Here is a 56,763-nt window from a genome sequence, read left to right as displayed (position 1 = left end):
GCCCGGCGACCGGGCCGGCCGACGGGGTCCACGGCGTCAACGGGAACCAGGGGCAGGCCGGCCCGGTGCCGCCGTCGTACGGCTACACGGGCCCGCCGAACGGCCAGGCCGGACCCCCCGGGTCGCCCGCGCGGCCCGGGCCCTACTCCGGCCAGCCGTTCCCGCCGCCGGGACCGCCGGCTCCTTCCTGGGGGGCCGCGCCGCCGGGCGCCCCGCGTCCCGACGGTCGCCCGTCCGGACCCGCCGGGGCGCCCTCGCCCGCGAACGGAGCGCCCGTCGCCGGCCAGCCGCCGCGCCCCGTCTCCCCGCCGGTCCCGTCGCCCGCCGCGCCGCCGTCCCCGCCCCACGGAGCCCCGGCCGGGGCCCCCGCTGCAGGGTCCGAGCCGGCCCGGGAGGCCGCGCCGGAGGAGCACACCGGGCTCGCCGGCGCCGACGGGTTCGCCTCGCGGGCCCCGCGCACACCGTCGTCGTCCACCACTTCGTCGTCCACCACCGCCACCACCACGGCGATGACCGGTGGCGCCGGGGTCGCGCCGGGTCGTCACCGCCGGTCCGGCACCGGTCCGGGACGCGACGAGGACGCCCCCGAGGACGGCAGCGACGACGGCCGGGACGCCGCCGGGCGCGCCGGGCGGCACGGCGGCGACAAGGGCAAGGCGGGGAAGGGCAAGAAGAAGAAGGGCTCGTTCTGGCGCGAGCTGCCGCTGCTCATCGTGGTGGCGGTCGTGCTGACGTTCGTCATCCAGACCTTCCTCGCGCGCATCTACGTCATCCCGTCGGCCTCGATGGAGCAGACGCTCCACGGCTGCAACGGCTGCGCCAACGACCGCGTCGCCGTCGACAAGCTGACCTACCGGTTCTCCGACCCGGCGCCCGGCGACGTCGTCGTCTTCCGCGGCCCGCCGACGTGGGGCGACAACGGCGAGGTCGCCGGTGAGCAGCCGTCGGGCAACGTGCTGGTCCGCGGTCTGCAGAGCGGGCTGTCGCTCATCGGGCTCGCCCCGCCCGACGAGAAGGACTTCGTCAAGCGGGTCATCGCGACCGGCGGCCAGACCGTCGCGTGCTGCGACCCGCAGAACCGCGTCACCGTCGACGGGCAGCCGCTCACCGAGCCCTACATCTACTACCAGCCCAACCTGGGCCGCACCCAGGCCGACTTCGCGCCCGTGCGCGTGCCCGACGGCCAGCTCTGGGTCATGGGCGACAACCGCAACAACTCCGCGGACGCCCGCGTGCACGGCCCGATCGGCGTCACCGACGTCATCGGCAAGGCGCGCGTCATCGTGCTGCCGGTCGGACGCTGGGGCGGCGTGCCCGACACCGACCCGCAGGCCCAGCCGTCCGCTCTTGGAGCCCCCGGGTGGACCTCGGGGGCGCCGCTCGCCGCCGGGGTCCTGGGTGCGGTGCCGCTCGTCGTCGTCACCCGCCGGCTGCGCGCGCGGTGGACGGCGCGGGACGGCTGGTCGTCCGGGTCACCTCCGTCCCCCGACCCCGGCCGGTGACGGCGGGCGACGCAGCGGAGCGGGGCCAGGGCCCCGGCTCCGGCCAGACTTCCGGACCCGGGTCCGGGTCGGGTGCGCCCCGGCGGCGTCCCGGCGGTCGGCCACCCGGGTGGCGTCCGGCGCGCCGTCGCAAGCCGCTCCCGCCGCGCACGGGCGTCCAGCCCCCGCGCGCGATCGTGCGGCGCAGCACCGAGAGCTGGGCGCTGCAGTCGGCGCTGGAGCGCCACGGTCTCGGCCCGGTCGTCGGCGTCGACGAGGCCGGACGCGGCGCCTGCGCGGGCCCGTTGGCGGTCGCGGCGTGCATCCTGCGGCCCGGGGACGCCCGCCGGTTCGAGGGGCTGACCGACTCGAAGCTCCTCACCGCCGAGGAGCGCGAACGGTTCGCCCACGTCATCAAGCGGCGCGCGCTGGACTGGCGCGTCGTGCTCGTCGACCCGCCCGAGGTCGACCGACGCGGCGTGCACATCGCCAACATCGACGGCATGCGCCGGGCGGTCGCCCGCCTCGACGTACGTCCGGGCTACGTGCTCACCGACGGCTTCCCGGTGACGGGCTTCGGCGTGCCGGCGCTCGCCGTGCCCAAGGGCGACCTGGCGGCGGCGTGCGTCGCCGCGGCGTCGGTGCTCGCCAAGGTGACCAGGGACCACCTGATGGCCGAGCTGCACGAGAAGCATCCGGAGTACCGGTTCGACCTGCACAAGGGCTACTGCACGCCCACGCACGGCGCACTGCTGGCCGAGCACGGACCCTGCCCGGAGCACCGGTACAGCTTCGTCAACGTCGCCGCCGCGGCGCGGGGGCGGAGCCCGGAGGGCCTCGCGGCCGGCGTGCGCCACAATGGTGCCGTGAGCGGTGCTGTGACCGGTGCGGTGACCGTCGACGACGCGTCCGCCGAGAGCGGGGAGGCCGACGAGCTGGCGGCGCTCGACGACGCGCTGCCGGACGGCGCCGACGACATCGAGGACGTCGTCGGCGAGCTGCCCGCGGGCGCGTGGGACGCCGCGGCGGAGGGGGGAGAAGCGCGATGAGCGCGGAGGATCTCGAGAAGTACGAGACCGACATGGAGCTCTCGCTCTACCGCGAGTACCGCGACATCGTCTCGCAGTTCTCCTACGTGGTGGAGACCGAACGCCGGTTCTACCTGGCCAACTCCGTCGACGTCGGCGTCCGCAACGCCGACGGCGAGGTGTACTTCGAGGTCACCATGTCCGACGCCTGGGTGTGGGACATGTACCGGCCGGCCCGGTTCGTCAAGAACGTGCGCGTCGTGACGTTCAAGGACGTCAACGTCGAGGAGCTGGAGAAGCCCGACCTCCGCCTCGACGAGGGCCCGTTCAGCGGCTGACGCTGCGCCGCGCGGCCTGATCGCAGCGCCACCACGGCCCCGGGCCGTCCCCACCCCACCCGGTTGTCCCCAGGCGTCGAGCCGACGCTCACGTCCACGGGCCCGCGCCGGCCACGCTCGATCCCGCCGCCGGAACGTCCGGCGGGGACGAGGGGGCCGGGATGGTCGGGATGGGCGAGGTCGCCACACCGTCGGAGCGAGCGGGCGACGCGGGCCGGCGGTCGCTCGGTCAGCGCGGCGAGGACGTGGCCGCGGCCCACCTCGCGGCCCGCGGGCTCACGGTGCTCGACCGCAACTGGCGCTGTCGGGAGGGCGAGCTCGACCTCGTCGCCGACGACGGCGGGCGCCTGGTCGTCGTCGAGGTCAAGACGCGGTCGGGCACCGGGTTCGGGTTCCCGGCCGAGGCGGTGACGGCGATCAAGGCGGCCCGCATCCGGCGGCTGGCCCAGCGCTGGCTCGCCGAGCGGCACGCCGCCGGCGGGGCGGGCTTCGCCGAGGTCCGGTTCGACGTGCTGGCCGTGCTCGTCGCGCCGGGCACCGCCCCGCAGGTGGAGCACTACGAGGGGGCGTTCTGACGTGGCCCTCGCGTGCGCGTGGTCGATCGGGCTGCGCGGGGTCGACGGCGAGGTCGTCGAGATCGAGGCCGACATCGGGCAGGGCCTGCCCGGCGTCTCGCTGGTGGGGCTGCCGGACGCGGCGCTCGCGGAGTCGCGCGACCGGGTGCGGGCGGCCGTGGCCAACTCGGGTGAGACCTGGCCCGCCCGCCGCATCACGCTCGCCCTGTCCCCGGCGACGCTGCCCAAGCAGGGCAGCGGGTACGACCTGGCGCTGGCGTGCTCCGTGCTCGCGGCCGCCCGCTCGGTGCCGGCCGCGGCCCTGCGCGGCGTGGTGCTGCTCGGCGAGCTCGCCCTCGACGGCCGGGTGCGGGAGGTGCGGGGTGTCCTGCCGGCGCTGCTCGCGGCGCGGCGCCTCGGCGTGGAGCAGGCCGTCGTGCCCGCGGCCGCCGCCACCGAGGCCGGCCTGGTGGACGGCGTCGAGGTCCTCGGTGCCGAGCACCTCTCCGACGTCCTCGCGTGGTTGCGGGGTGATCGCGGGCGGCTGCTCGCGGTGCGGCCCGGGACACGGCGGCGGGGCAGCGGGCCGCGGGAGGACCTCGCCGACGTGGTGGGCCAGCTCGCGGCCCGTCGCGCCGTGGAGGTCGCCGCCGCCGGCGGTCACCACCTGCTGATGGTCGGGCCGCCCGGCTCGGGCAAGACGATGCTCGCCCGCCGGATGACCGGCCTGCTGCCCGACCTCGACGCCGACGCGGCCCTGCAGGTGGCCGCGGTCCGCTCGCTCGCGGGGGCGTTCGACCCCCAGGAGGCGCTCCCGGCCACGCCGCCGTTCGTCGCGCCGCACCACTCGGTGTCCGCGGCGGCGCTCGTCGGCGGCGGCAGTGGCCTGGCCCGGCCGGGCGCGGCGTCGCTCGCCCACCGGGGGGTCCTCTTCCTCGACGAGATCTACGAGTTCGGGCCGCACGTGCTGGAGATGCTGCGCACGCCGCTCGAGGAGGGCGAGGTCCGGTTGGCCCGCACCGACGGGGTGGCGCGCTACCCGGCGCGCTTCCAGCTGGTCATGGCCGCGAACCCCTGCCCGTGCGCCCCGCCCAAGCCCACCGACTGCACGTGCTCGGGCCTCGCGAAGCGCCGCTACACCCAGCGGCTGTCCGGGCCGATGCTCGACCGCGTCGACCTGCAGGTGACGCTGCAGGCCGTGGAGGCGCTGTCCTGGGACGGCGCGTCGACGCTCGAGGAGGTCCCCGAGGACACCGCGGCCGTCCGGGCACGCGTCCTCGCGGCGCGGGCCGCCTCCCGTGAGCGCTGGCGCGACGCGGGGTGGCGCACCAACGCCGAGGTCCCCGGTCCCGAGCTGCGACGCCGGGGCCGGCTCCCCCGCGCGGCTGCGGCGATCCTCGAACGCCAGCTCCGCACCGGTGCGATGACCGCCCGCGGCGTCGACCGCGCGCTGCGCGTGGCGTGGACCGTGGCCGACCTGCGGGGCGCGCCGGGCCCGGAGCTGCCCGACGTCACCGAGGCGGTCGGGTTCAAGGGGTTCGTCGGGGAGCACGGGAACGACGGCGAGGACGCCGCATGAGCAGCTCCCCGGCCCCGGTGCCCGTCGACGGGCAGGTCGACCGCGCGGTCCTGCTCGCCCGCGCCTACCTCTCGCGGGTGGCCGAGCCGCCCGCCGTGGCCCTCGCCGCCTTCGTGGACGAGGTCGGCCCGGTCGCCGCCGCCCACCAGGTCCGTGAGGGGACCACCGAGGGGCCGGGCGCGCTGCCGCCCGGTGTCGCCCGCGAGACCTCCGCGCGCCGGGGCACCGACCGCGCCGAGGCCGATCTCGCGCTGATCGCCGCCCGTGGTGGCCGGTTGATCGTCCCGGAGGACCCGGAGTGGCCGGCGCTCGCGCTGATGGGTCTCGGACACGTCGCCGGGGCGGACGGGGCACCGGGGCTCGAGGGGCCCGCGACCCACGACGGCCCCGCGGCCCCGATCGCCCTGTGGGCCCGCGGACCGCTGCGCCTCGACGGCGTCCCGACCGGCTGGGCGGCCATGGTCGGCGCGCGTGCCGCCACCGAGTACGGCCTGTGGGTGGCACGCGACTGGTCGGCGGAGCTCGCCGACCGCGGCTGCACCGTGGTCTCGGGCGCCGCGCTGGGCATCGACGGGGCGGCGCACCGGGGGGCGCTCGCCGTCGGCGGCGACACGGTCGCGGTGCTCGCCTGCGGGATCGACCGGGCGTACCCGCCGAAGCACGCCGCCCTGCTCGAGCACGTGGGTCACCGCGGTCTGGTGCTCACCGAGTACCCGCCCGGCGCCACCCCGGCGCGACACCGCTTCCTCGTCCGCAACCGGCTGATCGCGGCGCTCGCCGCGGGCACCGTGGTGGTCGAGGCCGCGGCACGGTCGGGGGCGATGCGCACGGCGCTGGTCGCCGGGGCGCTCGGCCGCGCGGTGATGGTGGTGCCGGGCCCGGTCACGTCGGTGCAGTCGCTCGGGTGTCACGAGCTCGCGCGCCGACCGGAGGTGTCCGTCGTCGGGCGGGTCGCGCACGTCGTGGAGGAGGTGAGTCGAGTGGGGGACGGGTGGGCCCCTCCACCGGGGACCCCCACGCGTCGGACGGACGGTCTTGACCCAGGGGCACTGCGTATGCACGAAGCGCTACCTCTCCGCGCGGCGCGCACAGCCGCACGCCTGGCCCACGACGCCGGGGTCGACTTCGCGGAGGCGGACACCCACCTGAGGGATCTCGAGACCCGCGGGCTCGTGTCGGAGGACGACGGGCGGTGGCGTCGCCGACCCGGGTGAACAGGCACAGCGCGACGAACGGTTGCAGAGCGCGACGAGTGGGACCGCTCCCCGACAGTGGCCGACGGTCACCGAACGCGGTGCGGCGGTGCTTGACCATGAGCCTCCGTGTCGGAAGTCTTCACGTCGATGACCGGCACGTTCTTTCCCGACGACGCAGCCGGACGGCTGCGCGGGCCGTCGCGGTCACCCGGTCGAGGGGCCTCTCGTGAGTTCCCCTTCGACCCGGTCACCTCGTCACGCTCCGCGTTCACCGAAGCCGACGTTGCGGGGGCCTCGGAGCCCGCGACCACGGCGGACCCGGCCCGGCCGGATGCCGCACGTCACGTTGCGGACGACCGATCCGCCGCGGTGCCCGAGCCCCGCCGGGAGGGCACGGGACAGGCGGCACCGGGCAACGCCGCGGAGAGCGTCGATGGGCACCTCGCGGCGTTCGCCGCGCACCTGCGCTACGAGCGGGCGCTCTCGCCCCACACCGTCCGGGCCTACCTCGGCGACGTGACGTCGCTGCTCGGTCACGTCCGGGACCGCGGGGGCGCGCAGGACGGCGGGCTCGACCTCGACGATCTCGACCTGGCCGGTCTGCGGGCGTGGCTGGCGGCCGAGCGGGCGCGGGGCGCGAGCCGCACCACGCTGGCGCGCCGGGCCGCCGCCGCGCGCACGTTCACCGCCTGGGTGGTCCGCACCGGACGCGCCGCCACGGACGCCGGGGCGCGCCTGGCGTCGCCGCGGGCCCACCGGCGTCTTCCCGAGGTCCTGCGCGCCGACCAGGCCGCCGAGGCGCTGCGGGCGGCGGCGTCCGGTGCCGCGGAGGGCGATCCCGTCGCGCTGCGCGACCACCTGGTGCTCGAGCTGCTGTACGCCACCGGCGTGCGGGTCTCCGAGCTCTGCGGACTGGACGTCGACGACGTCGACGACGGCCGCCGCACGCTGCGGGTCCTCGGCAAGGGCGGCAAGGAGCGCACCGTCGTCTACGGTGCGCCGGCCGCCGCCGCGCTCGAGGACTGGCGGCGGGACGGGCGCCCGGCGCTCGCCGTCCCGACGTCACCGCCTGCGCTCCTGCTCGGCGCCCGTGGCGGCCGGCTCGACCCGCGCATCGCGCGCACGGTCGTGCACGACGCCGCGGGGGCCGTCCCGGGAGCACCTGACATCGCGCCGCACGGGCTCCGGCACTCGGCGGCCACGCACCTGCTCGAGGGGGGAGCGGACTTGAGGAGCGTCCAGGAGTTGTTGGGTCACGCGTCACCGGCGACGACCCAGCTGTACACGCACGTGTCCGCCGAGCGGCTGCGCGCCGTTCACGACACCGCCCACCCCCGTGCCTGAGGCCTGGGGCGCCGCGGCCGCCACGATGTCCGCCGACGCACCGCAGCAGGGTCACCAGCACGGTCACCAGCACGGGGACCAGGACGGACCCGCGACCGGTCCGCAGACCGGCCCGCTGCCCGCCCTGCCCGGCTCCGACTCGGACGCCGCCGTGCGTGCCGCGGGGGTCGCGGCCCGGACGCCGCGTCGGCGGGCGCCCGCGCGGCACGAGCCCCCGGGACCCGCCACCGACGGCGCGACGGCCCTCGCGCCGGTGCCGGCACCCTCCGACGGGTCGCGTGACCGGCGTCCCGCCGAGCGTCCGGAGCACCTGCTCCCCGCCACCCTCGGGCGTGCCTCGCCGGGCGGGGCCGACGAGGAGGCGATGGTCGAGGCCGGCATCGCCGACCTGTGGGCCGCGTACGCCGACGATCCGCGCAAGTCGACGAAGGACCGGTTGGTGCTGCACTACGCGCCGCTGGTCAAGTACGTCGCCGGCCGCGTCGGCACCGGTCTGCCCGCGCACGTCGACGTCGCCGACCTCATCCAGTGCGGGATCTTCGGCCTGGTCGACGCCATCGAGCGCTTCGAGCCCGACCGGGGCCGGAAGTTCGAGGTCTACGCGATGCAGCGCATCCGCGGCGCGATCCTCGACGAGCTGCGTTCCCAGGACTGGGTGCCGCGCTCGGTGCGCTCCCGGGCCCGAGAGATCGAGCGGGCGATCGAGCGTCTGGAGGGCCGCGAGCAGCGCTCGTGCAGCGACTCCGAGCTCGCCGCCGAGCTCGAGACGTCGACCGACGACCTGCGCTCGACCTTCGGGCAGATCGCGATGACCAGCGTCGCCGCGCTCGACGAGCTCGTGTCCGCCGGACGTGGCGGCGGCTCGGTGGACGGGGCGACGGCGCCCTCGCTCGCCGACTCGCTGCCCGACACCGGCGCCGAGGACCCGCTGTCCGCGATGGAGGACCGCGAGACCCGCAGGCTCCTGGCCGAGGCGGTGGGGCAGCTCGCGGAGCGGGACCGCACGGTGGTCGGTCTCTACTACTTCGAGAACCTGACCCTCGCGGAGATCGGGCGGGTCCTCGGGGTCACCGAGTCGCGGGTCTGTCAGCTGCACACCCGCGCGGTGATGCGGCTGCGGGCCCGGCTGGCGGAGCTCCAGCACGCCTGAGGGTCACGGGTCGGTCGGGAGCAGACGCACCCGGCCGAGCCCGAGCAGCAGGAGCGGGTCGAGGTACTCGAACGCTCCCGCTGCGCCGTCGGGCGACGGCCGGCGCAGGCCCCAGTGCAGGCAGGCGGCCACCGGGCACCCGCGGTGCCCGGGTTCGAGGACGCCGAGGGCGTCGCCACGGCGGACCCGCGCGCCCGGGGCGACGGTGACCGCGACCGGCTCGTAGGTGGTGCGCAGGCCGTCGGCGTGCTCGACGGAGACGACGCCGTGTCCCGCGACCCGGCCGGCGAAGACCACGACCCCGTCGCCCGCCGCGACCACCGGCGTCCCGGGACGCCCCGCGAGGTCCGCGCCACGGTGACCCCGGCCGTAGTAGTGCGGCGGCGGGTCGAACAGCCGCGTCACCGCACCCGGCGCACCGGACGTCGCCGGCGCGCCACCGCCGGCCGTCCAGGGCACCGGCCAGCCGAAGGCACCGACGGGCACGACGGGCGGGGGAGCGGGCGCGGCGCGCGCCGGGGCGGTGAGCACCAGAGCGAGGGCGAGGGCGGCGAGGAGGCAACGCTTCACACGGACTTGGACGCAGCCGGGGCGCCCGCGGCTCCCTCGGACCTCGCGACCGAGATCACGAGCGCGTCACGCACCTCCGGAGGCCGATCCGCGTGTGTCAATACCCGGAACATGCCTGACAGGGCGTGCCGGGGAGATGCCTGACAGGTGGGTCATCGGCGGGGGTGGGGGTGGGTGGCGCCGATGGAGAAGGTCTCGATGCGGCTGGAGCCGTAGTAGATGTGCAGGCGGCCCTTGTCGCGCAGCAGCCCGACGGTCAGGCCGGCGAATCGGGCGTCGAGGTAGAGCTTGCGTCCGGCGTAGCCGATCCGCCCGCCGCGGTTGACCTCGCGCAGCAGCGCGCCGGCGGGCAGGTGGGCGTCGGCGGGTTCGACCTCGAGCACGGGCAGCACGGTGGGCGCGCCGGGCCGGTATCGCTGGGCGGGGAGGGCGCCGTCGAGGCTCTGGTGGGGCCGGTAGGTGTTGTAGTGCTCGGTGAACTCGGCGAACAGTGCGCGGGCCTGGGCCATCGTCGCTGGGGCCGGGCGGCGGGCCAGCCAGCCCCGCGCGGTCTGGTGCAGTCGTTCGATCTTGCCGCAGCAGCGGGGGTTGTAGGGCCTGGAGTGGGTCAGGCGGACCCCCGCGGCGGTGACCTGGCGTTCGAAGCTGACCGTGACCGCGCGCAGCCGCCCGGTGAAGCACAGCCCGTTGTCCGAGAGCAGCCCGGCGGGCAGCCCGTGCCCGGCGACCGCGGTGCGCATCGCGGTCCAGGCCAGGCTGGAGGTCAGCGCCTGGCCGAGCTCGATCCCCACACAGAACCGGGAGTGGTCATCGATGATGTCGACCGCCCAGTACCCGTGCCCGTCGGCGAGGTGGTGCATCGCCCCGTCGATCTGCCAGAGCTCGTTGCCGTGCGCGTAGGTGAACCGCTGCCCCTCATCACGCCCACCGGGCCCGGCGCCGCGGCGCCGCCGCAGCGCCCCGTCGCCGTGGCGGGCCAGCACCTGCTGCACCGTCGATGTCGCCGGCACCGGATCGACCCCCTCGAGGACCAACCGATCCCGGATCTTGCGCGGGCCCCAACCCTGCTCCTTGCGCAGCTCCAGGATCCGGTCGGTGAGCACCTCGCCGACCAGACCCGGCGAGCGATGCGGGCGACGAGACCTCGGTGCCAGACCCTCGAGGCCCTCAGCGTCGTGGCGACGCTTCCAGTCGTAGAACGTCTCGCGGCTGATCCCGTGGCGGCGACACACCTCACTGACCGACCGGCCCGACCAGCCCGGCTCCATCAACACGGCCAGACGCTGCTCCACGACATCCATCACCCTCAGCGGCATCCACCAGCGCACCAGAAGTACCGGGCTGTCAGGCATCTCCCCGGCACGGCGTGTCAAGGATGTCGCCGGTCACGACACACCTCCGGAGGCCGATCCGCGTGCACAGCGCACTCCTGATCTCCACGACGTCTCCACGACATCGCCACGACGTCGGCAGGAACGCCCGCCCCGGCGTGTCGCGCGAGCGAGCGTGTGGCGATCCTGTCGTTGAGCGTCAGCGTGGCCGCCACGCTGGCACACCCCGTGTGCGCAGGCGAGCGGGGGTGGCGACGCCCGCGGGGAGGCGGGCAGGGGTGCGCGGGTACACTCGTGACCAGCGGTCCGTCGTCTCCTGCTCCGTCCGGAGTCGCACGGGCCGACTTCGCGTGTCCTCTCAAGCGCCCGCACGTCGAGCGCTGCCAGAGCCGCATCCGGGCGGTCCCGCCGAGCGGGTTCCGGATCGGCCACGAGGGCACCAGGGCGGCGGCCCGGCCGGGACCGTCGCGACAACCGCCAGGCCTGGTCAGCGCACCGGGCCGCCGAGAGAGGTAGTTCCACCGCATGGCCGTCGTCACGATGCGCCAGCTGCTGGACTCGGGTGTCCACTTCGGACACCAGACCCGCCGCTGGAACCCCAAGATGCGCCGCTTCATCTTCACCGAGCGCAACGGCATCTACATCATCGACCTGCAGCAGACGCTGTCCTACGTCGATCGCGCCTACGAGTTCGTCAAGCAGACCGTCGCCCACGGCGGCACGGTGCTCTTCGTCGGCACGAAGAAGCAGGCCCAGGAGGCCATCGACGAGCAGGCGCGTCGCGTCGGCATGCCGTTCGTGAACCAGCGCTGGCTGGGCGGCATGCTCACCAACTTCACCACCGTGCACAAGCGCCTCCAGCGCCTCAAGGAGCTGGAGGCCATGGAGCAGAGCGGGGGCTTCGAGGGTCGCACCAAGAAGGAGATCCTCATGCTCACCCGCGAGCACGACAAGCTCGAGAAGACGCTCGGCGGTATCCGCGACATGGGCCGCGTGCCCAGCGCGGTGTGGGTGGTCGACACCAAGAAGGAGCACATCGCGGTCGGCGAGGCCCGGAAGCTCAACATCCCGGTCGTCGCCATCCTCGACACCAACTGCGACCCGGACGAGGTCGACTACCCGATCCCGGGCAACGACGACGCCATCCGCTCGGCGGCGCTGCTGACCCGCGTGGTCGCCCAGGCGTGCGCCGACGGCCTGCAGGCCCGCGGCCAGCGCGACGGCGGCGAGCGCGGGGCCGACGAGCCGCTCGCCGAGTGGGAGCAGGAGCTCATGGGGCAGGGCTCGACCGTCCAGGGCGGCGACGGCGCCAGCGCGCCGACCGGCCTGGAGCAGGGCAGCACCAGCTCCGCCGTCGACGCCCCCGGCGACTCGCCGGCCGCCTCGCCGGCCGCCGAGGAGACGACCAACGCGATCGGCGACGACACCACCCCGGTGAGCCGTCCCGAGCGCACCGGCGGCACCGTCGACGCGAACTCCGAGGGCGACGACAACGCGATCGCCGCCGCGCCCGAGGCCGGCCAGCAGAACGGTGCCCCGACCCCGCAGGGCGGGGCCGGCTGACGGTCGGCGGACGCCGCACCGCGAGCCCCGCACGACACGACCCACACACCAACAGGGACGGACGAGAGCCGCACCATGGCGAACTACACCGCTGCGGACGTGAAGAAGCTCCGGGACCTCACCGGGTCCGGGATGATGGACTGCAAGAAGGCCCTCGAGCAGAACGAGGGCGACCTGGACAAGGCCGTCGAGGCCCTGCGCATCAAGGGTGCGAAGGACGTCGGGAAGCGGGCCGGCCGCACCACGGCGAACGGCATCGTGGCCGCCCGTGACGGGGCGATGATCGAGCTCAACTCCGAGACCGACTTCGTCGCCAAGAACGCCGACTTCGTCCAGCTCGCCGAGGACATCCTCGGCGTCGCGCTCGCGAGCGGCACCAAGGACCTCGAGTCGCTCAAGGCCGCCTCCCTCGGCGAGGGCACGGTCGACGACAAGGTCCAGGAGCTCTCGGCGCGCATCGGCGAGAAGCTCGAGCTGCGCCGCGTCGCGCTGCTCGACGGGCCGACCGCGACCTACCTCCACCGCCGGTCCTCGGACCTCCCGCCGGCCATCGGCGTCGTCGTCGGTTACACCGGCGACGGCGACGACGCGGCCGACGCGGCCCGCGGCGCGGCCATGCAGGTCGCGGCGGCGCGCCCCCTCTACACCACCCGCGACGAGGTCCCCTCGGACGTGGTGGAGAACGAGAAGCGCATCGCCGAGGCCACCGCCCGCGAGGAGGGCAAGCCCGAGAAGATCCTCGAGAAGATCGTCGAGGGTCGCCTCAACGGCTACTACAAGGACACCGTGCTCCTCGAGCAGGACTCGGTGTCGGTGGACAAGAAGACGGTCGCCAAGGTGCTGGAGGAGGCGGGCGTCTCGGTCCGCACCTTCGCGCGCTTCGAGGTCGGCCAGCCCTGAGTCGTGCGGGGGCGGGGCGCGGGCACACGCCCGGCCCCGCCCCCGACGCACTCGCAGAGCACGTCCCCGTCGGTGGGAGGAGAGCGCGTGGCCAGTCCCCAGACCGTGTCGGACGCGGGCCCCGATGCCCGTTCCGGACATCGCCGGGTCCTGCTCAAGCTCGGCGGCGAGATGTTCGGCGGCGGCGGGGTCGGGGTCGACCCGGTGGTCGTCCAGACCGTCGCCCGCCAGATCGCCGACGTCGTGCGCTCCGGCATCCAGATCGCCGTCGTCATCGGCGGCGGCAACTTCTTCCGCGGCGAGGAGCTGCACCGCTACGGCATGCAGCGCCAGCGCGCCGACTACATGGGCATGCTCGGCACGGTCATGAACTGTCTGGCCCTGCAGGACTTCCTCGAGCGCGAGCACCACATCGACACCCGCGTGCAGACCGCCATCACCATGGGCCAGGTCGCCGAGTCGTACATCCCGCGCCGCGCGATGCGCCACCTCGAGAAGGGCCGCGTCGTCATCTTCGGCGCGGGCGTCGGCATGCCCTACTTCTCCACCGACACCACGGCCGCCCAGCGCGCGCTGGAGATCGAGTGCGAGATCGTCCTCATGGCCAAGGGCGTCGACGGCGTCTACACGGCCGACCCCAAGCTCGACCCCACGGCGACGATGTTCCACGAGATCTCCCACCGCGAGGTGCTGGAGAAGGGCCTCAAGGTCGCCGACGCCACCGCGTTCAGCCTGTGCATGGACAACAACATGCCGATCATGGTGTTCAACCTGCTGGTGGACGGGAACATCGCCCGTGCGGTGCGGGGTGAGAGGATCGGCACGCTGGTCCAGACCCCCTCCGGGCCCTGAGGAGAGGCGACACATGATCGACGAGACGCTCCTCGACGCCGAGGAGAAGATGGAGAAGGCGGTCAGCGTCGCCAAGGAGGACCTCGGCGGTGTGCGCACCGGCCGGGCCAGCCCCGCGATGTTCAACCGCATCAGCGTCGAGTACTACGGCGCCTGGACGCCGCTGAACCAGCTAGCGTCGGTGCAGGTGCCCGAGGCCCGCATGGCCGTCATCAAGCCCTACGACGCGAGCCAGCTGGGCAGCATGGAGCGCGCGATCCGCGACTCCGACCTCGGCGTCAACCCCAGCAACGACGGCCAGATCATCCGCGTGGTGTTCCCGCAGCTCTCCGAGGAGCGCCGCAAGGACATGGTCAAGGTCGCGCGCAGCAAGGGCGAGGACGCCAAGGTGTCCATCCGCAGCGTGCGGCGAGGCGCCATGACCGAGCTCCAGCGCATCGTCAAGGACGGCGAGGCCGGCGAGGACGAGGAACAGCGCGCCGAGAAGGAGCTCGAGACCGTCACGGCGCGGTACGTCGCCCAGGTCGACGACCTCGTCAAGAACAAGGAAGCCGAGCTCCTCGAGGTCTGAGGTCACCATGCCCTCCTCCGCATCGCGGCCCCGGCGGCCGGCCGCCGGGACGTCTGCCGGGACATCCGCCGACACGTCCTCCACGGACGCCGTCGCCGGTGGCCCGGTGACCCCCGCGGAGGAGAGGCCGGCGGAGAAGAAGCCCTCCCGCGCCGGGCGCAACCTGCCCGTCGCCATCGGCGTCGGCCTCGCGATGGGCGCGGTCATCCTGGTCGCCCTGCTCACCGTGCGGCAGGCGTGGATCGGGATCGTCGCGATCTCCGCGGTGATCGGCACCTGGGAGCTCTTCGGCGCCCTGCACCGCGGCGCCAGCATCCGCCTCTCGCGCGTCCCGGTGCTGGTCGGCGGGCAGGCGATGATCTGGCTGGCCTGGCCGTTCGGCACCGAGGGCATCCTCGGCGCCCTGCTCGTCACGGTGCTCGGCTGCTTCCTGTGGCGCATGCGGCTCGGCGCGGCCGGGTTCGTGCGCGACGTGGGCGCCTCGATGCTCGTGCTCTGCTGGGTGCCGCTGTGCATGGCGTTCGCGACGATGCTCGTCGTCCCCGCCGACGGCACGGCGCGCGTCCTGACGTTCCTCATCGTCGTCATCTGCTCCGACACCGGCGGCTACGCCCTGGGCGCGCTGTTCGGCAGGCACCCGATGGCGCCGAAGGTCAGCCCCAAGAAGTCGTGGGAGGGCCTCGCCGGGTCGATCGTCGCCGGGTCGACGGGCGCGTGCCTGTCGATCGCGTTCCTGCTCGACGACCACTGGTGGTTCGGCCTGATCGTCGGGCCGCTGCTGGTGGGGACGGCCGTCACGGGCGACCTCGTCGAGTCCCTCATCAAGCGCGACCTCGGCATCAAGGACATGGGCAGCACCATCCCCGGTCACGGCGGGCTGATGGAGCGCCTCGACTCGCTGGTCACCTCGGCGCCGATGGCCTGGCTGCTGCTCCTGGTGCTGGTCCCCGTCCACACGTGACGCGCCACCGCGAGAGGGACGTCGTCGAGTCCCCCAACATCTGGCGCTGGCCCGAGGTCTACGAGCGCGAGAACGAGGCCCAGGACGCCACGGGCGCGCTGTGGGACACGGTCGCCGAGCTCGCCCCCCACGACGGCGCGGACGTCGTCGACGTCGGGTGCGGCGACGGGTACCACCTGCCGCGGTTCGCGCAGCGGGCGCGCAGGGTGGTCGGGGTCGAGCCTCACGCTCCGCTCGTCGCCCGGGCCCGCGAACGCGTCGCCGGCCTCCCGGGCGTCCGCGTCGCGCCGGGGAGTGCGGCCGCCCTGCCGCTGCCCGACGACTCGGCCGACGTCGTGCACGCCCGGACGGCCTACTTCTTCGGGCCCGGCTGCGAGCCCGGCCTCGCGGAGGCGTCCCGCGTGCTGCGCCCCGGTGGGGTGCTCGTGGTCGTCGACCTGGACGCCACCCGCCACTCCTACGGCTCCTGGATGCGCGCCTCCGCCCCGCGCTACGACCCCGGGGCCGCCGAGCGCTTCTTCGCCGGCCAGGGCTTCGCGGCGCGTCGCGTCGACACCCTCTGGCGCTTCACCGACCGCACGACCCTCGCCGACGTGATGCGGATCGAGTTCACTCCCGCCGTCGCGCAGAAGGCGATCGACGGCACCCCGGGCCTCACCCTCTCGGTGGGCTACCGCGTGCACACGCGCCGCGAGCCGGCCGGTCTCCTGCGCCCCTGAGTTACCCAACGGATATATCAGTCCGTCGCCCGGGATCTCTTGACGTGATCTCGGTCACGGTCGCACTCTGGTTGCGCCAAGCGAAACCTGGTTGCACTCCTCGCAACCACCGTCCGAAGACCGGCTCGGGGGCCGCCGGACGCGCGACGAAGTGAGGTGCTGATGACGGACGTCCTGCCCACCCGGTCGACGGTGGAGCTCGTGCCGGAGCCGTCGTCCACGGTGGTGACGAACCCCGGGATCCTGCTCTACCCGCGGCTGCGCAAGTCGCCGTACTTCTGGAAGTCGCGGGCGCACGGCGTGGCGATGTACAGCGTCTACAACCACACGTACCACCCGCGTCACTACGGCGACCCGATCGCCGAGTACTGGGCGCTGCTCGAGGACGTGACCCTCTGGGACGTCGGCGTCGAGCGCCAGATCGAGATCTCCGGGCCGGACGCCTTCGCGTTCACCAACATGCTCGTGCCACGCGACCTCACCAAGTGCGCGGTCGGCCAGTGCAAGTACGTCTTCCTCACCGCACCCGACGGCGGGATCGTCAACGACCCGGTGCTGCTGCGCGTCGAGGACGACCGCTTCTGGCTCTCGCTCGCCGACTCCGACGTCGGGCTGTGGGCGAGCGGCCTGGCGCACGCCGGGGGCTGGGACGTGACGGTCCGCGAGATCGACGTCGCCCCGGTGCAGGTCCAGGGTCCGAAGGCCAAGGCCGTCGTCACCGACCTGTTCGGTGCCGACGTCGCCGAGATGCCGTACTACCACCTGCGGCACGCGGTGATCGACGGCATGGAGGTGGTCGTCAGCCGCACCGGCTACAGCGCGGAGATCGGCTACGAGATCTACCTGCGCGACGCCGTCCGCAACGCGGGCCGGCTCTGGGACCGGGTGTGGGAGGCGGGGCGCCCGCACGGGATGCGCCCGATCGGTCCGTGCCACATCCGGCGCATCGAGGGCGGCATGCTCGCCTACGGCTGCGACATCACGCTCGACACCAACCCGCTCGAGGTCGGCTACGACTACACGTGGATGGTCGACCTCGGCCAGGAGGCCGACTTCGTCGGCAAGGACGCGCTGATCCGGGCCAAGGCGCGCGGGCTCACGCGGTCGATGGTCGGCGTCGAGATCGGCGGCGCGCGCCTCGGCACGTTCAACGACGGGTCGATGATCGAGCCGTTCACGGTCCGCAACGAGGCGGGGGAGTTCGTCGGCACCGTGACCAGCGCCTGCTGGTCGCCGCGGCTCGAGCGCAACATCGGCCTCGCGATGGTCGCCACGCCGTCGACGCCGATCGGGACGACGCTGCAGGTCGTCACGGACGACGACGTGCGCGACGGCGTGGTGGTCGAGAAGCCGTTCGTCGACCCGCGCAAGCAGACCCCCAAGGGCTGAGCGGGCCGGTCATGGACCACGTCACCACCCTGGGGACCCTCCTCGCCCACCCGCGCTTCGAGGTGGCGCCGACGGCGGACGTGCTGGAGGTCGCCGCCGACCTCCCGGCGGGCGCGACGGTGACCGTCACCGCCACGCCGAGCCGGGGGGTGGCGGCCACGGTGGACGTGGCCGTCGCGCTCGCCGCGCGCGGGTTCGCGACGGTGCCCCACCTCGCGGCGCGCAGCGTGCGCGACCGCGGCGAGCTGGCCGGGCACCTCGACCGGCTCGCCGCGGCCGGGGTCCGCGAGGTCTTCGTCGTCGGCGGCGACGCGCGCGAGCCCGCCGGGGACCTGCCCGACGGGCTCGCGCTGCTGCGGGCCATGGAGGACCTCGGCCGGCGCCCGCCGCGGGTGGGCGTCCCGTCCTACCCCGACGGCCACCACCGGTTCGCCGACGACGTGCTGTGGGCCGACCTGCGGGTCAAGCAGTTCCACGCCGACTACACGGTGACGCAGCTGTGCTTCGACGCCGACCTCGTCGCCCGGTTCGCCGGGGCGGCGCGGGACCGGGGGATCGACCTGCCGGTGATCGCCGGTGTCCCGGGCGTCGTCGACGCCGCACGCCTGCTGCGGCTGTCGGTGCGGATCGGGGTCGCCGACGCGGTGCGGTTCGCCCGCTCCCACCGCAGCACCGCCGGCGCGCTCCTGCGGGGTGGGCGCCACACCCCCGACGAGCTCGTCGCGGGCCTCGCGGCGACCCAGGTGACCGGCGCTGGCGACCTCGCGGGGCTGCACCTCTTCACGTTCAACCAGATCGAGCCGACCGTGCGGTGGCTGTCGCAGGCCCGCCGCACGGCCGCGTGAGTACCCCCGAGGAGGGGCCGTGACACCGTTCCCGGACCGGGCCCAGGTCGTCGTCGTCGGCGCCGGTATCGTCGGCAACGCCGTCGTGCACCACCTCGCGCGGCTGGGGTGGCGCGACATCCTGCTCGTCGACAAGGGGCCGCTGCCCGATCCGGGCGGGTCGACCGGCCACGCGTCGAACTTCGTCTTCCCGGTCGACCACTCCCGCGAGATCACGCTGCTCACCGGCGACTCGGTGCGCCAGTACACCGAGCTGGGGACGCTGACGACCTGCGGCGGCATCGAGGTGGCGCGTACTCCCGAGCGGGTCCAGGAGCTCGACCGGCGGATGTCGTCGGCGCGGGCGTGGGGGATCGACGCGGAGCTGATCAGCCCCGCCGAGGTCGCGGAGAAGGTGCCGTTCCTCGATCCCGCGCCGGTCCTGCGGGGGTTCTGGACCCCCTCGGTGGCCGTGGTCGACCCGCTGCGCGCGGGCGAGCTGATGCGCGAGCGGGCCGTCGCCGCGGGCGCGCTCACCGTCTCCGCGCTCACCGAGGTGCTCGCCATCGACACGGAGGACGGCCGGGTGCGCCGCGTGCGCACCGACCGCGGGGACGTCGACACCGAGTACGTCGTGGTCGCGTGCGGCGTGTGGAGCCCGCGCATCGCCGCGCTCGCCGGCGCGACGATCCCGCTGACGCCCGCCGTGCACCAGATGATCGACGTGGGCCCGATCGCCGAGCTCGCGGCGACCGGCCGGGAGATCGCGTTCCCGATCATCCGCGACATGGACCCGTTCATGTACGAGCGGCAGAGCGGCGCCGACCTCGAGATCGGCTCCTACGCCCACCGGCCGATCCTCTGCGACCCCGACGAGATCCCCTCGATCGCGGCCGCGGCGCTCTCGCCGACCCAGCTGCCGTTCACCGCGGACGACTTCGACCCGCAGATGGAGGCGGCCCTCGAGCTGTTCGCCGGCATCCTCGACCGGCCCGACGCCGGCATCCGGCACGCCATCAACGGCCTGCTCTCGCTGACCCCGGACGGGCACCCGCTGCTGGGCGAGACCCCGGAGGTGGCGGGGCTGTGGTCGGCGGCCGCCGTGTGGATCAAGGAGGGCCCGGGGGTCGGGCGGCTGATCGCCGAGTGGATGACCGCGGGCGTGCCCGAGATCGACCCGCACGCCGCCGACGTCGCCCGCTTCGCCCCGCACGAGCGCACCCGCACCCACGTGCGCGCCCGCGCCGCCGAGGGCTACAACAAGACCTACGGGATCCTCCACCCGCGCGAGCAGTGGGGCTCCGACCGCGGCGCCCGACGCTCGCCCTTCTTCCCGCGCGAGGAGGCCCTCGGCGCCGAGTTCTTCGAGGTCGCGGGCTGGGAGCGCCCCCAGTGGTACCGCGCCAACGAGCCCCTGGTCGCCGAGCTCGGCGTCGAGGGCCGCCCCCACGAGTGGGATGCGCGCTGGTGGTCGCCGATCATCAACGCCGAGCACCTGGCGTTGCGCCGTGGCGTCGCGATGATCGACCTGAGCGCCTTCGCCCAGTTCGACGTGTCCGGTCCCGGGGCGCTCGCGTACCTGCAGCACCTCACCGTCGCGCAGATGGACCGGCCGGTCGGGCGCGTGATCTACACGCCCGTGCTCGGGCCCGACGGCGGCTTCCGCAGCGACCTGACCGTCGTGCGCCTCGGCGACGAGCACTTCCGGGTGGTCACCGGAGGCTCGGACGGTGCGCGCGACCGGCACTGGTTCCGGCGTCACCTGCCCCGCGACGGCTCGGTCGCCCTCGCCGACCTCACCTCCGCGGTGTGCACCCTCGGGCTCTGGGGTCCGCGGGCGCGCGACGTGCTGGCGGCGGTCACCGACGACGACGTCAGTGACGCCGCCTTCCCGTTCGGGACCGCCCGCACGGTGCTGATCGGCTCGATCCCGGCCCTCGCGCTGCGCCTGTCCTACGTCGGCGAGCTCGGGTGGGAGCTGCACGCGCCCACCGAGTGCGGCCTGCGCCTGTGGGACACGATCGCGGAGGCCGGGGCGCCGCACGGCATCGTCCCCGCCGGGATCGGCGTCTACGGCACCACGGGCCGCCTCGAGAAGGGCTACCGGCTCATGGGCCACGAGCTCGACGGCGAGCACGGGCCCGTCGAGGCGGGGCTCGCGCTGCCCGGGCTCAAGGCGGCCGACTTCGTCGGCAAGGCCGCGTACACCAAGGCCCGCGAGGGCGAGCCGGAGGCGACGCTGTGCACGCTGCGGCTCGACGGCGCGTACCGCTTCCCGCAGGGCGGCGAGCCCGTGCTGACGAGCGACGGCGCGCGGATCACCGACCGGCGCGGCCGCCCCTCGTACGTCACCAGCGCGGGTGCGGCGCCGTCGCTCGGGACCTACCTGCTCATGGCGTACCTGCCGCCGTGGCACGCGGTCGAGGGCACCGGGCTGCTCGTCGAGTACCTGGGGGAGCGGTACCCGGTGACGGTCGCGCGCGCCGGCCGGACGCCGCTGTTCGACCCCGACGACAGCCGGATGCGGTGACCGGCCCGATGGACGTCCTGGTCTGCATCAAGCGGGTCCCCGCGGTGGGCGCGGAGATCGCGCTGACGCCCGACGCCACGGCGGTCGACACCCGCCACCTCGGCTTCACCCTCGGCCCGCACGAGGAGTGCGCGGTCGAGGAGGCCGTGCGGATCGCCGGGCACACCGGCGGGTCGGCCGGCGTGCTCACGGTCGGGCCGCCCGAGGCCGACGAGCAGCTGCGCTACGCGATGTCGATGGGCGCCGACCACGCCGTGCGCGTCGAGGCGCCCGTCAGCGACCCCGACCCGGAGGTGACGACGGCGGCCGTGGTCGGCGCGCTGCCCGACCTGCGGCCCTACGATCTCGTGCTGTTCGGCGAGGCGTCGGCCGACGCGGGGCACGCGCAGGTGGGCTTCCGCGTCGCCGCGCTGCTGGGGCGCCCCGTGGTGGGCGGGGTGAAGGGGGTCGAGGTCGGCGACGGACGGGTGCGCCTGGAGCGGCACGTCCCCGACGGCGTCGAGGTGCACGAGGCGCCCCTGCCCGCGGTGGTCGCCGTGCTGGAGGGCCTCAACCTGCCGCGCTACCCGACGATCAAGGGCCGGCTGCGGGCGAGGAAGGCGCCGATCCGGGTGCTCCCGGGACCGGCCGTCGCCGGAGGTCTGCGGACGCTGCGGCTGCGCCACCGGCCCGAGGCGCGCGCGGAGACCGTCGTCCTGGGGCACGGCGCTCCGGCGGCCGGCGCCGTCGTCGACGTGCTGGCCGACCTGGGGATGGTGCGCTGATGGTCCTCGCGGTGATCGAACGCGACGGCGACGGCCTGACCGCCGCCTCCGCGGAGGTCCTGGCCACGGCACGAGACCTGGCGGACGGGCTGGGGGCGACCGTGGGGGCCGTCGCTGTCGGGGACGCGGGCGACCTGCCCGACGACCTCGTCAAGCGCGGTGTCTCGACGCTCCATCTCCTGCGCCACGAGCTGCTGGCCGACGGCGAGCCGGCGACCGTCGGCGAGGCGCTCGCGCAGCTCGTGACGGCCGAGCGACCCGTCGCCGTGCTCGCGGCGGCCACCGACGCGGCCACCGAGGCGATGGCCGGGGCGGCGGCACGGGCCGGGGTGCCGCTGGCGACGGCGTGTGTGGAGATCCGACCGGGCGCCCCGTGGGAGGTCACCCGCGAGCGGGCCGGCGGCATCCTGCTCGAGGACGCCGCGCTGGACGCGCCGATCCACTTCTGCACGCTCGGCACCGGCACCCGCACACCCACCGAGACGGCCCCGTCGGTGGAGGTCGCCGAGGTGACCGTGCGCACGTTCGTCCCGCAGCTCGACGCCGCGGTGCCGCGCGCCCGGCTCGTCGAGCGTCGCGCGCGGGCGGCCGGGATGACCCTCGCGACCGCGCCCGTGGTGGTGTCCGGCGGGCGGGGCGTCGGCAGCGCCGAGGGCTACGCGGTGCTCGAGGAGCTCGCAGGCCTCGTCGGCGGGGCCGTCGGGTGCTCGCGGGTCGCCACGAACAACGGGTGGCGCCCGCACGCCGACCAGGTCGGGCTCACGGGCACCCGGGTCAGCCCGGATCTCTACGTCGCGTGCGGGATCAGCGGTGCGACCCAGCACTGGGTGGGATGCATGAACGCCCGCGCGATCCTCGCCGTGAACACCGATCCCGAGGCGCCGATGGTGGCGCGGGCGACGTGGGCGGTGATCGGCGACGTGCACGAGGTGCTGCCCGCGATCGTGGAGGAGATCCGGCGGCGCTCCGAGGCCTGACGGAGAGCCCCGACGGAACGGTGCCGACGGTCGGGGCTGGCGTCCGGACCAGGCGTGCGGTCGCGTTACCGTGGATGTCGTGTCCTACCCCCCTCCCCGCCCGCCGTCGGGGTATCCCGGTCCCGGCGGGTACGGCGGTCCCGGCGGTCAGCGCGGCCGAGGTGCCCCGCCGCCCCGGCGCGGCCGCGCCGTGCGCATCGACCCCGTGCTCGTCGAGCTCGGGGCCGGGCTGGTGTGGCTCGCGGTGGGCACGCTCGGTCTCGCCGCCGACGGCGCGGGCACGCTCGTGCTCGCGGTCGGCATCGCGATCGCCATCGGCATCGGGGTGGAGAACCGCCGCCGCGGGCCGCGCCCGTTCGACACCTCGCGGTCCACGGAGCTCCTGCGCCTCGGCGGCGGGGTCGTCGTGGCGGTGATCATCGCCTCGATCCTGCTCGGCCTCCTGTCCGCCTCGGCGTTCCTGCCGGGGCTGGCGCTGGTGCTCACCGGCGGCGCGTTCGTGCTGCTCAGCCGCGCCACCGGGCAGCGCCCCACGCGCTGGCTCGGCATCGCGCTCGTCGTCGCGGGCCTGCTGTCGGTGCTGATCAGCACGGGCACCGCGGGCGGGTTCGTCTCGCAGGGGCTGCTCGGGGTGCTCGCGGGCGTGCTCCTGCTCGTGTCCGCCGCCGACCGCGTCGGCCTCGTCGAGATGCTGCGGGACCGCGCGCGATGACCGAGCCCACCCTCGAATCCGCCGGCGACGCCGCGGGGCCGGTGCTCTCGCTGTCCCCGCGCGGCACCCGTCGCTCCCGCCCGGCGCGCCACCTGGCCGACCTCGACCCGGCGGGCCGCCGTGAGGCCGTCACCGAGCTGGGCCTGCCCGCCTTCCGCGCCGACCAGCTCTCGCGGCACTACTTCACGCGCCTCGAGGCCGACCCGGACGCGATGACCGACCTGCCGGCCGCGGCCCGCGAGACGCTCGCGCCGGCGCTGCTGCCGGAGCTGCTCACGCCGACCTCGGTGGTCGACTGCGATGGCGGCGCCACCCGCAAGACGCTGTGGCGGGCGAACGACGGCGCGCTGGTCGAGAGCGTCCTCATGGGCTACCCGGACCGCGCCACCGTCTGCATCTCCAGCCAGGCCGGGTGCGGCATGGCGTGCCCGTTCTGCGCGACCGGCCAGAACGGGCTCGAGCGCAACCTGTCGACCGCCGAGATCGTCGAGCAGGTGCGCACGGCGGCCGCCGCCGTCAAGGCCGGCGAGCTGGGCGGCGAGCTGCGCCGCCTGTCCAACGTCGTGTTCATGGGCATGGGCGAGCCGCTGGCCAACTACCGCCGCGTCGTCGACGCCGTGCATCGGCTCTGCGACGCGCCGCCGGCCGGCATCGGGCTCTCGCAGCGTTCGGTGACGGTGTCGACGGTCGGGCTCGTCCCGGCGATCCACCGGCTGGCCGACGAGGGCCTGCAGGTCACGCTGGCGGTGTCGCTGCACACCCCCGACGACGAGCTGCGCGACACCCTCGTGCCCGTCAACACCCGCTGGCCGGTCGCCGAGGTGTTCGCCGCGGCGCGGCACTACGCCGAGGTCACCGGGCGCCGCATCTCGATCGAGTACGCGCTGATCCGCGACGTCAACGACCAGCCGTGGCGCGCCGACCTGCTGGCCAAGCTGGCGTCGAAGCACCTCGGGCGCCTGGTGCACGTCAACCTCATCCCGCTCAACCCGACGCCGGGCAGCAAGTGGGACGCGAGCCCCGCCCCGGTGCAGGCGGAGTTCGTCCGCCGCGTGCGCGACGGCGGCGTGGCGTGCACCGTCCGCGACACCCGCGGTCGCGAGATCGCCGCCGCCTGCGGGCAGCTGGCCGCCACCGCCCAGCAGTGATCGGGACGTGAGCACCCCGGCGGGCCGCTGGCAGGTCCACCGTCTCGTCCCCTCCGGCACCGAGGGCGCGCCGGACGCGGACACCGCCACCTGGATCCGCGCCATGAGCGCAGCGTTCCTGGGCGGGCGGCCCACGCCCGAGACGATCGCCGCGCAGGCGTCGATGATGGCCGGCCACCGCCTGCGCGGGGTCTACGAGCCCGGCGACACCGCACCGGTGGCGACCCTGCGCTCGTGGGACGCGCGGATGAGCGTGCCGGGCGGCGAGGTCGCGGCCGACGCCGTCACCTCGATCGGCGTGCGCTCCACCCACCGCCGCCGCGGCCTGCTGCGCGCGGTGCTGGTCGACGACCTCGCGGAGGCGTCGCGCGCCGGCACCCCCGTCGCCGCCCTGACCTCCACCCAGGGCTCGCTCTACGAGCGCTTCGGCTTCGGCCTGGCGACGTGGACGCGGACGGTGCGCGTCGACACGCACGCGGCGACGTTCCGCGACCCCGGACCCACCGGGCGGCTGCGCACCCTCGACCCGGCCGGCTTCGCCGCCGCCTCCGCACCGGTCCAGGACCGCGCGCGGCGCCGGCACCCCGGCTCGATGGACCGCTCGGCCGCGTCGTGGCACGCGCTGATCACCGGCGGCGTGTACGACGACTCGCCGCGCTACGCGATCGGCTGGTCCGACGCCACCGGGCGCCCGGCCGGCTACGTCGTCTACGGCGTCGCCGAGGGGTGGTGGAGCACCGGGTCGGCGCGGATCGCGGTCCACGACCTGCAGGCCACGACGCCCGAGTCGTACCGCGAGCTGTGGCGGCACGTCTGCTCGCTCGACCTCGTGGGCACGGTGAGCTGGTCGGACGCGTCGGTCGACGAGCCGCTGCCCTGGCTGCTCGCCGACCCGCGGGCCGTCGAGTCGGGCCCCGTCCGCGAGATGCTGTGGCTGCGGATCCTCGACGTGCCCGCCGCGCTCGGGGCGCGCCGCTACCCCGTCACCGAGCAGATCGTGCTCGCCGTGGACGACCCCGCCGGCTACGCCGCCGGGACCTGGCTCCTGGACGCTGGCGACCCCGTGGCGCCGCGCGTCGTTACCACCACCGCCGAGCCCGACGTCGCCCTGGACGCGGCGACGCTCGGCTCGCTCTACCTCGGCGGCGTCGACCCGCGCGTGCTCGCGCGGGCCGGGCGCCTCGAGGAGCGCACGCCGGGCGCGGCCGGCCGGCTCGCCCGGTTGCTCGCCGCGCCGAGCGCCCCGTGGAACGGCACCCGGTTCTGACCGCTCACACCTCGGGCGGCTCGTCGGGTACATCGTCGGGAACGCCGTCGTCGCGGTCGGCCCAGTCGAGCAGGGCGCGCAGGTCGAACACCTCGTCGTCGATCCGCGCGTGCAGGTCGCCCAGCTCCGCGTAGCGCGCGGGCATCGTCGCGATCGTGAAGTCGCCGGGCTCGGCGTCGTCGATCTCGTCCCAGCGCAGGGGCGCCGACACCCGCCCCTCGGGCGTGCCGCGCACCGAGTAGGCCGACGCGATCGTGTGGTCGCGGGTGTTCTGGTTCCAGTCGAGGAAGACCGTGCCGGGCTCGCGGTCCTTGCGCCACCAGGCCGTGGAGACGAGGCCACCGGCGCGCCGCTCGACCTCGCGGGCGAACGCGAGCGCGGCCCGCCGCACCTCGGTGAAGGAGTGCTCGGGGCGGATGCGGACGTAGACGTGCAGGCCCTTGCCGCCCGAGGTCTTGGGGAAGCCGACGGCGCCGAGCTCGTCGAGGACCTCGTGGGCCACCGCGGCCACGCGCCGGATCGTGCCGAACTCGACGCCCGGCATCGGGTCGAAGTCGATGCGCCACTCGTCGGGCGTCTCGACGTCGGCGGCGCGGGTGTTCCAGGGGTGGAACTCGACGGTCGACATCTGGACCGCCCACACGACGTCGGCCGGGCTCGTCACACAGAGCTCGTCGGCGGTGCGGTTGTAGCGCGGGAAGTGCACGCGGACCGTGCGCACCCAGTCCGGTGCGCCCTTGGGCAGCCGCTTCTGGTGGACCTTGTCGCCGTCGACGCCGGTGGGGAAGCGGTGCATCATGCAGGGCCGCTCGTAGAGGGCGCGGACGATGCCGTCGGCCACCGAGAGGTAGTACTGGGCGAGGTCGAGCTTGGTTTCTCCCCGCGCCGAGAAGTACACCCTGCCCGGGTTGGTCAGCCGCACGGTCCGGCCGTCGACCTCGATCTCCGCGGCCTCGGTCACGGCGGCACGATACCGGCAACACCCACGACACCGACGGAGATTCATGAGCAAGCGCATCGTCGTCATCGGCGGCGACGCCACCGGCATGTCGGCCGCGTCGACCGCCCTGCGCCACGCCGGGGACGGCGAGCTCGAGGTGATCGTCCTCGAGCGAGGTCACTACACGTCCTACTCCGCGTGCGGCATCCCGTACTGGATCTCCGGGCACGTCGGCGACCGCGACGAGCTGATCGCCCGCTCGCCCGAGGAGCACCGCGAGGCCGGCATCGACGTCCGGATGCGGACCGAGGCCACGGCGATCGACCTGGAGAAGCGGTCGGTGAGCGTGCGCGGCATCGACGACGGCGATGCCTACGAGCTGGGATTCGACGAGCTCGTCATCGCCACCGGCGCGGTGCCGACCGTGCCGCCGCTGGAGGGCTCCGACGCGCAGGGCATCTTCGGGGTGCAGTCGCTGGAGCAGGGCGAGGAGATCGTCAAGGACCTCGCCGACGGCGACCGCCGCCGGGCCGTCGTCGTGGGGGCCGGCTACATCGGCGTCGAGATGGCCGAGGCGATGGTCGTACGCGGCATCGAGACGACGATCGTCGACCAGGCGCCGGAGCCGTTCACGCAGGTCGACCCGGACATGGGCGCGCTCATCCGCGAGGCCATGGAGGGCATGGGGATCACCGTGCTCACCGGCGCCGGGGTCGACGGGTTCGACGTCGGCGAGGACGGGCGGGTCCGTGCCGTCCGGGCGGGCGACACGGTGCTCCCGGCCGACATCGTGATCATCGGGCTCGGGGTGAAGCCGAACGTCGCGCTCGCCGAGGACGCCGGGCTGACGATCGGCGCCTCGGGCGGGATCGTCACCGACGTGCGCATGCAGGCCGCGCCCGGCGTCTGGGCCGGCGGCGACTGCGTCGAGGTGCACCACCGCCTGTCGGGCAAGGGCGTGCACATCGCGCTCGGGACGCACGCGAACAAGCACGGCCGGATCATCGGCACCAACATCGCCGGCGGGTACGGCGCCTTCCCGGGCGTCATCGGCACCGCGATCAGCAAGGTCTGCGACCTCGAGATCGGGCGTACGGGGCTCACCGAGTCGGAGGCACAGGCGGCGGGGTTCGGCTACGTCAGCACGTCGGTCGAGTCGACCACCACGGCGGGCTACTGGCCGGGGGCGGAGACGATGACGGTGAAGGTGCTCGCCGAGCAGCGCACCGGGCGCCTGCTCGGCGCCCAGATCGTCGGGCGGCCGGGCTCGGGCAAGCGCATCGACGTCTTCGCCACGGCGATCTGGAACGCCATGACCGTGGAGGAGATGACGTTCATGGACCTCTCCTACGCCCCGCCGTTCTCGCCGGTGTGGGACGCGGTCCTCGTCGCCGCCCGCAAGGCCGCCAAGGAGGTCCAGGGCGAGATCCCGGCCTCCCCGGTCTGACGCCCATGTGAGCGAACTTCGGTGCGATAGCACCGAAGTTCGCTCACATACGCCGATCAGCCCACGTGGACGGCGGGGCGGCGGGTGCGGTCGGGCTCGGCCTCGCGGAGCACCTCGCGGGTGACCGGCGCGACCTCGCCGACGCCGAAGAGCAGGTAGCGCGCGAGGTTGGTGGCCGGGCTGCCCTCGTCCCACTCGAAGTAGACGTGCGGCACGGTGCCGGTGACGTCGCGCAGGTGCAGCAGCAGCGCGGCGATCGCGTTCGGCACCGTCGAGCTGCGGGCGCGCAGGACCCGGTAGCCGTGGCGCTCCTCGCCGAGCACGTGCAGCTCGGACTCGAAGTTCGAGGGGTCGTCGACGGTGATCTCGACGAACACCACCACGTCGCCGGACGGGATGTGGTGGTCGTAGCGCTCCTCGAGGTCCTTCTCCTCGTACTCGCGCTTGTCGCGGCGGTCCGGCTCGTTGGCCACCAGGCGGATCGTCGCGTGCGGATCGGACTCGGTGGCCTCACGGACGATCCGGCGCGCGGTCTTGTCGAGGTGCACCCCGGTGATCCGCAGCTCGGTGCTGCGCAGCGCCCGCGACGCGAACGACACCACGAAGATCGCGGCCACGAACATCAGGCCGATCCGCAGGCCCTCGGGCCGCTCGATCATGTTGGCCACCGTCGTGTAGACGAAGACGACGGCGATGATCCCGAAGCCGATCGTGGCGCGCCGTTGCCCCTTGGCCCGGGCCGAGAGGGTCACCGAGATCGACGCCGACGTGATGAGCACGAGCACGCCGGTGGCGTAGGCGCCGCTCTGGGCGTCGACGCTCGCGTCGAAGACGATCGTGATGAGGATCCCGAGCGCGGTGAACACCAGCACCATCGGCCGCACGGCGCGCGCCCAGTTCGGCGCCATGCCGTAGCGGGGCAGGTAGCGCGGCACGAGGTTGAGCAGCCCGGCCATCGCCGACGCGCCCGCGAACCACAGGATCGTGATCGTCGAGAGGTCGTAGACCGTGCCGAGCACGGCGCCGAACTGCTCGTGCGCGAGGTAGGCCAGCGCGCGCCCGTTGGCCTGCCCGTCGGGTCCGAACTGGTCGAGCGGGATGAGCAGAGTCGTCACGAAGCTCGAGGTGACGAGGAAGCCGCTCATGATCAGCGCAGCGGTGGTGAGGAGCTTGCGCGCCCCGGCGATGCGCCCGTCCGGATGCTTCTCGGTGTCGCCAGGGGCGCCGCGGACCAGCGGCATCACCGCGACGCCGGTCTCGAAGCCCGAGAGGCCGAGCGCCAGCTTGGGGAACACGACGAGGGCGATCGCCACCACGATCAGCGGGTTGCCGTGCTGGGTCAGCAGCGCGTCGCCCCAGTCGGTGATGCGCACCGGCTCGGTGAGCACCCGGTACAGGGCGCCCGCGACCACTACCAGGTTGAGCAGCAGGAACGTCGCGACCACGACCACGGCGATGCCGATCGCCTCGGCGAAGCCCAGCAGGAACACGACGCCGAGCAGGATCACCAGCGCGCACGTCAGCGGCACCTCCCACCCGTGCAGCGCGCCCCCGACCAGCGGGTTCTCGACGATGTGCGCGGTCGCGTCGGCGGTGGAGAGGGTGATCGTGATGAGGAAGTCGGTGACCGCGAAGCCGAGCAGCACGAGCACCAGCAGCTTCGACCACCAGTACGACAGCAGCTTCTCGAGCATCGCCACGGAGCCCTCGCCGTGGGGGCTCTCGCGGGCCACGCGGCGGTAGATGGGCAGCGCGCCGGCGAGTGTCAGCACGACGAGGACGAGCGTGGCGATCGGCGAGATCAGCCCGGCGGCCACGACGGCGACCGCGGGCTGGTAGCCCAGCGTCGAGAAGTAGTCGACACCGGTGAGGCACATGACGCGCCACCACGGCTTGCCCTCGTGCTCGGGCTTCGGGCGGGCGTGCGGGCCGGAGTACTGCGAGCCCCGGTCGGTGAGTCCGTCGAGGAGCCAGCGCCGCAGGGCCGAGGACCGTCCCCGCCGCTCGGTCGACGCCTCGGGCGGGGCCGGCGGAGCGCTCACCGCCGCCAGGACGTCCGTGAACGGATGACGGCGCCGAGCGAGAGGGCGAAGAAGCCGACGGCCAGGGCCACCAGCCAGACGTCCTCCTGGCGGCCCTCGTGGTTGCCCCAGGTGAGGATCAGCAGCACGGCGGCGACCAGGAAGCCGGACAACCGGGCGACCTTCGGGTAGTGGCCGTGCCAGCCCCACTCGACCGAGGGCTCGTCGTCGGAGGAGACGCCGTTGACGACCACGCCGGCGGGGTCGCGGTGGGCGACGCCGCCGCCACCGTGCTCCTGGCGGGCGGGGCTGTTCGTGGCCACGGAGGTCTCCTGGGATCGCGCTGGGGCCGGGGGCGCGCTCAACCTACCGCGCGCCCATCTGTCGCGCGTGCCGCGCGCCCGTGATGATGAGCCGCGATGAGCACACCGCGCCGGATCGTCCTGCTGGGCTCCACCGGGTCGATCGGCACCCAGGCCCTCGACATCGTCCGGGCCCACCCCGACCGCTTCGTCGTCACCGGCCTCGCCGCCGGCGGGGGGCGCCCCGACCTGCTGGCTGCGCAGGCCGCCGAGTTCGGGGTCCCGACGCTCGCGGTCGCCGACCCCGCCGCCGCGCCCGACCTGCGCGAGCGCACCCCGACGGGCACCCGGGTCCTCGCCGGCCCGCAGGCCGCCGCCGAGCTGGCGTCCGCCGGGGCCGACATGGTCCTCAACGCCATGGACGGCTCGCGTGGCCTCGCGCCGACGCTGGCGGCGCTCGCGGCGGGTTCGACGCTCGCGCTGGCCAACAAGGAGTCGCTGGTCGCGGGCGGCCCGCTGGTGACCCGCGCGGCCGAGCCCGGACAGATCGTGCCGGTCGACTCGGAGCACTCCGCCCTGGCCCAGAGCCTGCGCGGCGGGCGGCCCGAGGAGGTCGCCCGCCTCGTGCTCACGGCCTCGGGCGGCCCGTTCCGCGGGCGCCCCCGCGACGAGCTCGCCGGCGTCACCGTCGAGCAGGCCCTGGCCCACCCCACGTGGGCGATGGGGCCGGTCGTGACGCTGAACTCCTCGACGCTGGTGAACAAGGGCCTGGAGCTCATCGAGGCCCACCTGCTCTTCGGCGTGCCCTACGAGCGCATCGACGTCGTCGTGCACCCCCAGTCGATGATCCACTCGATGGTGACGTTCGTCGACGGCGCCACGATCGCGCAGGTCAGCCCGCCGGACATGCACATGCCGATCGCGCTGGCCCTGGCCTGGCCGGACCGCCTGCCCGGGGCGAGCCGCCCCGAGACGTTCGCCGACCCCACGAGCTGGACCTTCGAGCCCGTCGACACCGAGGCGTTCCCCGCGCTCGAGCTCGCCCGCGCGGCGGGCACGGCCGGGGGCTGCCTGCCGGCCGTCTACAACGCCGCCAACGAGGAGGCGGTCGCGGCGTTCCTCGCCGGACGCTGCGCGTGGACCGGGATCGACGGGACGCTCGCCGCGGTGCTCGACGACGCGGGGGAGTGGGCGCGCGACCCGCGCGACGTCGACGACGTGCACGCCGCGGAGGCCTGGGCGCGCCGGCGGGCGGGGGAGCGGCTCGGCGCCCCGGTCTGACGCCGGGGACCCCGGGACCGGCCCCCACACCGGGCACACCGCCCCCGCGGCTACCGTGTCCTGCCGTGATGCTCGTCCTCGGGATCGTGCTCTTCGCGCTGGGGCTCCTGCTCTCCATCGCCTGGCACGAGCTCGGCCACTACACCGCCGCGCGGCGCTTCGGCATCCGCGTCCCCGAATTCATGGTCGGCTTCGGGCCGACGGTGCTCTCGGTCAAGCGCGGCGAGACGCGCTTCGGGCTCAAGGCGGTCCCGCTCGGCGGCTACATCCGCATGATCGGGATGGTGCCCCCGGCGCCGGGCGAGCGCATCGGGCGCAGCCGGCGCTCCGGCCCGTTCCAGGGGATGGTCGACGACGTCCGCGCCGACTCGGTCCGCGACTTCGAGCCCGGCGACGAGGACCGCCAGTTCTGGACCCGCAAGCCGTGGCAGCGGATCATCGTCATGCTCGCGGGCCCGTTCATGAACCTGGTCCTCGCGGTGGTGCTGTTCGCGATCGTGCTGATGGGCTTCGGGGCGCCCACCGCCCAGCCGGTGGTGCGTGCGGTGAGCGAGTGCGTCGTCCCGTCGTCGCAGACCACGCCCGGCTGCCCGCCCGGGGCGCCGCCCACGCCGGCGGCGCAGGCCGGCTTCCAGGCCGGCGACCGGATCGTGAGCTTCGGCGGGCGGGAGTACCCGGAGTGGCGCGACCTGCAGGTCGCGATCCGCGACGCCCGCGGCACCGTGCCCGTCGTCGTGGAGCGGACCACCCCGACCGGGACCCAGCAGCTCACCCTCTACCCGACGCTCATCGAGAACCAGGTCGCCGACCTCGACACCCCGCTGGGTGAGGAGCCCCGCTACGTCACCGCGTCGTTCCTCGGTCTCACCCCGATCGAGCCGGTGATCCCCCAGACGGTCGGGCAGGTGGCCGACCGGATGGGGAACATGCTCGAGGGCACGGTGTACGCGATCGCGCGCCTGCCCGAGAAGGTGCCGGCGCTGTTCGGGGCGGTGTTCCTCGGCGAGGAGCGCGAGGCCAACGGCCCTGTCAGCCTCGTCGGGGTGTCGGTGATGGGCGGGCAGGTGCTCGAGCAGGAGCGCCCGGTGGCCGAGGAGGTCTCGCTCTTCCTGAGCCTGCTCGCCGCGGTGAACCTCTCGTTGTGCCTGCTCAACCTGCTGCCGCTGCTCCCGCTCGACGGCGGGCACGTGCTGCCGGCGCTGTGGGAGGCGGTGAAGAAGCGCATCGCGCGCCTGCGGGGGCGCCCCGACCCCGGACCGGTGGACCTCGCCCGTCTCCTGCCGATCGGTGTCGGCTTCGCAGCGGTGATCATGGCGTACGGGGCGCTGGTGATCGTGGCGGACATCGTCAACCCGATCGACTTCGGCCTGTAGGTCCCGGTCGGCCGCTGTAAGCCTCGCCACCGGCGGGGTCGGTGGTTCTGGGGGAGACTGGACGGTGACTGGTCCACTTCGTCGAGGAGAGAGATGACCGTCGACCTCGGCCTGCCCGAAGCCCTGCCCGTGCTCGCCCCGCGCCGCCAGACCCGCCAGCTGGACGTCGGCGGGGTCGGTGTCGGCAGCGACCACCGGGTGTCGGTGCAGTCGATGACCACCACCCTGACCGCCGACGTCAACGCCACCCTGCAGCAGATCGCCGAGCTCACCGCGGCGGGCTGCGACATCGTGCGCGTGGCGTGCCCGTCCGCCGACGACGCCGAGGCGCTGCCGGCGATCGCGAAGAAGTCGGGGATCCCGGTGATCGCCGACATCCACTTCCAGCCGAAGTACGTGTTCGCCGCGATCGACGCCGGGTGCGCCGCGGTGCGCGTCAACCCCGGCAACATCAAGAAGTTCGACGACAAGGTCGGCGAGATCGCGAAGGCCGCCAAGGACGCCGGCACCCCGATCCGCATCGGGGTCAACGCCGGCTCGCTCGAGCCCGGCATCTTCGCCAAGTACGGCAAGGCCACGCCCGAGGCGCTGGTCGAGTCGGCGCTGTGGGAGGCCTCGCTCTTCGCCGAGCACGACTTCCACGACATCAAGATCTCGGTGAAGCACCACGACCCGGTGACGATGGTGCGCGCCTACGAGCTGCTCGCCGAGCGGTGCGACTACCCGCTGCACCTCGGCGTCACCGAGGCCGGCCCGACGTTCCAGGGCACGATCAAGAGCGCGACGGCGTTCGGCGCGCTGCTCGCGAAGGGCATCGGCGACACCATCCGCGTCTCGCTCTCGGCGCCGCCGATCGAGGAGGTCCGCGTCGGGCTCTCGATCCTGGAGTCGATGAACCTCCGTCCCCGCAAGCTCGAGATCGTCTCCTGCCCGTCCTGCGGGCGCGCGCAGGTCGACGTCTACAAGCTCGCCGACGAGGTCACCGCGGGGCTCGAGGGCATGGAGGTGCCGCTGCGGGTGGCCGTCATGGGCTGTGTCGTCAACGGGCCCGGCGAGGCCCGCGACGCCGACCTGGGCGTGGCGTCCGGCAACGGCAAGGGCCAGATCTTCGTCAAGGGCGAGGTCATCAAGACGGTGCCCGAGGCCCAGATCGTCGAGACCCTCATCGAGGAGGCCATGCGCCTGGCCGACGAGGCCGGCGAGGGCGAGCTCTCGGGCGGCCAGGCCGGCGGCGCCCCCACCGTCACCGTCGGCTAGGTGTCAGCGGAGTGGCGCCGCAGACGATGAGTGTCCGTGGCTCCACTCCGTCGGCGCTCGCCGAGCGCTCGTGATCGGATGGGAACGTGAGCACGTTCGACGATCTCGACGCCTTCGCCGCCACCCGCCGCTGCGCGGGTCTCGCCCTCTCGCCGGACGGGTCGCGGCTCGTCACGACGGTGTCCGAGCTCTCGGCGGACGGGAAGAAGTACGGCACGTCGCTGTGGGAGCTCGACCCGGCCGGTGATCGCGCGCCGCGGCGCCTCACGCGGTCGTCGACGGGCGAGTCGTCGGCGGCGTTCACCCCCGACGGCGACCTGCTGTTCACCTCGCGCCGCGCCGACCCCGCCGCCGAGAAGCCGAGCGAGGAGCGCGCCGGGCTGTGGTTGCTGCCCGCGGCCGGCGGCGAGGCCCGCCCCGTGGTCGAGCGCCCCGGCGGCGTCAGCGGCTTCGCGGTCGCCCGTGACGCCGGCACCCTCGCCCTCGTCACCCCGAAGCCGGTCGTCGGCGACGCCGAGGAGCAGCGCGAGGCCCGCGAGAGCGCCGGGGTGTCGGCGCGGCTGCACACCCACTTCCCCGTGCGCTTCTGGGACCACGACCTCGGGCCGGGCCGCGCCCACCTCCAGCGCTGCGCGCCCCCGGACCCCGCCGATCCCGCCGCCGGCTACGGCGAGCCCGAGCACGTCGCTCCGGGCGACCGGGAGCGGCTCGGGGGCAGCGCGATCAGCCCGGACGGGCGCACGGTCGCGGTGGTCGTCGAGGTCCCCGACCCGGCCGACCCCGCGTCGTGGCGCCGTCGCCTCGAGCTGCGCACGGAGGACGGCGTGCTCGTCGTCGGCGACGAGCCCGGCGCCGACCACGAGGTCCCGGTGATCACGCCCGACGGCCGCTGGCTGCTCTGGGTGCGCGAGCGCCACCCCCGCCCGGGGCGCGGCATGGCGCACACGCTGCGGGCCCGGTCGCTCGAGGACGGGCGCGAGATCGACGTGCTGCCCGAGGGCGCCCGGCAGGTCAAGGGCGTCATCGGGGCGCCCGGCGGCGACGTCGTCTACGTCCTCGTCGACGAGGCGGGGCACGGGCCGGTGCTGCGGGTGTCGATCACCGACGGCGCCGTGACCCGCCTGACCGCGACCGGCACCTACTCCGACGTCGCCGCCGCCACCGACGGGAGCGCGCTCTACGCGCTGCGCTCGGCGGTCGACGCGCCGCCCACGCCCGTGCGCCTCGACCCCGCCCGTGCCGACCAGGAGCCGGTCGTGCTGCGCGGGGTCACGGTGATCGACCCGTTGCCCGGCACGCTCACCGAGGTCCACGCCACCGCGGCGGACGGCACCGCGCTGCGCTCCTGGCTCGTACTGCCCGGCGGCGCGTCGGCCGCCTCCCCGGCGCCGCTGATGCTGTGGATCCACGGCGGGCCGCTGTCGAGCTGGAACGCGTGGTCGTGGCGCTGGAACCCGTGGCTGATGGCGGCGCGCGGCTGGGCGGTGCTCCTGCCCGACCCGCGCCTGTCCACCGGCTACGGCCAGGAGTTCCTCGACGCCGCCGCCGGCGCGTGGGGCGAGCTGCCCTACACCGACCTCATGACCGCGACCGACGCCACGCTGGCCCGCGACGACATCGACGCGACGCGCACGGCGGCCATGGGCGGCTCGTTCGGCGGCTACATGGCCAACTGGATCGCCGGGCACACCGACCGGTTCGCCGCGATCGTGACCCACGCCAGCATCTGGCACCTCGACGGCTTCGTCGGCACCACCGACGCGTCGTTCCACTGGCGCCGCGAGTGGGGCGACCCGCTCGACGAGCGCGAGCGCTACGACGCGCACTCGCCGCACCGGCACGCCCGCTCGATCACCACGCCGACGCTGGTGATCCACGGCGACAAGGACTACCGCGTGCCCATCTCGGAGGGCCTGCGGCTCTGGTACGACCTGCAGCGCCACGGGGTCGAGTCCCAGTTCCTGTACTTCCCCGACGAGAACCACTGGGTGCTCCAGCCCGGCGACGCCAAGCTCTGGTACCGCACCGTGTGGGCGTTCCTCGACCACCACGTGCTGGGCCGCCCGTGGGAACGGCCGGCGCTCGTGTAGGACACGGGTGGTCCGGGCGGACTCCGCTGGGAGTTCCGTCCCCGGACGTGGCAGGCTGGACGGGTGCTCCGTACCGCCGGTGCGCGGCTGCTCGACGACCGGGACCGGTCGAAGGTGCGGAGCGCCCTCGACGCCGATCCCGTCGCCACGTGCATGGTCGCCTCGCGGGTCGAGACCGTCGGCGTCGAACCCTGGCGCCTCGGCGGTGAGCTGTGGGGCGTCGGGGGACGTCTCGACGGTCTGTGCTTCTCGGGCGCCAACCTCGTGCCGCTGCGCGGCGAGCGCACCGAGGTGCGCCACTTCGCCGAGCGTGCCCGTCGCCAGCGTCGCAACTGCTCCTCGCTGGTCGGTCGCCGCGAGCTCGTGCTGCCCCTGTGGGACGAGCTCTCGGAGCACTGGGACGCGGCGCGGGAGGTCCGGGCCGACCAGCCCCTGATGGCCACCGCGACGACGCCGCTGATCACGCCCGACCCCGCCGTGCGCCAGACCCGCCCCGACGAGCTGGAGCGCTACCTGCCGGCGGCGATCGCGATGTTCCTCGAGGAGGTCGGCGTCGACCCCCGCCTCGGCGACGGCGGCGCCGGCTACCGGGCCCGGGTGGCGGAGCTGATCGGTGCCGGGCGCGCGTTCGTGCGCTTCGAGCAGGGCGAGGTCGTGTTCAAGGCCGAGATCGGTGCGCTGTCCTCGCGTGTCGGCCAGATCCAGGGCGTGTGGGTGCACCCCGCCTGGCGCGGCCGGGGCCTCGGGCAGTCCGGCACGGCGGCCGTCGTCGCCCACCTCGTGCGGGCCCGGCGCGTCGCGAGCCTCTACGTCAACGCGTTCAACACCCCGGCCCGACGGGCGTACGAGCGCATCGGGTTCGAGCAGGTCGGGTCGTTCGCGACGGTGCTCTTTTGACACCGACGACACCGACGACGACGCCGACCCGCCGTCGCGCGGGGTGGCTGGCGCTCGACGCCGTCGCCGTCGTGGTGTTCGCCGCGCTCGGGCGGACCAGTCACGCCGAGGACCTCACCGGCACCCTCGTCACGGCCGCGCCGTTCCTCGTGGGAGCGGCTGTCGGCACGCTCGCCGCGCGGACGTGGCGTGACCCGCTGGCCTGGCGTTCGGGGCTCGCGGTCTGGGCGGGGGCCGCGGTCGTCGGCCTCGCGCTGCGGGCGGCGTCCACCGGCCGCCTGCCGCTGTCGTTCGCGATCGTCGCGACGGTCTCCCTCGGCGTGCTCGTCCTCGGCTGGCGGGGGATCGCCCGCCTCGTGCGCGCCCGTCGCCGCTGACCGCGGCTCGCTTCCCGGCCAGGCCTGCCCCGGGCGGCCGTGTGTCCGTCAGCTGCCCGGACGGCGTCTTCGTCTCGCGGCCAGCTCGGTGACGGTGTGTGATGTCCGTCCGCCACTCACGGCTGAATCTCGACCGGGTCGCCGATCTGCAGGGAATCGAAGAATGCGGCCGCGTCATCGTCGGAGAGATGGATGCAGCCCAACGACGGGCGTTGCAGACTTCCGGCGTGGAATGCGCGTCCGCGGTGGTCGAAGAACACGGAATAGGGCATCGGGGTGCCCGTGATGGAACTGGTGTGCTCCCTCGCCTTGCGCGTCACGCGGAACTCCCCGGCGGGCGTCGGCTGGGAGAGGATGCCCGAGGTGATCGGCACCGGACCGCGGAGCACCCCGCCCCGGCCGTCGAGCAGCCAGGCCCGCTGGTCCGAGAGGTCGACGCACGCCCTCGCCGGCGCTGCGCACGGCGCCTCCGCCGGGGCGGCCGCGGCGGGGCCGGCGGCACCGGCGGTCGCTCCGCCGATCAGCAGGAAGGCCACGACCCAGAGGGTCGCCACCGGCAGGGCCTTCACCGACTGGTGCAGCATCACGGGCGCTCCCGATCCATGACCGACGGTCGAGGTCCCCGGGCGACCGCGACGGCGGCCGCCCGGGGTCGTGCTGAAGTCCGTGCTGATCAGTTGGGAGCGGGGGCGTCGACCCCCACGCCGACGTTGCTGGCGCCGCCGCCGGTGCCGACGGTGCTGCCGGCGTTCCCTGTCGCGGTGCCGGTCGCGTCGTTGGTCGCGCCGACGGTCCCGCCGACGGTGCCGCCGGCCCCGGTGGTCGCTCCGGACGAGGCGTTCGCGCCGGAGCTCGTGCTGGTCCCGGCGCCGGTGCCGACCGTCCCGCCAGTGCCGCCGCCGGTGGTCGTGCCCGCGTCCGCGCTGCTCGAGGCGCCGCCGCCCGTGGTCGCGCCGGTCCCGGAGGAGGCTTCGGCGCTCCCGCCGGCCACGGCCTCGTCGGCCTCGTCGTCCTCGTCGTCCGGGGGCGTCACCTCGATGTTGATGGTGGTGCTGCCCTCGGCGTCCCCGTCGGCAACGGCATTGCTGCCCGCCCCGGCGTCGGCATCGGCGTCGGCGGACGCGCTGCCGTTCGCGCCGGTGTTCGTGCCGCCCCCGGCGCCGCCGTTGGCCCCCGCGTTCGCCTGGCTGCTGGCCTCGCTGCCGGTCCCGCCCGAGACGTTGCTGCTGGCTCCGGCCTGACCCGCGGCCGCGGGCAGACCCTGCGGCCCCTGGATGCCCGGCTGGCCCTGCTCGCCGGGGAGGCCCTGCTCGCCCTGCTCACCCGGGAGGCCCTGCTCGCCCTGCTCACCCGGCAGCCCCTGCTCACCTTGCTCGCCCGGCAGACCCTGTTCGCCCGGGAGCCCCTGCTCGCCCTGGAGGCCCTGCTCACCCTGCTCGCCGGCGGGACCCTGGGGTCCGGCCGGACCCATCGGCCCCGCCAGCCCCGCCGGGCCGGCCGGACCGGGCGGACCGGCGGGACCGGTTGGACCGGCGGGGCCCGCGGGCCCCGCGATCGGCGGTGGCACGTCGCCCGCGTACGCCGCGGGAGCGACGAACGCGATCGCCCCGGCCACGCACGTGGAAAGGACGGCCGCGGTGATTCTCCGGTCCACGGGTTCCCCCCTCGGAAGATCGTCAGAGAAATGCGGGAATGGTGCGGGACGAGGATGAAGTGGCATCACTCAGTGTCGCCAGAGCGCGACGGAGGGTCTCACCACATCGTGTACGAACCGTTTCGCGGACTGGCTCGTGTCGCCGCTGCTCACGGTCGCGGAGGGCCCTGACCAGGCTCCGCGCGTCCCCGCCACGACCGGCCACCCGTTTCGCGTGGCGGACAGCGGGCGAGGGGCGGGTCACGGCGGTGGTCCCGGTCGGGCGACCGCGGCGCCCGTCCGGGCGCCTACGCTGGGGCCATGCCGGTTCGCGCTCCGCTGCGGCCCGGGGTGCAGACGCCGCTGCGCCCGGTGCCGCCGCACATCCCCCGCCCCGAGTACGTGGGCAAGCCCGCTCCCACGCGCAGCACCGACCCCTGGGTGCAGACGCCGGAGATCATCGAGGCCATGCGGGTCGCCGGGAGGATCGGCGCTCAGGCCCTCGCGGCGGGCGGCGAGGCCGTGAAGCCCGGCGCCACCACCGACGACGTCGACCGCACGGTGCACGAGTTCCTGCTCGACCACGACGCCTACCCGTCGACGCTCGAGTACCGGGGCTTCCCGAAGTCGTGCTGCGTGTCCCTCAACGAGGTCATCTGCCACGGCATCCCCGACTCGACGGTGATCGAGGACGGGGACATCGTGAACATCGACGTCACCGCCTTCATCGGCGGCGTGCACGGCGACACCAACGCGACCTTCCTCGCCGGCGAGGTCGACGAGGAGGACCGCCTGCTCGTCGAGCGCACCCACGAGGCGACGATGCGGGCGATCAGGGCCGTCAAGCCGGGGCGGGAGCTCAACGTCGTCGGCCGTGTCATCGAGTCGTACGCCAACCGCTTCGGCTACGGCGTCGTGCGCGACTTCACCGGCCACGGCATCGGCCGGGCGTTCCATTCCGGGCTGGTCGTCGTCCACTACGACGACCCGACGCGCCACGAGATGCTCGAGCCCGGCATGACGTTCACGATCGAGCCGATGATCACGCGCGGGGCGATCGACCACGACGTCTGGGACGACGGGTGGACGGTGACGACGAAGGACAAGTCGCACACCGCCCAGTTCGAGCACACGATCCTCGTCACCGACACCGGCAGCGAGATCCTGACCCTGCCGTGAGCGCTGTGCCGACCGTGAGCCGATGAAGCGCCCGCACGTGCTCGCGTCGGCGGCGGTGTCGATCGACGGGTTCCTCGACGACGCCTCGCCGCACCGGCTCGTGCTGTCCGGCCCCGCCGACCTCGACCGTGTCGACGCCGAGCGCGCCGGGGTGGACGCGATCCTCGTCGGCGCGGGCACCGTGCGCGCCGACGACCCGCGCCTGCTCGTGCGCTCGCCGCAGCGCCGGGCCGACCGGGTCGCGCGCGGGCTCGGGCCCTCGCCGCTGCGGGTGGTGCTCTCCGCGCACGCCGTCGACCCCGGCGCGCGCATACTCACCGAGGGCCGCGACCTCGCCGACACCACCGTGCTCGCCGGCACCCCGCACGAGGTGCTCGACCACCTCGCGAGCCACGGCGTCGTGCGGCTCATGGTCGAGGGCGGCGCGGCGGTGCACCGCGCCTTCCTCGCCGCCGGGGTGGTCGACGAGCTGCAGCTCGCCGTGGCGCCGCGCCTCGTCGGCGACGGCCCGCGCTTCACCGGCACGCCCGCGGACGCGCACCTGCTCGAGGCCCGCCCGGTCGGCCCCGACGTCCTGCTGCGCTACCGCTTCGGCGACGCCGACGCCCGCTGGCTCGCGGAGGCCTGCTCGCTGGCCGAGCGCTGCCCGCCGTCGCCGTCGGCGTTCTCGGTGGGCTGCGTGGTCGTCGCCGCCGACGGCACCGTGCTCGCGACCGGGCACAGCCGCCGCGACGACGTCCTCGACCACGCCGAGGAGGTCGCCCTGCGCGACGTCGACCGCGCCGACCCGCGCCTGCCCGGCGCCACGATCTACACCTCGCTCGAGCCGTGCGGGCAGCGGGCGTCGCGGCCCGTCACCTGCGCCCAGCACATCCTCGACGCGGGTATCGGGCGGGTCGTCATGGCGTGGCGGGAGCCGCCGCTGTTCGTCGGGACACCGTCGGGGGCCGCCCGGCTCGAGGGGGCGGGCGTCGAGGTCGTCGAGTGCCCCGGGTTCGAGGACCTCGCGCGGCGGCCCAACCGGCACCGCTGAGTGCTGTCGTTCATCGTGGATCCGTGCGCTCCCTGCCGATCCTGCTGCCCGCTGCGGTGATCAAGGCCCGCGCCTGCCCGCTCGCGTCGATCCGCCAGGTCCGTACCTGGCGGCTGCGATTCGTCGAGCACGCCGCGGGCGCCGACCGGCTCCCGCGACCCGCTGGCTGGTCCGACGTCGTCGAGGCCCACGCCGTCCCCCGGGACGGGCACGCCGTGGAGCTGGTCGGCGACGGCTTCCGTGCGGCGTGGGACGCCCCGCACCGCGTGGACGGGCCCGTGCGGCTGCGCGGCGAGCTGGTGGTCGACCCCCTCGACGGGCTCGAGACGACCGGGCGCATCCACCGCGTCCGGCTGCTCACCGAGACCGTGCGCGAGGACACGCCGGGGGAGCGGAGGGTGGCGCTGACCGCGCGGGACCTCTCGGCGGTCCCGAAGGCGGTCGACGACACCCACGACCGCGGCGTGCTGCTGGATGTCGAGCTGGGCGTCACCTGAAAGACTGCCGGACGTGGCGAAGGTCTACGAGCGCATCGAGCCCCGCCTGGCCCGGTGGATCGGCGAACAGCCGGTGTTCTTCGTCGGCACCGCGCCGCTGTCCGGCGACGGGCTGGTCAACGTCTCGCCGAAGGGCCTGCGCGGCACGTTCGGCGTGCTCGACGACCACACCTTCGCCTACGTCGACATGACCGCGAGCGGCATCGAGACGATCGCCCACCTGCGCGAGAACGGGCGGGTCTGCGTGATGTTCTGCTCGTTCGACGGCACGCCGAACGTCGTGCGCCTCCACGGCCGCGGTCGGGTCGTGACCCACGGCGAGCCGGGGTTCGACGACGCGCTCGCCCCGTTCGTCATGGGCCTGGCGTCCCGGCGCACCGAGGCGCGCGGCGTCGTCACCGTCGACGTCACCCGGGTCGCCGACGCCTGCGGCTACGCCGTGCCGCGCATGGAGCTCGAGGGCGACCGTGAGCTGCTGGACTCGTGGGCCGAGCGCCGCAGCCCGGAGTGGCTGCGGAACTACCGCGCCGAGAAGAACGAGCACTCGCTCGACGGCCTGCCGGGACTGGCAGGACTCCCGGAGTGGTGAGGGGCGCGCTGCTCGTCGCCGGCACCACATCGGACGCCGGCAAGAGCGTCCTCGTCGCCGGGATCTGCCGCTGGCTGCACCGCCGGGGCGTCGATGTCGCGCCGTTCAAGGCGCAGAACATGTCCAACAACAGCGTCGTCACCCGCGACGGCGGGGAGATCGGGCGGGCGCAGGCGCTGCAGGCGGCGGCGTGCGGGCTCGCCCCGAGCGTGCGGTTCAACCCGGTGCTGCTCAAGCCGGGGACCGACCGCAGCTCGCAGGTGGTGGTGCGCGGCGTCGTCGACGGGACGGTGTCGGCGGCGAGCTACCGGGAGCGCAAGGCGGCGCTGCTCGAGGTGGTCACGGAGACCCTCGCCGACCTGCGCGGCGACCACGACGTCGTGATCTGCGAGGGCGCCGGCTCTCCCGCGGAGATCAACCTGCGGGCCACCGACATCGCCAACATGGGCCTGGCCCGGGCTGCCGACCTGCCCGTGGTCGTCGTCGGTGACATCGACCGGGGCGGCGTGCTCGCGCACCTCTTCGGCACCCTCGCCGTCCTCGAGCCCGCCGACCAGGCGCTGGTCGCCGGCTGGATCGTCAACAAGTTCCGCGGCGACCCCGCCCTGCTCGCCCCCGGTCTCGACCAGCTGCGGGCCCTGACCGGGCGGCCGACGCTCGGGGTGCTGCCGTGGAGCCCCGAGCTGTGGATCGACGCCGAGGACTCGCTCGGGCACGTCGCCGACGGCGTCGTCGGGCGCCCGGCGCCCCCGCGCGGGCGGGACTGGCTGCGCGTCGCGGTCGTCCGGCTGCCGCGGGTCTCCAACGGCACCGACGTCGACGCGCTGTCGAGCGAGCCCGGCGTGGCCGTGCGCTGGGTGACCGAGCCCTCCCGCCTGGCCGACGCCGACCTCGTCGTGCTGCCCGGCTCGAAGACCACCGTCGCGGACCTCGCGTGGCTGCGCGCCACGGGCCTGGCCGACGCCGTCGTCGCCCACGCCGCGGCGGGCCGCCCGGTGCTCGGGGTCTGCGGCGGCTACCAAATGCTGGGCCGGCGCATCCACGACCCGCACGGCGTCGAGGCCGCGCCCGGCACGGTCGACGGCCTCGGGCTGCTCGACGTCGAGGTGACCTTCGACGTCGCCAAGCACCTCGGCACCCCGACCGGCACGGCGCTCGGCGAGCCGGTCTCGTGCTACGAGATCCACCACGGGCGGGAGCTGCGCGGTGCCGGCCCACCCCTGGTGACCCTCGCCGACGGGACGCCCGAGGGCGTCGACGCCGGGCACGTGCTCGGCACCCACGCCCACGGCCTGCTCGAGAACGACGCCCTGCGCCGGCGCCTGCTCGCCCGGGCCGCCGCGGCCGCCGGGCGGGACTTCGTCCCGGCGCCCGACACCTCCTACGCCGCGGTCCGCGCGGCCCAGCTGGACCTGCTCGGCGACCTCGTCGAGAAGAACCTCGACACCGACGCCCTGGAACGCCTGATCACCGACGGCGCGCCGGCCGGGCTACCGACGGTTCAGGCGCGCGCGACGTCGTAGACGTGCCCGGCGGTCCGCAGCCGCTCGACGAGCGCCGGGCCCATGGCCGTGGCGGGGGTGAGCGAGCCGGTCCGTGCGGGCAGGCGCTCGCCGTCGAGGGCCAGGCACAAGCCGCTCTCGCCGAGCATCACCGCGGTGGCGGCGTAGCCCGGGTCGCCCGAGCCCGAGACGCGCGCGGTGTAGCGGGCGCCGGTGGTGGTCGTCGCTTCGATGTCGTGGCGGAACCACCCGTTCTCCCGGGTCTTCTCGCTCGGGCCCTCGCCGGGCTTGGGCAGCACGCGGTCGAGGACCTGGCGCACGCCCGGGGTCGACAGCCCGGCCAGCAGCCCGCCGAGCCCCGCGGTGATCGCGCCGGCCGTGACGGCGCCGACCGGGCCGCTCCCGGCCCCCATCACCTCGCCGTAGCGCAGGCCCTTGCCGTAGGCGTAGCCCGCGATCGCGTTGGACCGCCGCACGATGCGGGTGTTGTACGACGCCATGACGAACGGCGCCACCCAGCGGCCCTCGACCCGGTGCGGCGCCGGGTTGTCGCTGGGCTGGCGGGTGTCGGGCTCGGCGTCGCGCTCGGGGGAGAGGCCGAACGGGTCGCGCATGAGCCTGAACAGCGACCGGTCGGCGCGCGCGCCGTCGGCGAGCCCCTTCATCGAGTCGATCGTGCCCCCGGAGACGCCGCCGCGGACCCGGACGATCGCGGTGACGTCGGTGAGCTCGCCCTCGCCGTCGGCCTGGACGCGGCTGTGCAGCAGGAGGACCGCGAGGTCCGAGGGGATCGAGTCGTACCCGCAGGAGTGCACGATCCGGGCGCCGCTCGCGCGGGCGGCATCGTCGTAGCGGTCGATGGCCTCGCGGGCGAACTGGACCTCGCCGGTGAGGTCGGCGTAGTGGGTGCCGGCCGTGGCGCACGCCTCGACCACCGGCAGGCCGTACTTGGCGTAGGGGCCGACCGTGGTCACGAGCGCGTCGGTGGACGCGGCCATCCGCGCGAGGGCCTCGGTGTCGCTCGAGTCCGCGACGACGAGGGGCCAGTCGGAGCCGGGGGCGGGCAGCCGGTCGCGGACCTTCTCCAGGCGCTCGCGCGAGCGTCCGGCCAGCGCGATCCGCGTGCCCGCCGGGGCGTGCCGGGCCAGGTAGGCGGCCGTCAGCTCCCCGACGAAGCTCGTCGCGCCGAACAGGACCAGCTCGTGCTCACGATCTCCGGACATGCGCGCACGATAGCCGCGGGCCGGGCGGCGGGCAGGTCACGGTGTCGGGTGGTTACTGGCTGGTATCTCTCGCCAGGCGAGGGATACCAGCCAGTAACCGTCGCCGGGCGGACGCGGTGCGGGGGTCACCCCGGCGTGATCGCAAAGACCGGGTGGCGGTCGGCGATCGCGGCGATCTCCTCGTCGGACGCGTCGGCGCCGACGCCCTCGAAGAACGCGCCGACCTCCCACGCCCAGGCGCGCAGGTAGGCGCGCAGGACCGGCACCTTCTCGGCGATCTTCTCCGGGCAGGCCAGCTCGACCGCGTGCACGGTCTCGGTGCGGCGGCCGACCGTCAGCTCGGCCTCGCCCGCCACCCGCAGGTTGCGCACCCACTGCGTGTGCCCGCGCGCCGCGACGAGGTAGCGACGCCCCTCGATCGTGAGCGGGTTGACCGGCGTCGTGCGCACCTCGCCGCTCGTGCGCCCGCGGACCCCGAGGACGGCGGAGCCGGCCAGGGGGAGGCCGAGGCGGGTCAGGCCGGCGACGATCGGGTTCATCACGCGGCGCGTGATCGCTCCGGGGGTCTGGTAGTGGGTGCTGGCGGTCATGGGGTGCTCCTCGGGGTTCGTGACGAGAGCGGTGCTCTCGCAATGCCGAGTGTTCTCCCGCCGACGGGATGCGTCAAGAGCAGTGCTCTCATTTCCGTGGCAGGATGCCCCCATGCCTCCCGGAGTCCGCGCACGGGCGCGCGCCGAGACCACCCGCGCGATCCTCGACGAGGCGCGCCGCCAGCTCGCCGAGCAGGGCGCGGCGGCGCTCTCGCTGCGCTCGGTGGCGCGCGAGGTCGGCATGGTGTCTTCGGCGGTCTACCGCTACGTCGCGAGCCGCGACGAGCTGCTGACCCGTCTCATCGTCGAGGCCTACGACGCCGTGGGGGAGCGGGCCGAGGCCGCGCGCGACGCCGGGGGGCCGCCGCGCGAGCAGTGGCGGGCGGTGTGGCGCGCCGTGCGGGACTGGGCGCGGGAGCACCCGGCGGAGTACGCGCTGATCTACGGCTCGCCCGTGCCCGGCTACGCCGCGCCCGCCGAGACGATCCCGGCCGCGGGGCGCGTCGGCCTCGTGCTCGCCGGGATCGTCGGGGAGCACGGCGACGCCGGCGGGCAGGAGTCGCCCTGGCCCGACGTCCTGCGCGCGGACCTCCTGCCCGGCGTGCCGCCCGCCCTCGCGGTGCCGGCGATCATGGCGTGGACCCAGCTCTACGGCACCGTCGGCTTCGAGCTGTTCGGGCAGTACGAGAACGTCGTCGACGACCGCGACGCCTACTTCGACGCCGTCGCCGACGCCGCGGCGACGTCCGTGGGGCTCGACTGAACGGGTTCACACCGCCAAGATCTGACGCCGTCCGGGCGCTTGACGCGGTGCGCGTGGCGCCCGACGGTAACGAGGTCAACGACGTCGAGAGGTGGCCCGATGGCGGAGCACAGGCGGTCCGGTACGGAGGGTGAGCCCTCGCTCCCCGAGACCGTCGAACGCGAGCGTGCGGCCGAGGAGGTCGCCGACGTCGGGGCCGACTCGCTGCCCGAGGCGGAGCGCCGTGCCCGTCGCGCGGCGGACGAGGCCGACACGTCCCTGCCGGGCACCGAGCGGCGTGAACGGGCCGAGGCCGAGCGCGCGGACGCCGAGGAGGCCCGCGAGGACCCGCGCCCGATCCCGGGCGAGGAGTACCGCCGGCGCGACTGACGCGCCGGGGGCCTCAGCCCGTGCGTGTCGCGGGGGCGGCGAGGCGCGTCCGCAGCCCGGTGATCATGAGATCGAGGCCGTGGCGGAAGAGCTCGTCGTGGTCGGCCCCGTGCCCGACACGGTCGGCGAGCACGGCGGTGAGCGCCGCGTGCTGCGGGTAGCGGGCGGGGTCGTGCACGCCGCCGTCGCCCGTCCCGGCGTCCCGTTCCCGCTCCGCCTGGTACTCCAGCGCCGAGCCGATGACGAGGTTCCCGAGGGCCTGGATCCCGGCGAACGCCTCGGTCGGGGTGAAGCCCGCGGCGACGAGCGTGCCGAGCACCTGCTCGGCGGCCGGCATCGCCGCCTCGGTCGGCCGGTTGCCGGCGAGGACGCGCGCGGCGTCCCGGTGGGTCACCAGCGCCCGGTACTGCCGGGTCGCACGCTCGCGCAGCCACTCGCCCCAGTCCTCGCCGGGGGCGAGCGGGACGACCTGCCACTGGTCGACGAGCAGGCGGTCCGCGACGTGGTCGAGCAGCGTGCGCTTGTCCGCGACGTGCCAGTACAGGGTCGGCGCGCTGACCCCCAGCTCGCGGGCGAGGCGGCGCAGCGACAGGCCCTCCAGGCCGACCTCGGCCAGGAGGCCGACCGCGGCGTCCACGACGTCGTCGCGGGTCAGGGCCATGCGACCTCCTTGCTCTCTCTAACGCTGTCAGAGTAGCGTCTCTAACACTGTTAGAGGAGGGGCGGATGGACACACCGGCGGTCGCGGTCCGCGGCCTGGTGAAGCGCTACGGGGCGATCGAGGCGGTCCGCGGGATCGACCTCGAGGTCGCGCGGGGGGAGACGTTCGGCTTCCTCGGGCCGAACGGGGCGGGCAAGTCGACCACGATCAACATCCTGTGCACCCTGGTCGAGCCGACCGACGGGCACGCCGAGGTCGTGGGGCTCGACGTGGTGCGCGACCGCGCCGCGGTGCGCCGCCGCATCGGGCTGGTCTTCCAGGACCCGACGCTCGACGCCCCCATGTCGGGCGAGCAGAACCTGCGGTTCCACCAGGAGCTCTACGGCGTCGACCGCCGCCGGGCGCCGGCCCGCCGCGAGGAGGTCCTGCGCATGGTGGGGCTCTGGGAGCGGCGCGCCGACGAGGTGCGCACCTACTCCGGTGGCATGCGGCGCCGTCTCGAGATCGCGCGCGGCCTGCTGCACTCGCCGCAGGTGCTCTTCCTCGACGAGCCGACGATCGGGCTCGACCCGCAGACCCGCGGCACCATCTGGGACTACGTGGCGGAGCTGCACCGCACCGAGGAGATCACGGTCTTCGTCACCACCCACTACATGGACGAGGCGGAGCACTGCGACCGGATCGCGATCATGAACGAGGGGCGCATCGTCGCCCTCGACACCCCGGACGCGCTCAAGGCGCAGGTCGGCGCCGACCGTGTCGCGATCACCACCGACGACGACGAGGCCGCGCTGCGCGTCCTGCGCGCCGAGCTCGGGCTCGAGGGCGCGGTGCGCGAGGGCGCGGTGACGATCGCGGTGCCCGACGGCGCCGGCTTCGTGCCACGGCTGTTCGACCGGCTCGGCGGCCACGGCGTCAGCATCCGCTCGGTGACCGTCACCCGACCCAGCCTGGACGACGTCTTCCTCGCCCACACCGGCACGACGATCCGCGACGCGGAAGCCGGCCCGAACATGCACCCGATGGCGATGCGGATGAGGCGCTGATGACCACCGAGACACCCTCCGGCCTGTCCACCGCGTCCGTCCGGGTCCCCGAGAGCAGCCTCGCGACCGAGGCCCGCGCCGCGACCGTGGTCTGGCAGCGCGAGATGATCCGGTTCGTCAAGGACCGCTCCCGGATCCTCTCGTCGCTGGCCCAGCCGCTGCTGTTCCTGTTCGTCCTGGGCAGCGGGCTGGGGTCGCTGCTGGGGAGCAGCACGGGCGGATCCGTCGAGTTCACGACGTTCCTCTTCCCGGGCGTCATGGCGATCTCGGTGCTGTTCACCGCGGCGTTCGCCGGCATCTCGATCGTGTGGGACCGCGAGTTCGGGTTCCTGCGCGAGATGCTCGTCGCGCCCGTGTCGTCGGCGGCGATCCTCGTCGGGAAGGCGACGGGCGGCGCCACCGTCGCCACCCTGCAGTGCCTCGTGCTGCTCGCCCTGGCCGGGCTCGTCGGCGTGCCCTACGACCCGCTGATGCTGCTGGCCATGATCGGGCTGATCTTCCTGATGGGCTTCATGATCACGGCGCTGGGGCTGGTGCTCGCGGCGCGGGTGCGGCAGATCCAGACCGCGATGCCGCTCGTGCAGCTCGTGATCACGCCGCTGATGTTCCTGTCCGGGGCGCTCTTCCCGCTCTCGGGCCTGCCGACGTGGCTCGCCGTGCTCACCCACGTCAACCCGATGACCTACGCCGTCGAGCCGCTGCGCTCCGTGGTGTTCGACCACCTCGACGTCGACGCCGCCACCCGGCGCGGTTCGACCCGGGCATCGTCTGGGGGACGTGGCAGGTGCCGGTGGCCGTGCAGATCCTGATCACCGTCGCGTGCTGCGTGATCCTGCTGGCCCTCGCGGTGTGGCGGTTCCGGCGGACGGAGTGAGCTACCAGCTCTCGGGGTCGAGGGGCAGCCCGAGCAGGGCGTTCTCGATGACCTCGGGCAGCGCGGGGTGGATCCAGTACTGCCGCTCGGCCATGGTGCGGGCGTCGAGGCCGAAGGTGATGGCCTGGATGAGGGGCTGCACCAGCGAGGAGGCCTCGGGGCCCATGAGGTGGGCGCCGAGCAGGGTTCCGTCGGGGGAGGCGACGAGCTTGACGACGCCGGTGGTGTCCTCCATGGCCCAGCCGAAGGCGACGTCGCCGTAGCGCTGGGTCTTGGTGACGTAGCGGATGCCGCGGTCGCGGCAGTCCTGCTCGCGCAGCCCGATGGAGGCGATCTGCGGGTCGGTGAACACCGCCGAGGGCACGTGGGCGTTGTTGGTCACCCGCGGCTCGTCGGGGTGCAGCAGGTTGTGCTGCACGATCTTCGCCTCGTGGTTGGCGACGTGCTTGAGCTGGTAGGGCGAGCTGATGTCGCCGAGCGCCCAGACGCCCTCGGCGGTGGTGCGCTGCTGGTCGTCGACGACGATCCGGCCGTCGGGGTGCACGGCGAGCCCGCCGGCCTCGGCGTCGAGCCGGTCGGAGTTGGGGATGCGCCCGGTGGCCACGAGCAGGGCGTCGGTCTCGATCGTGCCGTGGTGGCAGTGCACGACGATGGTGCCGTCGGGCCGCTGCTCGGGCGGGGCGGTGGGCGCGGCCTCGAGCAGGACGTTCCAGCGGTGGGCGGCGAGCTCGGTGAACCGCGCGGAGATCTCCTCGTCCTGCTCGCGCAGCAGCGCCGGGCCGCGGGTGGCGAGGGTGACCTCGGCGCCCAGCGCGGAGAACACGTGCGCGAACTCGGCGGCGATGTAACCGCCGCCGATGATCGTGAGCCGGCGGGGGACCTCGTCGAGACGCATGACGTCGTCGGAGGTGTGGAACGGCACCCCGCTCGCGGCGATGACCTCGGGGATCCCCGGGCGTGACCCCGCCGCGACGACGACGCGGTCGCCGGTGACGGTGACCGGGTCGCCGCCGTCGGTGGGCGCCACCGACAGCGTGCGGTCGCCGGTGAACCGGGCGTGGCCGAGGTAGACCGTGGTGGCGTCCTGGCCCTGGCGGTAGCGCTGCCCGCCCGCGCTGATCGGGTCGATGCGCCCGAAGACGCGGTCGCGGATGTCGGCCCAGCGGATCTTGTCGATCGAGGCGTCGACGCCGTAGGTGCCCGCCCGCCGGATCGTCTCGGCGACGTCGGCGGCGTAGACGTACATCTTGGTCGGGATGCACCCCACGTTCAGGCAGGTCCCGCCGTAGACGCCGTGCTCGACGATCGCCACGTCCATGTCGGCGAACCGCTCGTCCGGGATCGTGTTGCCCGAGCCGGTGCCGATGATGACGAGGTCGTGGTGGGGCACGCCCCCACGGTAGTGCGCCACCGATCGCGGTGCCTCGGCCGCCGACCGTCGTCACCCACACCAGGCGGCTGCGACGAACGGTCACCGCGCCGCCCGTTCGTCGATCGCAGCGGACCGCTCACCGGTGAACTGCCACTCGTCGGTGTCGTTTACCGACGAAAATCGACCGTTCGTCGTCGCTCGGCGGAGCGAACCTGCCCGCCGATGCCTTGTCCGGGCTCCGACCTACTGCTGTCGTCTGCGGCCAACGGCAGCTCCGACTGAGCCGAACAGCTCAGTGCGGGAGCCGCCGAACGGACCTGGGCGAAGGGGCGGACCGGATGTCGAACGGCGTGCACGGTGGGTGGACCACACGGTCGGTGATGCGGGCGTGCGTGCTCGGTGTGGTGGTCCTCCTGGCCGTGCTCGCCGGTGCCGGTGGGGCGTGGGCGGCCGAGGGGTCCCCCGCGCCGGACCCGGGTGGCGAGGGCGGAGCGGGATCGGGCGTCGTCGTCGACGCCGGCGTCCGCGTCGTCGGGGGCGCGCGGACGACCACCGACGAGAACCCGTGGGCGGTCTACCTCACCGACGCCGCGGGGTTCCAGTTCTGCGGGGCCACGCTGGTCGCGCCGACGAAGGTCCTCACCGCCGCCCACTGCATGGCCAGCACGACCGCCGAGCAGACCCGCGTCGTCGCCGGGCGCGACGACAAGCAGTCGACGACGGGCGAGACCTCGACGGTCACCTCGGTGTGGGTCAGCCCGGAGTTCGAGGGCGTCGGCCAGGGCACCGACCTCGCCGTGCTGACGCTCGCGACCGCGAGCACCCGCACCCCGCTGCCGCTCGCCGGCCCGGAGGACACGGCGCTCTACCAGGACGGCCGCGCCGCCCAGGTGTTCGGCTGGGGCGCCACCGCCGAGAGCGCCGCCCCCTCGCGCTACCTGCTCACCGCGACCGTCCCGATGCGCGGCGACGACTACTGCCGCTCCGGCGACCGCTCCTTCGACGCGCGCCGCCTCACCTGCGCGGGGTTCGACCAGGGTGGCGTCGACTCCTGCCAGGGCGACTCGGGCGGCCCGCTCGTCGCCGCGGGCAAGCTCATCGGGGTCACGTCGTTCGGCGACGGCTGCGCCCGCGCCGGCAAGCCCGGGTACTACGTGCGGATCGCGAACGCGAGCCCCGGCCTGGCGGCCCAGCTCGCGTGAGCTGACGAGACGTCCGGACCGGAGGGCAGACCGGTCCGACGAAACGGAGGCGGGACCCGGGCCCACCTGCCCCCGGGTCCGGGTCCCGCTCCGCGGCGTCATTCATCTCAGCGGGTGCTCAGATGTCGTGGGTTAGGGTCGGCCGTCCTCCACCCTCTCCCGATTGGTGACCCACCGTGGGCTTCCCGTTCTCGGCCGTCGTCGGCCACGAGGACCTGCGAACCGCCCTCATGCTCACCGCGGTCGACCCGGGGATCGGCGGCGTGCTGGTGCGCGGGGAGAAGGGCACGGCGAAGACGACGATCGTGCGCGCGCTCGCCACGCTGCTGCCGCCGGTCGAGGTCGTCGCGGGCGACCGCTTCTCGGTCGAGATCGACGCCGGCGAGGAGAGCCCCGACGGTCCGTTCCCCGCCGACGCGCCCCGGGAGCGCCGGCCCGTGCGGCTCGTCGAGCTGCCGGTCGGGGCGTCCGAGGACCGCGTCATCGGGTCGCTCGACCTCGAGGAGGTCCTCGCCCACGGGCGGGCGGCGGTGCGTCCGGGCCTGCTCGCCGCCGCACACCGGGGCGTCCTCTACGTCGACGAGGTCAACCTCCTGCACGACCACCTCGTCGACCTGCTCCTCGACGCCGCCGCCACCGGACGCGCCACCGTCGAGCGCGACGGCGTCTCGCTGACCCACCCCGCGGCGTTCCTGCTGGTCGGGACCATGAATCCGGAGGAGGGCGAGCTGCGCCCGCAGCTGCTCGACCGCTTCGGGCTCACCGTGCACGTCACGGCGTCGCGCGACGTCGGCGAGCGCACCGAGGTCGTGCGCCGCCGGCTGGCCCACGACGCCGACCCCGACGCCTTCGCCGCCCGGTTCGCCACCGACGAGGACGCCCTGCGCGCGCGGCTGGTCGAGGCCCGGGCGCGGCTCGGGTCGATCGTGCTGCCCGACGCCGAGCTCGTCCGGATCTCGGCGCTGTGCGCGGAGGTGGAGGTCGACGGCATGCGCGCCGACGTCGTGCTGGCCCGGACCTCCGTCGCCCACGCCGCCTGGCGCGGGGCCGACGCCGTCGACGCCTCCGACGTGCGCGCCGCGGCCCGGCTCGCCCTGCCCCACCGGCGCCGCCGCGACCCGTTCGACGAGCCGCACCTGGGCGACGACGAGCTGGACGAGGCCCTCCGGAAGGCGGACGAGGCGGCGGCGGAGGAGCCCGAGCCGCCCGAGGGCGGTCCCGACGACGACGGTGGTGGCCCGCCGGACGACGGCGGCGGTCCGCCTGACGGCGGTGGGGGTCCGGGCGGCGGTCCGGGCGGTGGTGGCGGTGCGCCGCCGCCGAGCTCGTCGGCGCCGCCTCCGGAGACGTCGAACGGGTCGGGCGCGGCCGATTCGTCCCAGGAGTCGCCGCAGGAGTCGCGACCGTCGGAACCGTCGGAACCCGCCGGCGTCCCCGTCGGCGCGCCGGCGCGGACGCGGCTGAAGGCGCGCCGCTTCGAGGTCCGCGGGACGGGGGAGGGCGCGCCGGGCCGCCGCTCGCGGGCCCGCGGCCGGCAGGGTCGCGTGGTGCGCGCGGTGCCCGACGCGCGTGACGACACGACGCTGCACGTGCCCGCGACGGTGCTCGCCGCGGCGGGCCGAGGTGCTTCCGTGGCGCGCGGGGACCTGCGCCACGCCGTGCGCGAGGGTCGCGAGGGCAACCTCGTCCTGTTCTGCGTCGACGCGTCGGGGTCGATGGCGGCGCGGCGGCGCATGTGTGCGGTGACCGGGGCCGTCGCCGCGCTGCTGCGCGACGCCTACCAGCGTCGTGACCGGGTCGGGGTCGTGACGTTCCGGGGATCGTCGGCGAGCGTGGCGCTCCCGCCCACGACCTCGGTGCACGCCGCCCACGCGCGCCTGCACGACCTGCGCACCGGCGGGCGCACCCCGCTCGCCGACGGGCTACGCACCGCCCGGGCGGTGCTGCGCACCGAGCGCACCCGCGACGCCCGACGGCGTGGCCTGCTCGTGGTGCTCACCGACGGGCGCGCCACGAGCTCCGGGGGTCTCGACGCCGCCCTGGAGGCGGCCCGGGGTCTCGCGCGCGACGCCGGCGCGGCCGGGCGGGGCGCGAGCATGAGCACCGTGGTCGTCGACTGCGAGTCCGGGCCGGTGCGCCTCGGGCTCGCCGGGCGCATCGCGCGGGTCGCCGGCGGCAGCGTCGTCACCCTCGACGAGCTGACCGGCGAGTCGGTCGCCGGCGTCGTCGAGCAGTTCCGGGCCTCGTGAGCACTTTCCGGGGCAATAGCCCCGGAAAGTGCTCACATGGCGACGAAGGAGGCTGACAGTGCCGCAGGGTGTCCCGAGCAGCGTCCCTGACGACGGGCTGACGACGCGGCAGCGCCGGCGCCGCCCGCTGCTCGTCGTCCACACCGGCGTGAACAAGGGCAAGTCGACCGCCGCGTTCGGGCTCGCCCTGCGGCAGTGGACCGCCGGGTCGTCGATCGCCGTGTTCCAGTTCGTCAAGTCGGCGAAGTGGCGCGTGGGCGAGGAGACCGCCCTGCGCGCCCTGGGCGACCTGCACCGGGAGACCGGCCAGGGCGGGCCCGTCGAGTGGCACAAGATGGGCGAGGGCTGGTCCTGGTCGCGCAAGCAGGGGTCCGAGGAGGACCACGCCGCGGCCGCGCGGGAGGGCTGGGCGGAGATCCGGCGCCGTCTCGAGGCGGGCGCCCACGACTTCTACGTGCTCGACGAGTTCACCTACCCGCTGAAGTGGGGCTGGATCGAGGTCGACGAGGTGGTCGCCGTGCTGAACGACCGGCCCGGCCACCAGCACGTCGTCGTCACCGGCCGCGACGCCCCGCCGGCGCTGGTCGACGCCGCGGACCTCGTCACCGAGATGACCAAGATCAAGCACCCGATGGACGCGGGGCAGAAGGGGCAGAAGGGCATCGAGTGGTGAGCTCCCTGCCGCCCCGGATCGTCGTCGCGGCGCCGTCGTCGGGCAGCGGCAAGACCACCGTCGCCACCGGTCTCCTCGGCGCCCTCGCCGCGCGGGGCGCCGCTATCGGCCCGTTCAAGGTCGGTCCCGACTACGTCGATCCCGGCTACCACGCGCTGGCCGCCGGGCGGCCCGGCCGCAACCTCGACCCGGTCCTCGTCGACGCCGCGACGCTGCCCGGGCTCGTGGTCCACGGGACGCGGGGCGCCGAGATGGCCGTGATCGAGGGCGTCATGGGGCTCTTCGACGGGCGGATCGACGCCGCACCGGACGCGGACGGGTCCACGGCCCACGTCGCCCGGATGCTCGAGGCCCCGGTGGTGCTCGTGGTGGACGCGCGCGGGCAGTCCCGCTCGATCGCCGCGCTCCTGGCCGGGTTCCGCGACTTCGACCCGCGCGTCCGCCTCGGCGGAGTGATCCTCAACCGCGTCGGGACGAACCGCCACGAGGAGATCCTGCGGACCGCCTGCGCCGAGGTGGACCTGCCGGTGCTCGGCGTCCTGCCCCGGCACGCCGAGCTCGCCGTCCCGTCCCGTCACCTGGGCCTCGTCACGGCCGCCGAGCACGGCGCCGCCGCCCGGTCGGCCGTCGCCGCGATGGCGGGCCTGGTCGCCGACCACGTCGACCTCGACGCCGTGGCCGCCCTCGCCCGGACGGCCCCGCCGACGCCCACCGAGGCCTGGGACCCCGCGGCGGCGGTCGGCCCGGCCGTGCCGGGTGGCCCGGTGGTGGCCGTCGCCGGGGGTGCCGCGTTCACCTTCGGCTACCCCGAGCACGTCGAGCTGCTGGCCGCCGGCGGGGCGCAGGTCGTCACCGTCGACCCCGCCCACGACACCGCCCTCCCGGCCGGGACGGCGGGCCTCGTGCTCCCCGGCGGGTTCCCCGAGGAGCATGCCGAGGCGCTCAGCGCCAACGTCGCGCTGCGCGAGGACGTGCGCGCCTTCGCCGCCGCCGGCGGGCCCGTACATGCCGAGTGCGGCGGGCTGCTCTACCTCGCGCGCTCGCTCGACGGCGCGCCGATGTGCGGCGTGCTCGACGCCGACGCGGCCATGGGCCCGCGCCTGGCGCTGGGCTACCGCACCGCGACGGCGTGCACCGACTCCCCGCTCGCGACCGCCGGCGAGACCGTCACCGGCCACGAGTTCCACCGCACCGTGACGACCCCCCGCGCCGGCGCCCCGGCGGCGTGGCGCTGGGCGGGCGCCGAGCCGGAGGGGTTCGTCGCGGGCGGCGTCCACGCCTCCTACCTGCACACCCACCCCGCGGGCCGACCCTCGGGCGTCGGGCGGTGGCTGCGGCACCTGAAGCCGGCGTGACCGTGCCCGCTGTAACCGTCCTGGGCGTGGGCATCGAGCCCGGGACACCCCTCGAGCACCTGCAGGAGGCCGTCGACGACCTCGGCCTGGCGGGCGTCGACGTCGTCGCCACCATCGACACCCGCGGCGCCGAGCCCGCTGTGCTCGAGCTCGCCGCCGGCCGGACCCTGCGGACCTACCCCGCGGCCGTGCTCGACACCGTCGACGTCCCGACCCCCTC

Annotated in this window: 53 protein-coding genes and 1 pseudogene (1 of these 54 cut by a window edge); 43 read left to right on the top strand and 11 right to left on the bottom strand. The window is 74.8% G+C overall.

The window, feature by feature from the left end:
• The first annotated feature begins 509 nt into the window (after positions 1-509).
• The 8 genes from lepB to WCD41_RS26265 all read left to right on the top strand — a co-directional run bounded on the left by lepB (position 510) and on the right by WCD41_RS26265 (position 8,670).
• On the top strand, positions 510-1,502 hold the full coding sequence (gene lepB / locus WCD41_RS26300; protein WP_337718217.1) for a signal peptidase I: 993 nt from the start codon (positions 510-512) through the stop codon (positions 1,500-1,502).
• 176 nt (positions 1,503-1,678) lie between these two features.
• Positions 1,679-2,530 carry a ribonuclease HII gene (locus WCD41_RS26295; protein ID WP_373695203.1) on the top strand — a complete coding sequence of 284 codons (852 nt, stop codon included), beginning with the start codon at positions 1,679-1,681 and terminating at the stop codon, positions 2,528-2,530.
• Complete coding sequence (locus tag WCD41_RS26290; RefSeq protein WP_337718113.1) at positions 2,527-2,847, top strand: DUF2469 domain-containing protein; 321 nt, start codon at positions 2,527-2,529, stop codon at positions 2,845-2,847. Before WCD41_RS26295 ends, WCD41_RS26290 begins: the two co-directional genes overlap by 4 nt.
• Positions 2,848-3,017: 170 nt before the next feature.
• A complete protein-coding gene (locus WCD41_RS26285; protein WP_337718111.1) occupies positions 3,018-3,422 on the top strand; it encodes a YraN family protein in 405 nt (134 codons plus the stop codon).
• Between the two features lies 1 nt (position 3,423).
• Positions 3,424-4,980 carry a YifB family Mg chelatase-like AAA ATPase gene (locus WCD41_RS26280; RefSeq protein ID WP_337718109.1) on the top strand — a complete coding sequence of 519 codons (1,557 nt, stop codon included), beginning with the start codon at positions 3,424-3,426 and terminating at the stop codon, positions 4,978-4,980.
• The gene (gene dprA / locus WCD41_RS26275) at positions 4,977-6,194 is read left to right on the top strand and encodes a DNA-processing protein DprA (protein WP_337718107.1); all 1,218 of its coding nucleotides are present in this window, start codon (positions 4,977-4,979) and stop codon (positions 6,192-6,194) included. The genes WCD41_RS26280 and dprA overlap by 4 nt, the downstream gene beginning before the upstream one ends.
• Positions 6,195-6,545: 351 nt before the next feature.
• Positions 6,546-7,520: a tyrosine-type recombinase/integrase gene (locus tag WCD41_RS26270; RefSeq protein ID WP_337718105.1), complete on the top strand. Its 975-nt coding sequence runs from the start codon at positions 6,546-6,548 to the stop codon at positions 7,518-7,520.
• Positions 7,513-8,670 carry a FliA/WhiG family RNA polymerase sigma factor gene (locus WCD41_RS26265; RefSeq protein WP_337718103.1) on the top strand — a complete coding sequence of 386 codons (1,158 nt, stop codon included), beginning with the start codon at positions 7,513-7,515 and terminating at the stop codon, positions 8,668-8,670. The genes WCD41_RS26270 and WCD41_RS26265 overlap by 8 nt, the downstream gene beginning before the upstream one ends.
• A 3-nt stretch (positions 8,671-8,673) precedes the next feature.
• On the opposite strand, the gene WCD41_RS26260 is transcribed toward WCD41_RS26265, so the two are convergent.
• Both WCD41_RS26260 and WCD41_RS26255 read right to left on the bottom strand, forming a co-directional pair.
• Positions 8,674-9,240, bottom strand: coding sequence for a M23 family metallopeptidase (locus tag WCD41_RS26260; RefSeq protein WP_337718101.1), 567 nt, complete (start codon positions 9,238-9,240; stop codon positions 8,674-8,676).
• A gap of 152 nt (positions 9,241-9,392) precedes the next feature.
• Complete coding sequence (locus WCD41_RS26255; protein ID WP_337718099.1) at positions 9,393-10,532, bottom strand: helix-turn-helix domain-containing protein; 1,140 nt, start codon at positions 10,530-10,532, stop codon at positions 9,393-9,395.
• A 564-nt stretch (positions 10,533-11,096) separates the two neighbouring features.
• Between WCD41_RS26255 and rpsB the strand changes: the two are divergent.
• The 14 genes and pseudogenes from rpsB to WCD41_RS26185 all read left to right on the top strand — a co-directional run.
• Positions 11,097-11,859 (top strand): annotated as a pseudogene (rpsB, locus tag WCD41_RS26250) (30S ribosomal protein S2); the annotation flags it as partial.
• A gap of 350 nt (positions 11,860-12,209) precedes the next feature.
• Positions 12,210-13,034 (top strand): translation elongation factor Ts, encoded by an 825-nt coding sequence (gene tsf, locus WCD41_RS26245; protein ID WP_337718097.1) that lies wholly within the window; start codon positions 12,210-12,212, stop codon positions 13,032-13,034.
• 105 nt (positions 13,035-13,139) lie between these two features.
• Entirely contained in the window at positions 13,140-13,886 is a 747-nt protein-coding gene (gene pyrH / locus WCD41_RS26240) for a UMP kinase (protein ID WP_337718214.1), read from the top strand.
• 13 nt (positions 13,887-13,899) lie between these two features.
• Complete coding sequence (frr, locus tag WCD41_RS26235; protein ID WP_337718095.1) at positions 13,900-14,457, top strand: ribosome recycling factor; 558 nt, start codon at positions 13,900-13,902, stop codon at positions 14,455-14,457.
• A gap of 106 nt (positions 14,458-14,563) precedes the next feature.
• Positions 14,564-15,418, top strand: coding sequence for a phosphatidate cytidylyltransferase (locus WCD41_RS26230; RefSeq protein ID WP_337718093.1), 855 nt, complete (start codon positions 14,564-14,566; stop codon positions 15,416-15,418).
• A complete protein-coding gene (locus WCD41_RS26225) occupies positions 15,415-16,137 on the top strand; it encodes a class I SAM-dependent methyltransferase (RefSeq protein WP_337718091.1) in 723 nt (240 codons plus the stop codon). Before WCD41_RS26230 ends, WCD41_RS26225 begins: the two co-directional genes overlap by 4 nt.
• A gap of 162 nt (positions 16,138-16,299) precedes the next feature.
• Positions 16,300-17,526 (top strand): glycine cleavage T C-terminal barrel domain-containing protein, encoded by a 1,227-nt coding sequence (locus tag WCD41_RS26220; protein ID WP_337718090.1) that lies wholly within the window; start codon positions 16,300-16,302, stop codon positions 17,524-17,526.
• Positions 17,527-17,537: 11 nt separating this feature from the next.
• A complete protein-coding gene (locus WCD41_RS26215) occupies positions 17,538-18,371 on the top strand; it encodes a methylenetetrahydrofolate reductase (RefSeq protein ID WP_337718088.1) in 834 nt (277 codons plus the stop codon).
• Positions 18,372-18,390: 19 nt separating this feature from the next.
• Positions 18,391-20,880, top strand: coding sequence for a GcvT family protein (locus WCD41_RS26210; protein ID WP_337718086.1), 2,490 nt, complete (start codon positions 18,391-18,393; stop codon positions 20,878-20,880).
• Between the two features lie 8 nt (positions 20,881-20,888).
• Positions 20,889-21,644: an electron transfer flavoprotein subunit beta/FixA family protein gene (locus WCD41_RS26205; RefSeq protein WP_337718084.1), complete on the top strand. Its 756-nt coding sequence runs from the start codon at positions 20,889-20,891 to the stop codon at positions 21,642-21,644.
• Complete coding sequence (locus WCD41_RS26200) at positions 21,644-22,621, top strand: electron transfer flavoprotein subunit alpha/FixB family protein (protein ID WP_337718082.1); 978 nt, start codon at positions 21,644-21,646, stop codon at positions 22,619-22,621. Before WCD41_RS26205 ends, WCD41_RS26200 begins: the two co-directional genes overlap by 1 nt.
• A gap of 79 nt (positions 22,622-22,700) precedes the next feature.
• Positions 22,701-23,333 (top strand): hypothetical protein, encoded by a 633-nt coding sequence (locus WCD41_RS26195; RefSeq protein WP_337718080.1) that lies wholly within the window; start codon positions 22,701-22,703, stop codon positions 23,331-23,333.
• Entirely contained in the window at positions 23,330-24,481 is a 1,152-nt protein-coding gene (rlmN, locus tag WCD41_RS26190) for a dual-specificity RNA methyltransferase RlmN (RefSeq protein ID WP_337718078.1), read from the top strand. Before WCD41_RS26195 ends, rlmN begins: the two co-directional genes overlap by 4 nt.
• 7 nt (positions 24,482-24,488) lie before the next feature.
• A complete protein-coding gene (locus tag WCD41_RS26185; protein ID WP_337718076.1) occupies positions 24,489-25,748 on the top strand; it encodes a GNAT family N-acetyltransferase in 1,260 nt (419 codons plus the stop codon).
• A gap of 4 nt (positions 25,749-25,752) precedes the next feature.
• Here the strand turns inward: WCD41_RS26185 and ligD are convergent, their stop codons facing one another.
• Positions 25,753-26,754 carry a non-homologous end-joining DNA ligase gene (gene ligD, locus WCD41_RS26180; RefSeq protein ID WP_337718075.1) on the bottom strand — a complete coding sequence of 334 codons (1,002 nt, stop codon included), beginning with the start codon at positions 26,752-26,754 and terminating at the stop codon, positions 25,753-25,755.
• On the opposite strand from ligD, the gene WCD41_RS26175 reads away from it, so the two are divergent.
• Positions 26,753-28,135 carry an FAD-dependent oxidoreductase gene (locus WCD41_RS26175; RefSeq protein WP_337718073.1) on the top strand — a complete coding sequence of 461 codons (1,383 nt, stop codon included), beginning with the start codon at positions 26,753-26,755 and terminating at the stop codon, positions 28,133-28,135. The genes ligD and WCD41_RS26175 overlap by 2 nt on opposite strands.
• Before the next feature lie 56 nt (positions 28,136-28,191).
• On the opposite strand, the gene WCD41_RS26170 is transcribed toward WCD41_RS26175, so the two are convergent.
• Positions 28,192-30,177, bottom strand: coding sequence for an APC family permease (locus tag WCD41_RS26170; RefSeq protein ID WP_337718071.1), 1,986 nt, complete (start codon positions 30,175-30,177; stop codon positions 28,192-28,194).
• A complete protein-coding gene (locus tag WCD41_RS26165; protein ID WP_337718069.1) occupies positions 30,174-30,479 on the bottom strand; it encodes a DUF2631 domain-containing protein in 306 nt (101 codons plus the stop codon). The genes WCD41_RS26170 and WCD41_RS26165 overlap by 4 nt, the downstream gene beginning before the upstream one ends.
• 96 nt (positions 30,480-30,575) lie before the next feature.
• Here WCD41_RS26165 and dxr point away from each other — a divergent pair, with 96 nt between their 5' ends.
• From dxr to WCD41_RS26135, 6 genes are all read left to right on the top strand, one after another.
• Positions 30,576-31,739, top strand: coding sequence for a 1-deoxy-D-xylulose-5-phosphate reductoisomerase (gene dxr / locus WCD41_RS26160; protein WP_337718066.1), 1,164 nt, complete (start codon positions 30,576-30,578; stop codon positions 31,737-31,739).
• 68 nt (positions 31,740-31,807) lie between these two features.
• Complete coding sequence (locus tag WCD41_RS26155; protein WP_337718212.1) at positions 31,808-33,112, top strand: M50 family metallopeptidase; 1,305 nt, start codon at positions 31,808-31,810, stop codon at positions 33,110-33,112.
• 93 nt (positions 33,113-33,205) lie between these two features.
• The gene (gene ispG / locus WCD41_RS26150) at positions 33,206-34,369 is read left to right on the top strand and encodes a flavodoxin-dependent (E)-4-hydroxy-3-methylbut-2-enyl-diphosphate synthase (protein WP_337718064.1); all 1,164 of its coding nucleotides are present in this window, start codon (positions 33,206-33,208) and stop codon (positions 34,367-34,369) included.
• A gap of 86 nt (positions 34,370-34,455) precedes the next feature.
• Entirely contained in the window at positions 34,456-36,459 is a 2,004-nt protein-coding gene (locus tag WCD41_RS26145) for a prolyl oligopeptidase family serine peptidase (RefSeq protein WP_337718062.1), read from the top strand.
• A 63-nt stretch (positions 36,460-36,522) separates the two neighbouring features.
• The gene (locus WCD41_RS26140) at positions 36,523-37,356 is read left to right on the top strand and encodes a GNAT family N-acetyltransferase (RefSeq protein WP_337718060.1); all 834 of its coding nucleotides are present in this window, start codon (positions 36,523-36,525) and stop codon (positions 37,354-37,356) included.
• Positions 37,353-37,733 (top strand): DUF3054 domain-containing protein, encoded by a 381-nt coding sequence (locus WCD41_RS26135; RefSeq protein ID WP_337718058.1) that lies wholly within the window; start codon positions 37,353-37,355, stop codon positions 37,731-37,733. Before WCD41_RS26140 ends, WCD41_RS26135 begins: the two co-directional genes overlap by 4 nt.
• A gap of 116 nt (positions 37,734-37,849) precedes the next feature.
• Here the strand turns inward: WCD41_RS26135 and WCD41_RS26130 are convergent, their stop codons facing one another.
• Entirely contained in the window at positions 37,850-38,317 is a 468-nt protein-coding gene (locus WCD41_RS26130) for a L,D-transpeptidase (protein ID WP_337718210.1), read from the bottom strand.
• Positions 38,318-38,406: 89 nt separating this feature from the next.
• Positions 38,407-39,348: a hypothetical protein gene (locus WCD41_RS26125; RefSeq protein WP_337718056.1), complete on the bottom strand. Its 942-nt coding sequence runs from the start codon at positions 39,346-39,348 to the stop codon at positions 38,407-38,409.
• A 339-nt stretch (positions 39,349-39,687) separates the two neighbouring features.
• Between WCD41_RS26125 and map the strand changes: the two genes are divergently transcribed.
• Genes map through WCD41_RS26100 form a run of 5 tightly spaced genes read left to right on the top strand, consistent with a single transcriptional unit; the run spans position 39,688 to position 44,187 of the window.
• Positions 39,688-40,545 (top strand): type I methionyl aminopeptidase, encoded by an 858-nt coding sequence (gene map, locus WCD41_RS26120; RefSeq protein ID WP_337718054.1) that lies wholly within the window; start codon positions 39,688-39,690, stop codon positions 40,543-40,545.
• A 22-nt stretch (positions 40,546-40,567) separates the two neighbouring features.
• Positions 40,568-41,578: a dihydrofolate reductase family protein gene (locus tag WCD41_RS26115; protein ID WP_337718051.1), complete on the top strand. Its 1,011-nt coding sequence runs from the start codon at positions 40,568-40,570 to the stop codon at positions 41,576-41,578.
• Positions 41,579-41,601: 23 nt separating this feature from the next.
• Positions 41,602-42,075 (top strand): hypothetical protein, encoded by a 474-nt coding sequence (locus WCD41_RS26110; protein ID WP_337718049.1) that lies wholly within the window; start codon positions 41,602-41,604, stop codon positions 42,073-42,075.
• A gap of 13 nt (positions 42,076-42,088) precedes the next feature.
• Positions 42,089-42,664: a pyridoxamine 5'-phosphate oxidase family protein gene (locus WCD41_RS26105; protein ID WP_337718047.1), complete on the top strand. Its 576-nt coding sequence runs from the start codon at positions 42,089-42,091 to the stop codon at positions 42,662-42,664.
• The gene (locus WCD41_RS26100) at positions 42,661-44,187 is read left to right on the top strand and encodes a cobyric acid synthase (protein WP_337718045.1); all 1,527 of its coding nucleotides are present in this window, start codon (positions 42,661-42,663) and stop codon (positions 44,185-44,187) included. The genes WCD41_RS26105 and WCD41_RS26100 overlap by 4 nt, the downstream gene beginning before the upstream one ends.
• Here the strand turns inward: WCD41_RS26100 and WCD41_RS26095 are convergent.
• Positions 44,166-45,389, bottom strand: coding sequence for a saccharopine dehydrogenase family protein (locus WCD41_RS26095; RefSeq protein ID WP_337718043.1), 1,224 nt, complete (start codon positions 45,387-45,389; stop codon positions 44,166-44,168). The genes WCD41_RS26100 and WCD41_RS26095 overlap by 22 nt on opposite strands.
• Positions 45,390-45,514: 125 nt before the next feature.
• Complete coding sequence (locus tag WCD41_RS26090; protein ID WP_337718040.1) at positions 45,515-45,979, bottom strand: nitroreductase/quinone reductase family protein; 465 nt, start codon at positions 45,977-45,979, stop codon at positions 45,515-45,517.
• Between the two features lie 112 nt (positions 45,980-46,091).
• Here WCD41_RS26090 and WCD41_RS26085 point away from each other — a divergent pair, with 112 nt between their 5' ends.
• Both WCD41_RS26085 and WCD41_RS26080 read left to right on the top strand, forming a co-directional pair.
• A complete protein-coding gene (locus WCD41_RS26085; RefSeq protein ID WP_337718038.1) occupies positions 46,092-46,742 on the top strand; it encodes a TetR/AcrR family transcriptional regulator in 651 nt (216 codons plus the stop codon).
• A gap of 99 nt (positions 46,743-46,841) precedes the next feature.
• A complete protein-coding gene (locus WCD41_RS26080) occupies positions 46,842-47,111 on the top strand; it encodes a hypothetical protein (RefSeq protein WP_337718037.1) in 270 nt (89 codons plus the stop codon).
• 13 nt (positions 47,112-47,124) lie between these two features.
• Here WCD41_RS26080 and WCD41_RS26075 read toward each other — a convergent pair whose 3' ends face one another.
• Positions 47,125-47,772, bottom strand: a complete 648-nt coding sequence (locus WCD41_RS26075; protein WP_337718035.1) for a TetR/AcrR family transcriptional regulator C-terminal domain-containing protein — start codon at positions 47,770-47,772, stop codon at positions 47,125-47,127.
• Positions 47,773-47,837: 65 nt separating this feature from the next.
• On the opposite strand from WCD41_RS26075, the gene WCD41_RS26070 reads away from it, so the two are divergent.
• Together WCD41_RS26070 and WCD41_RS26065 are read left to right on the top strand one after the other, a co-directional pair.
• A complete protein-coding gene (locus WCD41_RS26070; protein ID WP_337718033.1) occupies positions 47,838-48,818 on the top strand; it encodes an ATP-binding cassette domain-containing protein in 981 nt (326 codons plus the stop codon).
• On the top strand, positions 48,818-49,627 hold the full coding sequence (locus WCD41_RS26065; protein ID WP_337718031.1) for an ABC transporter permease: 810 nt from the start codon (positions 48,818-48,820) through the stop codon (positions 49,625-49,627). Before WCD41_RS26070 ends, WCD41_RS26065 begins: the two co-directional genes overlap by 1 nt.
• 66 nt (positions 49,628-49,693) lie before the next feature.
• Here the strand turns inward: WCD41_RS26065 and WCD41_RS26060 are convergent, their stop codons facing one another.
• The gene (locus tag WCD41_RS26060; RefSeq protein ID WP_337718028.1) at positions 49,694-51,082 is read right to left on the bottom strand and encodes a mycothione reductase; all 1,389 of its coding nucleotides are present in this window, start codon (positions 51,080-51,082) and stop codon (positions 49,694-49,696) included.
• A 320-nt stretch (positions 51,083-51,402) separates the two neighbouring features.
• Here WCD41_RS26060 and WCD41_RS26055 point away from each other — a divergent pair, with 320 nt between their 5' ends.
• The 5 genes from WCD41_RS26055 to WCD41_RS26035 all read left to right on the top strand — a co-directional run.
• A complete protein-coding gene (locus tag WCD41_RS26055) occupies positions 51,403-52,266 on the top strand; it encodes a S1 family peptidase (RefSeq protein ID WP_337718026.1) in 864 nt (287 codons plus the stop codon).
• A 230-nt stretch (positions 52,267-52,496) separates the two neighbouring features.
• Entirely contained in the window at positions 52,497-54,515 is a 2,019-nt protein-coding gene (locus tag WCD41_RS26050; protein WP_337718208.1) for a VWA domain-containing protein, read from the top strand.
• Between the two features lie 58 nt (positions 54,516-54,573).
• Entirely contained in the window at positions 54,574-55,188 is a 615-nt protein-coding gene (cobO, locus tag WCD41_RS26045; protein WP_337718024.1) for a cob(I)yrinic acid a,c-diamide adenosyltransferase, read from the top strand.
• Positions 55,189-55,193: 5 nt separating this feature from the next.
• On the top strand, positions 55,194-56,543 hold the full coding sequence (locus WCD41_RS26040; RefSeq protein ID WP_337718206.1) for a cobyrinic acid a,c-diamide synthase CobB: 1,350 nt from the start codon (positions 55,194-55,196) through the stop codon (positions 56,541-56,543).
• Positions 56,544-56,569: 26 nt separating this feature from the next.
• Positions 56,570-56,763 carry the 5' portion of a cobalamin biosynthesis protein gene (locus WCD41_RS26035; RefSeq protein WP_337718022.1) on the top strand. It continues 139 nt past the right edge of the window, so 194 of the gene's 333 nt are visible here — the first part of the coding sequence; its start codon is at positions 56,570-56,572; its stop codon lies beyond the right edge, outside the window.

It is taken from the genome of Actinomycetospora aeridis (assembly GCF_037400275.1).
GTDB lineage: Bacteria > Actinomycetota > Actinomycetes > Mycobacteriales > Pseudonocardiaceae > Actinomycetospora > Actinomycetospora aeridis.
This window is presented reverse-complemented; position numbering and strand designations above follow the sequence as displayed.

Bases quoted from the DNA above. Each gene is read 5' to 3' on its own strand.
- lepB (WP_337718217.1), top strand. From the start codon at position 510: ATGACCGGTGGCGCCGGGGTCGCGCCGGGTCGTCACCGCCGGTCCGGC.
- WCD41_RS26290 (WP_337718113.1), top strand. From the start codon at position 2,527: ATGAGCGCGGAGGATCTCGAGAAGTACGAGACCGACATGGAGCTCTCG.
- WCD41_RS26285 (WP_337718111.1), top strand. From the start codon at position 3,018: ATGGGCGAGGTCGCCACACCGTCGGAGCGAGCGGGCGACGCGGGCCGG.
- dprA (WP_337718107.1), top strand. From the start codon at position 4,977: ATGAGCAGCTCCCCGGCCCCGGTGCCCGTCGACGGGCAGGTCGACCGC.
- tsf (WP_337718097.1), top strand. From the start codon at position 12,210: ATGGCGAACTACACCGCTGCGGACGTGAAGAAGCTCCGGGACCTCACC.
- frr (WP_337718095.1), top strand. From the start codon at position 13,900: ATGATCGACGAGACGCTCCTCGACGCCGAGGAGAAGATGGAGAAGGCG.
- WCD41_RS26220 (WP_337718090.1), top strand. From the start codon at position 16,300: ATGACGGACGTCCTGCCCACCCGGTCGACGGTGGAGCTCGTGCCGGAG.
- WCD41_RS26215 (WP_337718088.1), top strand. From the start codon at position 17,538: ATGGACCACGTCACCACCCTGGGGACCCTCCTCGCCCACCCGCGCTTC.
- WCD41_RS26205 (WP_337718084.1), top strand. From the start codon at position 20,889: ATGGACGTCCTGGTCTGCATCAAGCGGGTCCCCGCGGTGGGCGCGGAG.
- WCD41_RS26200 (WP_337718082.1), top strand. From the start codon at position 21,644: ATGGTCCTCGCGGTGATCGAACGCGACGGCGACGGCCTGACCGCCGCC.
- rlmN (WP_337718078.1), top strand. From the start codon at position 23,330: ATGACCGAGCCCACCCTCGAATCCGCCGGCGACGCCGCGGGGCCGGTG.
- WCD41_RS26175 (WP_337718073.1), top strand. From the start codon at position 26,753: ATGAGCAAGCGCATCGTCGTCATCGGCGGCGACGCCACCGGCATGTCG.
- ligD (WP_337718075.1), bottom strand. From the start codon at position 26,754: ATGAATCTCCGTCGGTGTCGTGGGTGTTGCCGGTATCGTGCCGCCGTG.
- dxr (WP_337718066.1), top strand. From the start codon at position 30,576: ATGAGCACACCGCGCCGGATCGTCCTGCTGGGCTCCACCGGGTCGATC.
- WCD41_RS26155 (WP_337718212.1), top strand. From the start codon at position 31,808: ATGCTCGTCCTCGGGATCGTGCTCTTCGCGCTGGGGCTCCTGCTCTCC.
- ispG (WP_337718064.1), top strand. From the start codon at position 33,206: ATGACCGTCGACCTCGGCCTGCCCGAAGCCCTGCCCGTGCTCGCCCCG.
- WCD41_RS26130 (WP_337718210.1), bottom strand. From the start codon at position 38,317: ATGCTGCACCAGTCGGTGAAGGCCCTGCCGGTGGCGACCCTCTGGGTC.
- map (WP_337718054.1), top strand. From the start codon at position 39,688: ATGCCGGTTCGCGCTCCGCTGCGGCCCGGGGTGCAGACGCCGCTGCGC.
- WCD41_RS26115 (WP_337718051.1), top strand. From the start codon at position 40,568: ATGAAGCGCCCGCACGTGCTCGCGTCGGCGGCGGTGTCGATCGACGGG.
- WCD41_RS26095 (WP_337718043.1), bottom strand. From the start codon at position 45,389: ATGTCCGGAGATCGTGAGCACGAGCTGGTCCTGTTCGGCGCGACGAGC.
- WCD41_RS26090 (WP_337718040.1), bottom strand. From the start codon at position 45,979: ATGACCGCCAGCACCCACTACCAGACCCCCGGAGCGATCACGCGCCGC.
- WCD41_RS26085 (WP_337718038.1), top strand. From the start codon at position 46,092: ATGCCTCCCGGAGTCCGCGCACGGGCGCGCGCCGAGACCACCCGCGCG.
- WCD41_RS26080 (WP_337718037.1), top strand. From the start codon at position 46,842: ATGGCGGAGCACAGGCGGTCCGGTACGGAGGGTGAGCCCTCGCTCCCC.
- WCD41_RS26075 (WP_337718035.1), bottom strand. From the start codon at position 47,772: ATGGCCCTGACCCGCGACGACGTCGTGGACGCCGCGGTCGGCCTCCTG.
- WCD41_RS26070 (WP_337718033.1), top strand. From the start codon at position 47,838: ATGGACACACCGGCGGTCGCGGTCCGCGGCCTGGTGAAGCGCTACGGG.
- WCD41_RS26065 (WP_337718031.1), top strand. From the start codon at position 48,818: ATGACCACCGAGACACCCTCCGGCCTGTCCACCGCGTCCGTCCGGGTC.
- WCD41_RS26055 (WP_337718026.1), top strand. From the start codon at position 51,403: ATGTCGAACGGCGTGCACGGTGGGTGGACCACACGGTCGGTGATGCGG.
- WCD41_RS26050 (WP_337718208.1), top strand. From the start codon at position 52,497: ATGCTCACCGCGGTCGACCCGGGGATCGGCGGCGTGCTGGTGCGCGGG.